This window comes from Nocardioides sp. Iso805N (assembly GCF_000364605.1).
Classification (GTDB): domain Bacteria; phylum Actinomycetota; class Actinomycetes; order Propionibacteriales; family Nocardioidaceae; genus Nocardioides.
Map to the genome: position 1 here is coordinate 510,249 of NZ_KB822576.1, position 57,671 is coordinate 567,919.

The window sequence follows — 57,671 nt, forward strand, 5'->3', positions numbered from 1 at the left end:
TCGCCGGCGAAGTGCTTGGCGGTGGCGAGCACGTGGTCGGGGTGCGAGAGGTCCTTCACCGACTTGCCCTGGAAGCCGTCGATCGCGGTCTCCATCCGCTCCACCAGCTTGGGGCTCTCTCCGAACGACTCGTAGGTGCGGCCCCAGCGGTCGTCACGTGCGACGCAGATACACGGCGCGAAGGCCCAGTTCGGCCCCGACGCGCGGGTCTCGATGGCGGTGACGTGCTCGACCTTCTCCACCAGCTTCGGGTCGCGGGTGGCGCCGAGCCCGATGTCGTGCGGGAAGACCGTGGAGCCATAGATGTTGCCATCCCCGTGGACCGCGTCGATCCCGTAGAGCAGCGGGATGCCGAGGCGCGTCTTCAGCGCCTGGGCCTGGAAGCCGTCGACCATGTCGGCGAAGGCCGTCGGGGTGTTCGGGGTGGGGACCGACCCTCCTCCGGACAGGACGCTGCCGAGATTCCACTGGGCGACCAGCGTCGGATCGGCGGTGACGTCGGCCCGCTCGGCCTGGGTCATCTGACCGATCTTCTCCGCGAGCGTCATGCGGGAGAGCAGGTCGCGGACGCGGACGCTCACCGGCAGGCGCGGGTTCTTGTACGCCGGCTTGTGGCTCTGCTGATGCTGGGACTGGTGCTGCCCGTGGTGCTGGGGCGCCGGTCGTGCGACGGCCGGCGAGCCGGCCGCGAGAACGCCGAGCGCGAGTACGCCGGCGGCACCGGCCGCGACGACGCGACCGGAGGTGGGGATGTGATGCGGCACAGGGGTCTCCTTGCCCGAGAGGTTCCCCGACGTGCACACGCCGCCGGCCCGAGGTGGCGCCGGCGACATGTCGCCGGGCTGCGCATGCGCGCACTTGTCAACGTAGAGATGTGATGCAGATCACGTCAACGCCGACCGGCGCGTAACTTCGGCTTCCCCTGGGAGCGCTCCCCCATCTGGGTGATCAGAGCTGGTCGAGCAGCCAGGTCGGGCTCAGCGTCTGGCCCCATGCGCCCGCGCGGGCCTGCAGCATCCGGTCCGCGGTGACGACCGTGACCCGCGCACCGCGCTCGGCGGCGGCCTTCGTCTCGGCGACGATGGTGGCATCGCCGTCCTTGGGCGCGTGCACCGTGCGCACATGCCCGTCACGCCCCGCCCGGACACCGGCCTTGGCCGCACCCTCGAGCACGAGGACGATCTCGTCGTACGGCGTGTCGGCGACCAGCAGACCCTCGTGCAGACGCCGTGCGGCGCCCGCGCGGTCCTTCCACCAGCCGTCGGGGCGAGCACCGACCACGTTGGCGCCATCGACGACCAGGACTGTGGTCATGGTCGCGCCGTCACTTCAGGAACTTGCTGAAGTCCTTCGGCAGGTTGAGCTGCGCGGCCGCTGCCGCGTAGTCAATGTCGCCAGCGTCGACGTCGTCGGCACCGGGCTGGGCGAAGGGGTTCGGCTTCGGCTTGGCCGCCTCGAGCTCGGCCGCGGTCTTGGCCGCCTGCGCCGCCTTGGCCGGGTTGCCCGACTTGCGGGCGCCCTTGCCCTTCTTCTGCTGCGGCGCTTGGCGGGCTCCCGCCCGCTTGCCGAAGCCGGCACCCGGCATCCCGGGCATGCCCGGCATCCCGCCGCCGTTGGCCAGGGACTGCATCATCTTGCGAGCCTCGGTGAACCGATCGACGAGCTGGTTCACGTCCGAGACCTGGCGGCCCGAGCCCTTGGCGATGCGCAGCCGGCGGGAGCCGTCGATGAGCTTGGGATTGGCCCGCTCGGCCGGCGTCATCGACTGGATGATCGCCTGGATCCGGTCGACCTCGCGCTCGTCGAAGTTGGCGATCTGGTCTCGGAACTGACCCATGCCGGGCAGCATCCCCATCAGCTTCGACATCGAGCCGAGCTTGCGGATCTGCTGCATCTGCTTGAGGAAGTCGTCGAGGGTGAAGTCACCGCCGGCCAGCTTCTCGGCGGCCTTCGCCGACTCCTCGGCGTCGAACGTCTTCTCGGCCTGCTCGATCAGGGTGAGCACGTCGCCCATGTCGAGGATGCGCGAGGCCATCCGGTCGGGGTGGAAGAGGTCGAAGTCGGTCATCTTCTCGCCGTTCGAGGCGAAGATGACCGGCTTGCCGGTCAGGCTGACGATCGAGAGGGCGGCGCCACCGCGCGCGTCGCCGTCGAGCTTGGTCAGGACGACGCCGTCGTACCCGACACCGTCGAGGAATGCCTGCGCGGTGCTGACCGCGTCCTGGCCGATCATCGCGTCCACGACGAAGAGGACCTCGTCGGGCTGGACCGCGTCGCGGATGTCCGCGGCCTGCTGCATCAGCTCCTGGTCGATGCCGAGCCGGCCGGCGGTGTCGACGATGACGACGTCGTGCAGCTTGCGCTTGGCCTCCTCGATCGAGGCCTGGGCGACCTGGACCGGGTTGCCGACGCCGTTGCCGGGCTCAGGCGCGAAGACGGGAACCCCGACGCGCTCGCCGTTGACCTGGAGCTGGTTGACGGCGTTGGGTCGCTGGAGGTCGCAGGCGACGAGCAGCGGGCTCTTGTCCTGCTCCTTGAGCCACAGCGCCAGCTTGGCGGCCAGGGTGGTCTTGCCCGCACCCTGCAGACCGGCGAGCATGATGACCGTCGGGCCGGACTTGGCGTAGCGCAGCCGCCGGGTCTCGCCACCGAGGATGGCGACGAGCTCCTCGTTGACGATCTTGACGATCTGCTGGGCCGGGTTGAGCGCCTGGCTCACCTCGGCGCCGCGCGCCCGATCCTTGACCTTCGCGACGAACTCGCGCACCACGGGCAGCGCAACGTCGGCCTCCAGCAGCGCGATCCGGATCTCGCGTGCGGTGGCGTCGATGTCGGCTTCGGAGAGCCGACCCTTGCCCCGGAGGTTCTTGAAGGTGTCGGCGAGCCGGTCGGAGAGGGTGGCGAACATCAGGTCCTTCTCGAGCAGGTGGATCGTCGCGGGCAAGCCTAACCGGCCAACCCCGCTAGTCCCCCGCCAGCGCCGATCTGACTGCTGTGGCGGCGGTCGCGGCGCGCTCCTCGCCGAGCGCTCCGGCCGAAGCTTCCTGGAGGTAGAAGACGTCGACCGCCTGTGGACCGAGGGTGTCCACGTGCGCGCTGCGTACGGTGATGTCGAGTCGGGCGAGCGCGGCGGCGACCAGGTAGACGACGCCTGGGCGGTCGGCCGTGCGAACCTCCAGCACGGTCGCCCGAGTGCCCGCGTCGGGACGGATCACGACCGAGGGCGCGAGCGTGCCCGCAGCTGCCGGCTTGAGCCGCGTCGACGGGTCGATCCGGCCGTCGCTGATCGCCTCGAACCGCTCGCGCAGCACCCGTGGATCCAGATCCGCGTCCGCGACCTCCCACACCGTGATGGCGTACGGCTCCTGCATCCACACCCGCGCCGAGCGGACCGCGACCCGCTGCAGCCCGAAGGTCGCCGCCATGTCCGCCAGCAGGCCGACCCGGTCCTGGGCCACCACCGTGACCCGCGAGCCGTCCGGCAACGACTCGACGTCGAAGGAGAGACCTCGCTTGCGGGCCTCGCGAGGGATCTCGAGATGCTCGTCGGGAACGCCTGCAGCGCGAGCGCTCGCTCCGCCCTCCAGCTGTCGCTGGGCACGTGCCGCGAGGCCGAGGATCAGCCGCGAGCGCCACGACGACCACGCCTTCGGGCTGGTGGCACGGGAGTCAGCCTCGGTGAGCGCGGTCAGCAGGCTCAACGCCTCCGGGTCGTCGATCCGCTCCAGGACAACGTCGACGGTCGCCGGGTCCTCGGGGTCGCGCGTGGTCGCCGTCATCGCCAGCAGCAGGTGCCAGCGCACCAACGTGGCGATCAGGTCGACGGCGCGCGCGTCGAAGCCCATCCGCCCCGCGATCACGCGCGCGATCGGCGCACCGGCCACGGAGTGCTCGGTGAGCTCGCCCTTGCCGATGTCGTGCAGCAGCGCGGTCACCAGGAGGACGTCGGGGCGACGTACCGAGCGGATCAGGCCGGCTGCCTCGATGCAGGTCTCCACCGAGTGCCGGTCGACGGTGAAACGATGGATCACCGACGCGTGCGGCAGCAGTCGGATCCGCTCCCACTCCGGCAGGATCCGGTCCAGCGCGCCGGTCTCCTCCAGCGTCTCCCAGACGTCGCGAAGACCGCGGCCGGCGGCGAGCAGCCGGACCAGCAGGTTGCGGGCCTCCTCCGGCCACGGCACCGGCAGCGGAGCGCACTCGCGTGCCAGCCGGGCGGCGGTCGCCGGAGCGAGTACGACGTCGTGCTCGGCGGCCTCGGCTGCCGCACGAAGGAGGAGCAGCGGATCGCGGTCGGGACGGGCATTGCGATCGAGGACGACCTCGTCGTAGGCCAGCGCGACGCCCGGCGCCAGCGGGATGAGCTGCGGACGACGCGGCGAGGCCGCGCCGCGCTGCCGGAAGTAGGCATCCACCCGTCGCCAGGTCAGGCGCGAGAGGTGGGTGATGCGTCGACCGAGCTCGCGCACGAACGCCTGTGCGGCCCGCGCGTCGCCCAGCTCGAGGCGGGCCGCGAGCTCGTCCCACATCTCCGGCGCGATCCTGTCGACGGCGCGTCCCGCCAGCTCGTGCACCACGTCGCGCACGTCCAGCAGGGAGAGTCGGCAGCGCTCGAGCTCGACCTGGGGTACGTCGACCAGCCACGTGGCGACGACCGCGTTGAGCACGGTGGCGTCTCGCAGGCCGCCGGACATCTCCTTGAGATCCGGCACGCTGGCGTGGGCGAGCTCGCCGAGCAGCTCGTGCCGGGCGAACGTGAGCTGTCGCAGGGCGGGCAGCTGCTGAACGGCGTTCTTGCGCCAGTGCGCCAGCATCGTGGCCCGCAGCCGCAGCGTCAGGTTGGTGTCGCCCGCGAGGTGGCGCACGTCGAGCAGGCCGAGCGCCACCCGAGGGTCGCCGTCGGCGGCGCCGAGCATCTCGGGCAGCGAGCGCACCGAGTGGTCGATCTTGGCGCCGTGATCCCACAGCGGGTACCACAGCTTGGTCGCCGTCTCGCCCAGGTCGATGCCCTCGTCGTGCACGAGAACGACGTCCCAGTCCGAGTACGGCGCCAGCTCCCCGCGGCCATAGCCCCCGACGGCGACGAGTGCCGCTCCGCTCTCGGGGCCCGCGGCATCGGCGTAGGCACGGGCACAGACCTCGTCGGCCTCCGCCGTACGCCTGCTGCGGTCGGTGGCGCTCACGCTGCGCTCTGTCCTGCTCGACGGATCCGGCGGTGACTCAGATGGCCGCGTCGTCGCGGTCACCGGTGCGCACCCGCACGACGGTGTCCAGCGGCGAGACCCAGATCTTGCCGTCGCCGATCCGCTCGGTGCGGGCGGCCTTCTCGATGGTGCCCACCACGACCTCGACGTCCTCGTCGGGCACGGCGATCTCGAGCCGGATCTTGGGCACGAGCGCCACGTCGTACTCGGCGCCACGGTAGACCTCGGTGTGGCCCTTCTGCCGGCCGTAGCCGCTGACCTCCGAGACGGTCATGCCGGTGACGCCGACCGCCTCGAGGGCGACACGGACGTCCTCCCACTTGTGCGGCTTGATGACTGCGGTGACGAGCTTCATGTGTCTCCTCCGACGAGTGGGGTGCCTCCCGATCATGCCGCACCGGGTGGAGCACGGAGCGGGTTGACCAGAAGCGGCCGGCCGGGGACGGCCGGCGACGTACGACGAGGTGCGGCGGCCCGGTCCCCCGCCGGGAGACCGGGCCGTCGCGTCCGAGATGTATCCGAGATGTGTCCGAGATGGTGCGGAGATGGTGCCGGTGGCTCAGCGGGTCACAGGGCTGCGGCGTCCCGGTCGCCGGTGCGGACCCGCACGACCACGTCGACCGGGCTGACCCAGACCTTGCCGTCACCGATCCGGCCCGTCTGCGCGGCCCTCACGACCAGGGCGACCACGTCATCGGCGTCGCTGTCCTCGACCACGATCTCGATCCGGATCTTGGGCACCAGCGCGATGTCGTACTCGGCGCCGCGGTAGACCTCGGTGTGGCCCTTCTGCCGGCCGTAGCCGCTGACCTCGGAGACCGTCATGCCGGTGACACCGAAGGTCTCCAGCGCCTCGCGGACGTCCTCCCACTTGTGCGGCTTGATGACTGCTGTCACGAGCTTCACGCCAGGACCCCCGTTCCGGTCGCCAGGTCGTAGGCGGACTCGCCGTGCTGGTCGCCGTCGATGCCCTCGACCTCGGCCTCCTCGGTGATCCGCCAGCCGATCGTGTACTTGATCGCCAGCGCGATACCCGTGGTCAGCACACCCGTCCACACGATGGTGAAGAGCGCCGCGAGCGTCTGGTGACCCAGCGAGCTCAGACCGCCGCCGTAGAACAGGCCGTCGATGCCACCCGGCGCCGACGAGGTGGAGATGAACCCGATCAGCAGGGTGCCGACCAGACCGCCCACGAGGTGGACACCGACGACGTCGAGCGAGTCGTCGAGGTTGAGCTTGTACTTGAGGCCGACGGCGACGGCGCACAGACCGCCCGCAACGGCCCCGACGATGATCGCGCCGGTCAGACTGACCGCGCCACAGGACGGGGTGATCGCGACCAGGCCGGCCACGATGCCCGAGGCGGCACCCAGCGAGGTCGCCTTGCCGTGCAACATCCGCTCGACCAGGAGCCAGGCGAGCATCGCCGTCGCGGTGGCGACGGTCGTGTTCATGAAGGTGACGCCGGTCTCGGTCATGAACTGGTGGGTGTCCTTGGGGCCACCGTCACCGGCGACGAAGACGATCGAGCCCACGTTGAAGCCGTACCAGCCGAACCACAGCAGACCGGCGCCGATCATGGTGAGGGTCAGGTTGTGCGGGCGGCCCACGTCGCGGGGCCAGCCAACCCGCCTGCCGACGATCAGGGCGAGAACGCCGCCGGCCACACCGGCGTTGATGTGCACGACCGTGCCGCCGGCGTAGTCCTGGGCCAGCCAGTGGCTGGACAGCCACCCGCCGCCCCAGACGTTGTGGGCGATCGGGAAGTAGCACAGGGTCAGCCAGACCGGGACGAAGACGACCCAGGCCGAGAGCTTGACCCGGTCGGCGATGGAACCGCTGGCCAGCGCGATGGTGATCGCGGCGAAGGTCAGCTGGAACAGGACGAAGACATAGTTGCCCCACGTGACGCCGTGCAGGCCCCACATGTGGAACGGGTTGGCGATGAGCTTGCCGTTGCCGTTGCCGACGCCGTCACCGCCCCAGCCCTCGGACCATCCCCACAGCACGAAGACAAGCGTCGCGATGCCGAACGCGACGAACGACAGCATCATCATGTTGAGAACCGACTTCGATCGCGTCATGCCGCCGTAGAACAGCGCCAGCGCGGGAACGGTCATCACCAGGACGAAGGCCGTCGCCACCAACATGAAGGCGTAGTAGCCGTCCACTGGACCTCCAGGATCACATCTCGGGAGGCGGGCGGCCCTGCGACACCGATGTCGCGCAGGTCCCCGCCGTGATTGGATGCAACCTTCGAGGGCCGAGGTTTCGGTCCACGCAGTGGAATGTTGCGGTGCTGTAACGCGTCAGTTGATCGTGTTACGAGTTGCGTTCTTGACTCCCTCGACCTCGAGGCGCAGGAGTGCAACCTCTTCGGCGAGCGTGCGGACCTGTTCCTCGGTACGCCCGAGCTCATAGCTGAGCTGAAGCGTGAGCCCAAGGAGCACGACAATCGATAGGAAGAACAGCAGGTTCGACGGAACCTGCAGGCCAAGAGCACCCGCTGCACCGGTGAGCAGAGCGGGAAACAACGCGCCGACGATCGCGGCAAGCGACAGCAGGCCCCAGATCACCGCGTACTTCTCCCGCAGGCGGTGCCTCCGGAGCAACTCGAACAGCATCGCCATAATTGCGAGCGCCGAGATGAGACTCACCAGCTGGGGCCCGTTCATCGCAGCACCGCCGGCTCTTCGGACGCAAGATAGGACTCGGCGCCGTCATCGAAATGAGCCGGCCAGCGGCGAACGAGTGCCAGCCCCAGGGCGACGACGGCCCGGAACAGATAGATCGCGGCGCGCACCGGGGACTGCGACGCTTGACCTGCCGCGCGAACGCGCATGTCGACCGGCACTTGCTCGACGCGACAGCCCGTGCGAACGGCGATGACAAGGGACTCGACCGTATCGCCGAGGTACTCCGCGGGGTAGTGCGCGGCGAAGACGTGGATCGCGCGCCGATTGGCCGCCCGGAAGCCCGAGGTGACGTCGGTGAGTCTTGTGCCGGCGATCCTGCTGAGCACCCGGGCGAGCAGCGTCATCGCCCAGCGACGCGGGCCTCGGGCCTCGTACGTGTCGCCTTCGTGAGCGAACCGAGCACCGATGACGACATCTGCGCTCGCCAGCCCGTCCAGAAGGAGGGGAAGGAAACGCGGATCGTGCTGACCGTCGGCGTCAATCTGTACCGCTACGTCGTAGCCATGTCGATCCGCATACCGATACCCAGCCCGCATCGCCCCGCCGACCCCAAGGTTGAACGGAAGCCTCAGCACACTTGCGCCTGCTTGCTCGGCGACGGCGGCTGTCGCGTCGCCCGAGCCATCGTCGACAACGAGCACCGTCACCGTCGGATTGGTGCTTCTGATCTCTTTGATGGTCGTCCCCACGCTCGCCTGTTCGTTCCAAGCCGGCACGATCACGAGCACCCGCTGCGCGGCTCCCTGTCCAGACACCACCGCATCCTAACAAGCAGAAGGCGCGACTCAGACCATCGCGCTCGCGGTCAGGTGCGCGGCTGCCGAGGGTTCCACATCCGTCAGGTCCGTCGTGTTAACGTCGCCCACCGAAATCGCAAGGTCCGATAGAGCCGTCCGCAGTGATCGGTCCGAGCGCAAACGCGGCACCGGACGGTGGGGACGAACAATGGCAGATCAGACAGTCGAGCTCGTCAAACTACGCGAATCGCTCCGACTGTGTCAGGCCGAACTGGCATCGCTGCGCTCTGCCGAAGAGAGCTGGGCCGAGCGGCTTGCCCCGCTAGAGCACGAGCGGAGCCAGTTCATCGCACTCTCCGAGGGCCTCGCGGAGCGTCTCGCCGAGGACGACGTCGCGCCGACAGGCCTCCGGTCACGCCTACGCAACGCCTTGGCAAGGACACTGCCCTCGGAGCACGAGGCTGAACAAGTCGCGCAATTGCACGCGACGCCTCTTTTCGATGCCGCCTGGTACCTGCGCCAGTATCCGACCGTCGTCACCAGTGGCATGAGCCCCACACTGCACTATCTGCGGCGCGGTGCGAAGAACGGCCGCAATCCGGGTCCGAACTTCGACACCGCCGCCTACCGGGCCGCCCATCCCGACCTTCCCCGCCGCGCCAATCCGTTGCTGCACTTCGTCGCGACGCTCGGCTATGACAACAACAGGACGAGCTCCCGGTCGTGACCCACCAGCCACAGAGCGAAATGGTCGAGTTGGATCATCTGCTCGACCTACCCGAGCAAGACAGACTTCGCCTCGAAGAGATCGTCGTGGAACACCTCGTCGACCGCGCCTTCTACGTCCAGACCAGCGGGGCGTATCTCGAGGACGGCGAAGACCCTGTTGCGCACTTCTGTCGAATCGGGTGGAGGCTCCTGCTGAAGCCGAACCCGACGTTCGATGTCTGGTGGTACTGGACCAACCATCTCGATCCGAGCTCGGCCGAGATCAATCCTTTGGTGCACTACGCGTTGTCCGGTCAGCAGGCGGGCGTCTCAACCCACCCGACGCCGAGGCAGCGCCCTGACGCTGAGTCGCTGCCTTCAGACCGCGCACCGCGCCGTGCCTGCCTGTTCGCAGCGTTCGACGCCGAGGGAACCGTCGATGAGGCAACCCGCCTCCTCATTGCTGAGCTCGATCGCCATTGCGACGTCTTCGTCCTCTACGACAACTACATGTCGCCAGACGAGCTCGCCAAGCTCGCAGACATCACTGTCGGCGCTTGGGCCGTTCGCCACGGAGCCTACGACTTCGGCTCCTACTCGATGCTCGCGCGAGACCTCGTGGGCTGGGACCGCTTGGCGGCCTACGACGAGGTGCTGTTCGTCAACGACAGTTGCTTCCTTGTCCGTCCGCTCGACGCAGTCTTCGGGCAGATGGATCGACGCAACTGCGACTGGTGGGGGTTGCAGGCCACCAAGGGACTGGCGAGCACCAAGGACCAGGTCTCGAACTCATTCACCGAGCCCATTCCGATCGAGCGCGTCAGAGCAGAGATGCTCGAGGGCTTCGAGCACGACCCCGTTTATGACTTCCACATCGGTTCCTATTTCCTAGCATTCCGCCGACCCGTCCTCGAGGACCCGGGGTTCAGGAGGCTGATCGACTCGGTGGGGCCGGCAGGCAACAAGCTCCTGGTCATCCTCAAGTACGAGGTGGGGATCACCCACCTGCTGCTCGGGCACGGGTTCACCTTCGACACGTTCATGCCGTCCTTGGACCCGTTCCATCCCTTGTTCACCCTGCGCCACTTCGCGCTCCTGGAGCAGGGCTTCCCGCTCCTGAAGCGCTACCTCATCTACCAGAACCACTACGACGTGCCGGGTCTTGATCAATGGCATGAGTTGGTCAGGGCTGCTTGCGCGGAGGCACCTGTCGATGTCTTCGAGAGTTCGCTACAACGCACCGCGCCCGACGACCGTCTGCAGCGAAGCATGTCGATCCATGCGGATGCCGATGGCAGAGTCAAGGTCCCGCGTGTCCTGCGCGGCAACGCCTACCGGCGCCGCGACGCGGCGGTGGACAAGAACAGCGACACGTGGGTCTTCGCCGTCGATGTGTCCGATCATCGGTTGCCGCCCAACAGCCGCGCGATCTTCGAAGCCGTCAAAGACGACCCGTCGATCACGAAGGTCGTGCTGACTCGGTCGAAGCGGATTCACCTCGACGGTGTCAACGTCGTGACCGAGCCACTCCTAAGTCCTCGGGGCCGCCAACTCTTGCTGCGCGCCGGAACGCTGTTCCTCAACCGCCGACCCCGCGCGACGTTCCGCGCTCCGTTGGACCCTGAGCGCCAGACCATCGTGGCCGTACGCGATGGCCTGCTCCTGGAGCGAACCGGCAGAACAGCCGGCAAGCCGCTAGCCCCCGAGACAACCAACAGCGAACCCAATGAATTGATTCACCCTGCCCCGCTGCCGGCGTACAGCGGCCTGCTCGTCGCCTCGGATGTTGACGCTCTCGCCGCTGTGGCCTCGCACTGGCCGGCGACCTACTCACAGAGCTGGCGAACAGGGATCCCCGCTCACGACTTTCTCTTCTGCGCACCGGAGGCGCTGCCCGCCGACATGCGTGAAGAACTGCAGCGTCTCCGGGCGCAGGTCGCGGGTCGTACGCTGGTGTTGTTCGCTCCGAGCCTTCGCCGCACCGGGGCCGATTACGAGCCATATCGGTTCTCGAACGCCGAAATTGCGTGGCTGCGTTCGTGGACCGAGCGTGACGACATCGCACTCGGCATCCGCGAGCACCCCCTCGACCTCGAGCGCCCTTACATGACTCAGCTCGGCGAGTTCGCGCTCGACCTGTCCGTCCGCCACTATCCGTCCGACCATGTCGTCCTGCGGGCAGCCGACGCACTCATGACCGACTTCTCGGGCTCAGCTCTTGACTTCGCCGTGACGGGCAAACCCGTGCTCAGCTTCGCTCACGATCTCGAGGTCGCGCAGGACCGACTGCTCTACGACCTGGAGCACTTCTTCCCGGGGCCGGTCGCCTGCACGTTCGATTCTCTCGCCGTCGACCTGGAATACCTACCGACCCAGCAACGCTCTCCCCGCTATGACCGGATCAGGGAGATGTTGACCGACTATCACGACGCTCAGAACACAAATCGCGTGCTGGCGCGCTTGACGTCGACCGCAGGAGAACGAGGCTGATGGACCTGGAGGAGTATCGGACCCGATGGCATGCGTTCGCCCAGGCGTGGCAGACCGAGCGGTCAGAGGACCCCGACTCAGCAGATACGTTGCTCACAGATGCTCTGCGCGGCGGCCTCACGTCACTGTCACTGCCAGAGACCTCCGCGGAGCCGACACCTCTCACGCTGCTTGACTGTGCGACAGCACTCGTGCGGGCCGCTGACGTGTTCGAGACGGAGGGATACCTCAACGCCAACCCAGGTGTGCGCCGAGCCGGCGTCGACCCGGTGCGGCACTATTGCGAGCACGGGTGGCGTGAGCTGCGAAATCCGAGTCTGGAATTCGATGGGTGGTGGTACACAGCTGAGTACCTCGATCCCACCCAGCCACCGGAGAATCCGCTCATCCATTTTCTGCTGGTCGGTCGACCTGACGGTCTACTAGGGATCCCGCAGCGAATCTCACGGACTCCTATCTCGTATGCGCCGGGCCATGTGGTCCGTCGGGTCTGCCTGTTCGCCGCCTATGACATCGACGGAATCGTCGATGACTACGTCCTTGCGTACCTGCGGGAGCTGAGCAACTACGCCGACATCTATTACCTCGCAGATGGGCAGATGGCCCGCGACGAACTAGCAAAGCTCGACGGCATCACCAAGGGAGCGTGGAGCATTGCCCACGGCCGCTACGACTTCGGCTCGTACTCCTTGCTTGCACGGGATCTGGTCGGATGGGACGTCATCGAGACCTACGATGAGCTGCTGCTCGCCAACGACAGCTGCTATCTCCTGCGAGAGCTTGCCGACGTCTTTGCCGAGATGGACCGGAAGGCGTGCGATTGGTGGGGGCTCCAGGCGACTGCTCGCCAGTTCGAGGAGACCCCCGAGACGGGGCCGCTCGCGCCGATGCCGTTGACCGAGGTCAAGGACCGGATGCTGCCGCACGCGGTCTTCGAGTACAACCAATTCATCCACGTCGGGTCGTACTTTCTCTCCGCCCGCAAATCGGTCATCACGGATCCGGGCTTTCGCAAGCGCATCAATGAGGTCGCAAAGCAGGACAGCAAGATCGGCATCATCTACCGATACGAGACCGGGACGACGCAATATCTCGTTGGGCAGGGTTTCGACTTCAGCACCTATGTGCCCGATCTGTTTCCGTATCACCCGATCTACGGTCCGCATGCGTTCGACCTTATCGCTCGGGGATTCCCGCTGCTGAAGCGACAGTTTCTGTCCGATAATCCCTATGACACGCCGGATCTGATCGACTGGAAGGAACGGATCACGGCTCTGATCCCCCAGGCGCCAGTCGAGATGATCGAGCGTAATCTTCGACGCGTCGCGCCCGCCGATCGACTCGCCCGAAGCTTCGCAATCCGCACCAACCCAGACGGCTCCATCGACGATCACCAGCCGCTCAGTCGCAAAGCCTTCCGTGCTCTGGATCGGGTCACTCCGAAATTCAATCATTGGTGGGCGTTCCCGGTGTGTCGCTACGACCACACCTTCGCAGGTAACGAGCGCGCCGTCTTCGAAGAAGTGCGCGATGATCCCTCCATCAAGAAGATCATCCTGACCCGTTCACGCCGGGTCGACGTCTCAGGCGAGAATGTCGCGGTCGTTCCTCTCGAAAGCCCAGAAGGGCAGCATTACCTAGCGCGCTCGCGCCAGATCTTCGTGAAGCACGGGCCTACCATCAACGTCCCATGGCCACTTTCGACCACAACGCACAACTTCGTGAATCTTTGGCATGGCATTCCGCTCAAACGCTTCGGGACAGCCGCCCTCGAGCTCAACGCTGCTCAGCACGACGTGGTGATCCGTAACAACGGCGGCTCGCGAGCCATCGTCACGTCAAGCCGGATGGACGCGCTGGCGATGAACGCCTCGTTCTTCCCAGCGTCGTATCCGGACCTGTGGCAGACCGGCCTTCCGCGCAACGACTTCATCGTGCGCGATGACGCAGCGCTGCCGCCAGACCTTCTGGCCGCGGCCGACCGTCTCCGAGACGAGGTCGCCGGACGGCGGCTCGTCCTCTTTCTGCCGACCTTCAAGGACGGACAGGCCGACTCCTACTACAAGTTCACCGACGCCGATATCGCCACCCTGGCCGATTGGGCGGAGCGACACAACGCGGTCCTCGGCGTCCGCGAGCACATGGCAGATCGCGCTCGTACCTATTCACGGATGCTGGCTCCCCTCAACCCGATCAACGTCTCCTCGCGCCGTTATCCGGACCTGGAAGTCCTCTACCGCGTGGCCGATGCCTTGGTCAGCGACTACTCCAGCTGTCTGGTCGACTTCATGATGACCGGGCGTCCCGTGATCAGCTTCGCCTACGACCACGACAGGTACGCCCAAGCCGAGCGCGGACTGGTGTACGACCTGGAACGCGTTCTGCCGGGACCCGTGTGTCGCAACTTCGACCAGTTCGCCCATGCCCTCGGCGACGTCTTCCGGGAGCGTACGCCCGACGAGCTCGAGGAGTATGACTGGAAGCGTGGAATCTTCTTCGACTACATCGACGACCAGGCCGCGGCCCGGGTTGTCGAACGGGTGAAGCGTCTCTACATCGACGTCGACTGACCTCAGGACGACGTCGTGGCGCCGGTCGAGGACACCGTGCCGACGTGGCAGGCCATGTCACCCACCGAAAGCGCTACTCGACCCGTGGCAGCTCGGAGGGTTCGACGGGCCGTGCGATCGGCTGCGGGAACGCAGGCCAGCGACACGTCCAAACGCCGCAAGGCTTCATTCACCCGTTTTGCGGTCGGCGAGCCCCGACCGGTCACCAACCTCAGCAGGATCCGTCGGTCCTTGAGGTTCTCTGCCGGTAGGTCGAGGTAGGGAAGGTAGTCGTCCCGGGCGACGACGGGGAAAGAACGTCCACCGGTGATGGCGAGGACCTGCATCTGAATCTCGGGCAACAGCCATCGTCCCTTGGGCACGGGCAGTCGCTCGGCGTCACGGACGTCACTCAGAGCGTTTTGATCGACCTTCCACGTCGGATGAGATGTCAGTCTGGCACCAGCCTCTGGGGTCCAGATCCATCGCCCGGAGGTGAAGAGAACGGACCCGATCAAACCAGCGACTGCCGCCATCACCACCGTTTGGGGCCAGGCAGCCGACCGCCCCCAGCTCACCAGTCGCGGGATGGGCACCGTGATGAGCATGCCCACCATCACCCCGGTCGGCGCCTCGATCGCCAGTCGCCAGACGATTGCCCCGGCATTCGTCGCCGCGTTGGCGATGGCGAGAACTCCTGGGATGTAGGCAGCGAGCACCGCCACCGACGCCATGGCGGCAACCACACCAGCGCGCCCCACCACCAGGCGTGGACCGAACACAACCGCAAGCACGCCGAGGACCGCGAGCAGATCGACCGAACCGAATGCGATGTTGAAGACGTGCGACAGCGGCGCGACGGCGGAGCTCGCTGCCCCTACCTGCGCCGGCCCGAAGACCTGGGCGGCCCCGTTGATCAGAGGCGCGACGAGCAGCGCCAGTGCCCCGATCAGGAGCGCCCGCGAACGCAGGACAGCAGCGGCTAACAGGCCGGCGCCGACGATGACCGGCCCCAGCAGCGCTGATGTCGTGGTGAACCCGACGAAGCACACGCCGGCCACCAGAAGCATGAGCTGATCGCGGCGGGCCCGATCGTTGGGAGCGGCGAGCCGACTCAGATACATCCAGATGAGCGGGAGAAGGACCGTGTAAGCCGTGACCTTCCCCTGCCAGATACGCCCGATCGAGTAGGTGCCTGTGATGGACGCGCCACTGGCAAGCACGAACGCGATCGCGACGACGTAGACGGCCCAGTGCGATCGGCCGGCCCAGGTCCGAACCAGGCGCCAGGTGGCCCAGCCGAAGACAGCGGAGAGCAGCGGGACCCACACCACGTAGGCGATGGTGGGTGCGTCGAGACCGAGTGCGTGCGCGATCGACCCCTGCAGCGCCTCGATCGAGGGAGTGGGGAGTCCGCCGTTGTAGGGGACGGGGAGTTTCCCGGGGCTGAACATCGTGTCGTGGACGACCGGAGTGCCATGCTCAGCGATCCAGGCCGCGCGATTGACGTAGAAGACGTCGTCCGCGTCCGGCTTGAGCATGAATGAGGCCAGCGTGCCGAGGCCGAGGCTGACCAGGACAGCGATGGCGTGTTCCCAGGTATGTGGCTCAGCCCGAGCCTCGGAGGCATCACCGGCTTTGGTCCTCGCGCGCGGTACATCTCTGGAGATCAAGCGGGCAGATGTCCATCGCAACCATGGCCAGACCTGTGCGCCGAGCACGACGAGCCCGACCGCCGCCAGAACCACAACGCCGAGTCCGTCTCGCAACAGGACCGCCACGATGACCGCGAGGATCGCAACCACGACGATCGCTGGTCGTACCCGGACTGCGGGCCCTGAAGAGGCGGGCCCTTGGCGCTGTCCGGCATCGCCACGCGAAGCCGAGAGTCCGAAGGCGATGACCAGCACCACCGTCGCAAGAAGCCATGGCCAAGCGGCCCAGCGCACGGAACGCTGCGCGGCGAGCACAACCTGGTAGAGGAGGGTCCACCCGGCGAAGGCGACCAAGAACCCGTCGACGGCACCATCGAGAAACAATGGCCAGCGCGCCCTCACCTGCTCGCTCTCGGCTACCTGCACGACGTCACCCGTCACGTTCCTGGTCCTGAGCGCTCGCCAGACAAGTCCCGCGCGATCGCTCACGGACGCAGGCCACCACTGGTTGCCGGGCCGCCGACTCCAGAGCGGACCTCGTGTGCCATCTCGACGAGCGCTTGGGCACGAGCCCTGAAGGAATGCTCACGCCCGATTCTCCGTGCCGTTGCGAGCCGCACGCTGTCGTGGCCGAAAGCGTCGGCGCGATGTTCCCACATCTGTACCAGCTCCTCGTACTCGCGATAGACGAGAACCGAGTCACCGAACAGCTCACCGAGACCCGCCACGTCGTCTGTGACTACCCGCGCGCCGGACGCGACCGCATCGAAGAGCCGGTTGGAGAGGAAGCCCTCGCGCCGCATGTCCTCGAAGTGGTCGTTGAGCACGATCCCCGCCGATGCGTAGGCGATACCCACCTGGTCGTTGGGAAGGTAGTTGTCAACGACGTACGACGGCGGTATCAAGCCGTCCCAGTTGGCGCCGTACACGCTCAACGGCAGCCCAGCTTTGATGGCGTCGCGAACGATGGCGCGATACTCGCCCCGGGAGCTGCCGACGAAGAGCACCTCCGCCCCGGAGTCCGGCTCTGCGCGCCCCGGATGGAACAGTTCGGGATCGGTGGCCTGCAGCAAGGGCTCGATCCGCAACCCCCACTCGGCAGAGCGCCGCTGCGCCCAGGGCACGCTCGCAGCCACCACCCGATCGTAGCGACGGGCCTCCTCGGCCGTCACCGTCTCCGGGTGACTGATCACCCACGCGATCGAGGGATGCTCCGGTGTCGGGTCGAACGGGTGCGGACCCCGCAGGACCAGGTCGATGTCGTCGTGCCGCGACGTACGGCGCCCCCATGCGCCATGGTGATCGACGACCGCCTCCTGGCCGAGGTCGCGCAGGGCGCGGGCGAGGGCATGGGCGAAGTGGGTGTCACCCCAGCGTTCGTCGGGGTTGCTCGGCGCGGGGTTCTTGATGGCCCAGCGCAGCGGGCGTGGCGCCTCGCTGACCTCGAGTCGTGCGGCGCGCACCACCACCGGCTCGATCACACCGATCCGGCGCGGGGCGCCGTTCGGGGGCGGTTGCACCTCGTGACCGACGATCTCGTAGCCGCAGGCCGCCCAGATGCGGTGCTCCTCCCCCTCCGAGGCGACGACGTGCTCGCGCTCGTCGAACAGCGCTCGCGTTTCGAGGTCCACCGGGTGGGGCCGATGCCGAACTCGAGACTCGGTCACGACCCGGAACCGACCCTGTCGCGCCGCCGCCAACCGTCGGCACAGATCGATCTCCGCGAGCTCACCCAGCTCCTCGACCACGCCGAGCTGCGCCCAGTCCTTCCGGCGCAAGGCCAGTGCCCCACCGCTCAAACCAGGCATCCGAAGCGCTCCGACCGCTCCGGCGTCCTCGGCCGGGAAGTCGGCCAGCAGGGGGTAGGGCAACCCGCCCGGAGCCGGATAGACCGCCCCCGCGGACTCGATAGCGCCTGATGGCGCGATCAGCAGCGACGAGGCGGCGAGGACAGCCGGCGTGTTGAGCGCCGCAACGAGCGGAGCGAGCCAGCCATGCTCGGGCGCAGCGTCGTCGTGCAGGAGTACGACGAGCTCCGCTGCCGGATCCGCACTCCCCCGTGTCACCCGGAGGCCGGGCAGACCAATCAGCGCGTCCAGCACGATCCCGTCGGTCATCGAGCCAGTGGCGTCGATGACCAGGATCTCGGCGGCGTCCCCGGCTGCGGCTGCCGTCTCAGCGGCGGTCCGGGCGGCCACCAGCGCGTTCTCCGGCGCCGAGTAGCAGGTGATCAGCACCGAGGCGACCGCGTCGGGTGTGGGCGCGCCATCGGGCTGCTGCGGCCACGCGGCGTACCGCCGCTTGATCCAGGTGGCGAGATCGCCCTCGCCCAGCCCAGCGGCTCGGGGCGCCAACAGCGGATGGGTGGCGAGCTTGAGTCCGCGTCGCAGCACGAACGTCAGCGGGTCGCCGTCGCCGAGCATGGCCAGGCGTTTCGGGCTGAGCCGGCGACGGACGTAGGCCGGGTCGAACAGCGGGTGCGGCGCGAGCCCCGAAGGCACGCCGTGCTCGAGGTAGTGCCGCACCGCCTCTCCACGATCGAGCCGTACGCCGGCGCGTTCGCCGTACCACTGTTCGTCGAAGAGGTCCGAGTCGAGCAGGAGCTGCTCCTGCTCGCTGGCCCGCCTGCGCAGACGCACTCGCCGGCCCTCGGTCAGCTCAGCAGCGCGTCGACGAACGCCTCGGGGCTGAACGGCGCCAGGTCGTCGGGCCCCTCGCCGAGGCCCACCAGCTTGACCGGCACTCCCAGCTCGCGCTGCACCTGGACCACGATGCCGCCCTTGGCGGAGCCGTCCAGCTTGGTCAGCACGATGCCGGTGACGTCGACAGCCTCGCTGAAGACGCGGGCTTGGATGAGGCCGTTCTGCCCCGTCGTCGCGTCGAGGACGAGCAGCACCTCGGTGACCGGCGCCTGCTTCTCGATGACGCGCTTGACCTTGCCGAGCTCGTCCATCAGGCCCTGCTTGTTCTGCAGGCGGCCGGCGGTGTCGACGATCACGGTGTCGGCCTGCTTCTCGGCGCCGGACTTCACCGCGTCGAAGGCGACGCTCGCCGGGTCTCCGCCCTCCGGGCCGCGGACCACCTCGACGCCGACCCGCTCACCCCACGTCGTCAGCTGCTCGGTAGCGGCGGCACGGAACGTGTCGGCCGCCCCGAGCACCACCGTGCGGTCCTCGGAGACGAGGATGCGCGCGATCTTCCCGACGGTGGTGGTCTTGCCCGCGCCGTTGACGCCCACGACCAGTACGACGCCTGGGTTGCCGTCGGTGCCGCTGACCTGGAGTCGGCGGTCCATGGTCGGGTCGACCAGCTTCACCAGCTCCTCGCGGAGCACGGTGCGGGCGTCAGCGCTGCCCTCGACCCGCAGCCGGGTACGCAGGCTCTCGACCAGCTCCTGCGTCGGCGCGACGCCGATGTCCGAGGTGATGAGGACGTCCTCGATGCCCTCCCAGGTGTCCTCGTCGAGCTTGTCGCGCGAGATCAGCGCCAACAGGCCGCGACCGAGGGCGTTGTTGGTGCCCGCCAGACGCTGCCGCAGACGAACCAGGCGCGACGAGGTCGGCTCGGGCTTCTCCAGGGTCGGCGCGGTCTCCTGGCCGAGGACCGGCTCGGCCCGTGGGGCGGTCTCGACCGGGGTCTCGGCACCCGTCTTCGGCGGCGCCTGGCTCGGCGCCGACGGCGCCGATGTCGGCGGAACCTGCCGGGTGCGACGGCTGAGCAGACCGAACGTCACGCCGACAGCGATGAGCGCGAGGACAGCGATGGCGACGATGATGAGGAACAGCGTCATGACGCCATCCAACCAGAGCACATGTCGAGCCGCGCAACGCGCGCCGGGTTCGGCAACGGACGTACGAACAGGGATACTTCATCCCCAACGGCTCGGCGCTCGGAAGCGTCTTGCGGCGCAACCTTGTGTCTTGACCAGTTGAGGAGAATTGCATGACCGACGTCGTGGCAGCGCCGATCCCCCAACAGGATATTTCCTCGCGTCGCAGGCGCATTGCTCGGCGACTTCGGCAAGGAGGGTGGCCACTGTCGCTGGCGGTGGGCATCGTCGGAGCGCTCATCGCCTTCTGGCTGCGCACGATCCCGATCGTCTCGGACCCCTTCAACTACGTTCTCGCCGGACAGACATTCCCGCAGATCACGTGGAACATGATCGGCCTGACGAGGTACGGGATCATCCTTCCTCTCATTCCGATCACGCGGCTTTTCCATGACTCTGAGCTGACGTTCTACCTCACCCCGACGATTGCGACGGCGACGCTGCTCGCATGCACGCACTGGCTTACCACTCGCTTCTTCGGTCGCGCCGCGGGCGTCGCCGCGGCGATCATGCTGCTGGCTTGCAGCCCGGTTCTGACCTTTTCGATGCGGCTCTATCCCGACATCTTCTCTGCGAGCAGTACGGCGCTTGCTGTCACCCTCGCCGTCGCCAGCCGCGACCTGGCACAGCGGGCTGAGCGACGACGGTTCGCGCTGCCGACCCTTCTCGCAGCTACAGGCCTGGCAGTGGGCGCCAGCTGGTGGATGCGTGAGACGTCGATCTTTGCGTGGCCCATCGTCGCCTATCTGTTGCTCCGCCGCGGTGGGCCAGCGCGCCGCATGGTCCTGCTTTACACGGCGAGCACGGCTCTGGCGATGTTCGTCCTGGAACTCGTCGTCAGTCAGCTGGCCTTCGGCAACTGGTTCGCGCGGATCCACGCCCTCCTGGGCGTGGACATGGCTGCAACCACAAACGTCAACGACCTGCCCTATCTGAACCAGAGCCGCGTCACCTATCTGTTGATGATTCCGAGGGTCCTGTTGCAACAGCCCGATGGCGTCGTGATGCTGGCAGAGGCATGTGTGGCCGTTCTTGGACTCATCTTCTTTCGCCGTACGGTGGGCCTCTTCACCGTTTGGTTTATGAGCATCACGGCGTTCTTGATCCTCGCCGGCGGCGCCCTCGACCCCGCCTCGCCATCGATTCGGCTGGACTTGGTGCGCTACTGGATGCCGTTTCTCGTGCCGATGATCATCGCCGCCGTCGGAACTGTGTCCACGACGCTACGCCTAGCGGCGCGTGGCCTGACGGGGTGGTGGAGCGAGACGCCCCGACGCCGCGTGGGAGCAGCAGCCGTGGTCATCGCCGGTTTCACCCTCGTTGCGGCGCTACCGACAGCGAACTACGTGCGGCACGACCCGGAGTTCGTCGTCACCAACGGCGGAGTGATGAACGACTTCCGTGATTGGGCTGAGAAGAACGACACGAAGATCAACGTCCTCTACACCGACCTCGCCACACAAAGGCAGCTTCCCACTTACACCCGTAGTTTCGCTGGCCGCCAACTCGCCAACATCGCCATCGAGCGGTTCCCCGCGGACGCGCCACCGCCTCCGGGCAGCTATGTCATCCTTTTCAGTGATGGTCAGCGGGTCTGCGGTTTCTGCGCGCAATATATCGCTCAGTTCCGAGCAGCACACCCGCACGCCGTCGCGCACTGGATTCCGATCTGGAAGTCGCCGGGCGGCACCTTCAAGGTCTACCAAGTCCCCAAGCGCGGCGCTGCCGCATCCTAGTGGCGCGGATCTGACGACGTTGGACGGTTGGCCTTCCCCAGAATCCCCGAGCAGGCAGCTCGATCAGCGCGTCACTCCGAGCTTCTTCGGTGCGGCTCCAAAGTCTCGGGCCTCGACCACCGGGTGATCGAGCTGCCGCGGCCGGCCTGAACGAGGAGCTTCGGCCAGGCCCGCCAGGCGCTTGGCCTGGTACCAAGAGCGCCATGCCAGCACCGTGGTCAGGGTGGCATCGACCAGCCACCATCCGCGTGTTCGCCAAGCCATCAGCAGTCAGCAGCGCGATCCGCGCCCGTTTCGCGGACGCAGCGGCCTCTGCGGGACGCTCATTTCGACGCGATACCGCGTCTACCGGGGCGAAGGGTGCCCAGCTTGCCCCTAAAGTGACATCGCCGATCCGACACCCGAAGCTGATGCCGACTCGAAGGACAGAAATGACCTGTTGCGTGTGCCAGACGACGATGGAGCCCCGCCTCACCAACTGGTGCTTCCGCTGCCCCTCGTGCGGAACGTGGGCATCAAATCTGCCGATGGGCATCAATACCGACGCCCATGCCGGTCTGGACGAGGACCTTCGGGAGACCGGCTTAGCCGATCTACGGCACCACAACCTCGCGCTTGTTGTCGATCGCCTCATCGACCAGGGTCTGCCGAGGGCGAGCCGAGTCCTCGATGTCGGCTCAGCCCATGGCTGGTTCCTGCAGGCCGCAAGCGAGCGCGGCTTGGACGCCGAAGGCATCGAGCCCGACGAGGCCGTCGCTGCACGTTCTGCTGACGGCACCAAGGTTCGGGTCGGCTTCTTCCCAGATGTCCTCGCGCCCGACGAGGCCTACGACGCCATCGCTTACAACGACGTGCTTGAACACATCCCGGACGTGAGCGCCGCGATCGCGGCCTCATCGGACCACCTCAACGGTGGAGGCTTGCTGTCGATCAACATCCCCAACAGCCGGGGCTTGTTCTACCGGCTAGCGGTCATCTGCCACCGGCTCGGGCTGCGAGCCGCGTTCGAGCGACTATGGCAGGTCGGCATGCCGTCGCCGCATCTATGGTTCTTCGACCGCAGGGGCTTGGTGCAGTTGTGCCGGCAGAACGGACTTGAGTTGGTCGCTGCTCAGAGCTTGGACAGCGTCCGACGCCGCGGCCTGTGGCAGCGGGCGCACTCAGATCGGCGCCCGTCCCCGACCAGCATTCTCGGGGTCGGCGTCGTCTGGATCCTGGCGCCATTATTCAATGCACCAGCCGCCAGCGACATCATCCACCTGGTCTTTCGCAAGCCGCAGAGCGAGCCTGAAACGGCGAGCTGAACGCCTAGGGCCGCAGTGACCAGTCCCGCTGCTCCTCGGCCTGCAGCGTGGGCATCGCGTCTGCGGCCTTCTCCATCGCATCGCCCAGCCAGGGAGCGTACGGCGTCTTCTGACCACGGGACGGGTAGGCGGCGTAGACGGCCACAAGCCCCGCGAGCAGCAGGATGACGAACATGGCGATGACGATGAAAATCACGGGTGGGCCTCCCCGAGTAGGCGGTCACGACGACTCCACCCTGCCATTGGCATCAAGCCAGATGAGGGATCTCAGCGCAGGAGTTTGGTCACAGCGTCCCGGATTACGTCCGGCATCGGTGTGACCGGCCGCGCTGCATCGGTGTTGTCGACGTACACGTGCACGAACCTGCCCTCGGCGGCGGCCTCGTCCCCGGGGCCTTGGAAGAGCCCGATCCGGTAGACGATCGAGGAGGTGCCGACCTTGTCCACCACCAGCCCGGCCTCGACCGGCTCCGGGAAGCCGATCTCGCGTAGGTAGCGGCACGACGTCTCCGCGACCACGCCGATCTGCGGCAGCAACCGGACGTTCGTGCCGGTCGCCTCGAAGAGGTAGGCGTTCACCGCGGTGTCGAAGTATTCGTAGTAGGTGGCGTTGTTGAGATGTCCGTAAGCATCGTCGTCGCGCCAGCGGGTGGTGATCGTGCGCCAGTGGACGTAGTCGGCTCGGACGGGGATGGAGCGATCAGTCACCTGCGGCCGTCCTGTGTCAGTACGAGTGATGACTGCGAGGTGGCATACGGCCATCGCAGCGCAGCCACGCTACCTCACCGCCCCCCACCATCCGGCCCAGGGATCACCCGATAGATCTGTTCTGGAACGTTGCCCTCGCGGTACGAACCGACCTCCTCCAGACAGCTCTGTTGCAGCGCGCCGCCGGCATTCAGGACGTAGGTGACGTAATGCTGCGCGAACGCTGCGCAACTGTCGAAAGTCATCTCGACGACGTCGATCTGAGGATTGCGTGGCGCCGGACCACCGGTGCCCGCGAGCCATTCGATGTGCGCAAGACGGTTCCAGGCTGGCTTATACGCCCCGCTCGGGTCGATCTGCTGCCACATCGTCTTGGAGGGGTAGGTCTGCACCCCGCTATAGCCCGGGACGCCACCCTCGAATACGGTCGCCTGGGCAGCCCAGCCGACGCCTACTCCTACCCATCGCGCGTTGGGATGGGCAGCATGCAGGCGGAGCATCTGGCGCCCCGCCTGGGTGTCATGGGCGGGATCGAACATGTCGTGATACAGGGGGTTGACACCCAAACCAACTGCGAGCGTGCAAGCCAACGAGAGGAAAGCCCCGGTCAACGTGAAGCCGCGGGCCCACGCCGCGAGCCCCACGGCGAAGGCGACGATGAGGACCATCGCAATATGGGACGGAACCGCAGGCGACCCGACCTGCGACAACCGTGTCCAAACCAGGGCGCCAGCCACCAGCGCCGCGAATCCGGTGCCGAAGGCGATTTTCCAGGGCGCCCCCATGTTCATATCCCGCTGCCGCTCGACGAGCAGGACCACGGCGACCGCACCCAGCATGACGAAGGCGATCTTCACCCCGGTCGGGTTCGAGCGTCCTACCAACAGCAACGCTGCAAGGAAGTCCCAGCCGGGGATGAACATCAGTGCGAATAGAAAGATATGGACCGCGACAAGAGCCACTACCGGCCAGTCCATGCATCGCCGCTGCCGCCAAAGCCGCCCAGCGAACCAGACCAGCGGAACGAGGAGGAACACGCTGATGAGATAGGCCGAGGACCCGCCGGACTGATTGCCACCGAGTCCAGTCGAGATTCCCTTCTGAAGCGAGTGCTCGAAAGGCGCACCGAACAGGCTGACCAGGTAGTCGAGGCCGAGCGTGCCGGGACGTTCAACCCGATGGCCGGGATAGACCGTGTCGAATACGGCGCGCACCGTGTTGCGGCGGGTCAACACCCAGACCACCATGATGAGTCCCGAAACCGCTCCCGCTGCCGCCAAGGGAAGCAGTCGCCGCACCACGTCACGGCCAGGCATGCCGTCGCGACGCCATGCCTGAAGCGCAAGACCTGCGACGAATGGCGCAGCGACATACAAGGCATCGAGCATGAACGGCACGTAGATGCTCATCGCCATGGCCGTCGCTAGGTAGCAGGTCACGAGGGCGGCGATGACACGCGGACGTAGATCGTTTGCGCGCAGACACCACACGCTCGCCGTCATGGTCACGAACGCGAAGATGATAGCGAGCGTTAGGACTGGCATGTAGGTCCATTGGACGTACGGCTGGAAGAGCGCAATGAACGCCAGCGCGACCGCGAGCAACGGCCTGCGAGGCAGGATGCTGACGACGAAGGCATACACCGAAGCGAGCAGTGCCCCGGCCGGCAACCACCATCGCCATGCCTCACCACGATCGAGATCGAGGAACAGCGAGCCCCACAGGTGCGGGCGGAACGCCGTCGACCAATCCCAGGTAGGCGTGTCATTCATGACTGTGGCGTCAGCCCCACCGGGGAAGACGGTGTTGTCCGGTTTGAAGCCCTGTGCCTTCTCCGAGATCAGCCAACTTCCCTGGACGAGCCATTCGTCCGTACGGATCGATCGCGGTTCGCCGGCGATCACGTGGGAACCTTGCTGACCGTAGAGGGCTTCGCGCCAGATACCGTTCGAAGTGCCGGACACACCTGATGCAACCGCCAGTAGGAACAGCAGGAGCAGAACGAGCGGGAATGCCCACATGACCGCTCTGTTCGGTAGCCCGTCGCTTCGCGGCTCTACCCGAAGTGTCCATTTGCCGAAGGCGCGGGCTCCGCGTGGGGCGATTGACTCACGTGTAGGCGATGGCACTGCCGGATCCTATGGCACCCGCATCCGGTCGCTGAATCCCCACGCATGGCGCCGACGCCGGCGTGCGGACGTCGTCTGTGGTGCGCTCCGCAGCGGCCAGCCGCCCCTCAGCTGACCTCTCGAAGTCGCTGCGAGATCACCGTGGAGACACCGTCGCCACGCATCGTCACACCATAGAGGGCATCGCCGACCTCCATGGTCCGCTTCTGGTGGGTGATCACCAGGAGCTGGGATGCCTCGCGCAGCTCCTCGTAGATCTCCAGGAGCCGGCCCAGGTTGGTGTCGTCGAGGGCGGCCTCGACCTCGTCGAGGATGTAGAACGGGCTCGGCCGGGCCTTGAACAGCGCCACCAGGAAGGCCACCGCGACCAGGGAGCGCTCGCCGCCGGAGAGCAACGAGAGTCGCTTGACCTTCTTGCCCGGCGGACGTGCCTCCACCTCGATGCCGGTGGTGAGCATGTCGTCGGGGTTGGTCAGGATCAGCCGTCCCTCACCACCGGGGAACAGTCGCGAGAAGACGTGGTCGAAGGCGACGCGCACGTCGTGCCACGCCTCGGTGAAGACCTGCTCGACGCGGGTGTCGACCTCCTTGACGATGTCGAGCAGGTCCTTGCGGGTGTTGCGCAGGTCCTCGAGCTGCTCGGTGAGGAACTTGTGTCGCTCCTCCATCGCGCTGAACTCCTCCAGCGCGAGCGGGTTGACCCGCCCCAGCTGGCTCAACGCGCGCTCGGCCGACCGAAGTCGCTTGGCCTGCTCGTCACGGTCGTAGGGCAGCGGCTCCCGCTCGGTGCCGTCGTCGGCAGGAGTCTGCGGCACCAGCACGTCGGGGCCGTACTCGGCGATCAGCGCGCCCGGCTCGGTGCCGAGCTCCTCGATCGCCTTCTCCTCGAGCTGCTCGATCCGCATCCGCTGCTGGGTCCGCGCCATCTCGTCGCGGTGCACCGAGCTGACCAGCTCCTCGAGCTCCTTGGCCCGGTCCCGCAACGATGCACGTACGGCGACCAGCTGCTCCTCGCGACCGCGCCGGGCCAGCTCGATCTCGGTCCGGGCGGCCGTGGCCCGCTCGATCGACACCTCCAGCCGGACGAGCACGTGCGCCACCGCGACGGTGACGGCCTCGGCGGCGCGCGCCTCGCGCTGCAGCCGCTGGCGCCGCTCGGCAGCCTTGGCCCGAGCCTCGCGCTCCTGCTGGGCAGCGCGGCGCAGCGAGTCGGCCCGACCGTGCAGGGCCCGCGACCGCTCCTCGGCGGTGCGCAGCGAGAGCCGTGCCTCCATCTCGGCCTGCCGTGCACCGCGGGCAGCCTCGGCGAGCCGCTCCCGCTCGCCGGTGTCGGGCTCCTCCTCCGGGGCCTCCTCGGCTCGGGCGAGGCGCTCCTCCAGCTCGGTGAGCCCGGCGACGGCCTGCTCCCGTGCCTCCTGGGCCTTCTGGATCGCGGTGGCCAGGCGCTCGGCCTCGCCGCGGGCGGCTCGGGCCTGAGAGCCGTACTGGCCCAGCTCCTCGGCTACGGCCGCGAGAGTCGCGTCGGACTCGTGCAGCTTCGCCAGCGCCACGTCGACCCGCTTCTGCGTCTCCAGCCGCTCGGCCTCGAGTCGCGAGGTCTCGAAGGTGCCCCGCTCGGAGGCAGCGATCGCTTGGGCGAGCTGGTCGGCGGCCTCGTCGACGGCGGCCTGGATCTCGATCAGGCTCGGAGCACTCGCCGAGCCACCGGCAGCGAGATGGGCACCGAGCACATCGCCCTCGCGGGTGACGGCGGTCAGCGTCGGGTCGGCGTCGACCAGCGTCCTGGCTCCGGCCAGGTCCTCGACCACGACCACCCCGGCGAGGAGCCGCTCGACAGCGGGGCGCAGGGAATCCGCGCACTCGACCACCTCGATGGCGTAGACGCCGGTCTCCAGCGCGGGCGGCGCGGCGCCTTCCGCGGGGGCGCCGCCGAGCAGGAAGCCGGCTCTGCCGAGATCCTCGACCCGGAGGTGGTCGATGGCCGCGACGGCGCTGTCGGCGTCGGCGACTGCCACCGCGTCTGCCACGCCGCCGAGAGCGGCGGCCACGGCCGTCTCGTAGCCCTGTCGCACCGCAAGCAGAGCCGCCACCGAACCGAGTACGCCGGTGAGCGCGCCCTCGGCGGACGCACCGAGCAGCGCCCCCGCCCCGTCCTTGCGGTTGAGCCCCAGCTCGAGCGCCTCCTTGCGCGCCGCGAGCGCCGAGCGATCGCGGTCGGCTTGGGCCGTCGCCGCTTGAAGCTTCGCGAGCCGGGCCTCGAGGTCGTCCAGCTCCGCGGAAGCCGCCTCGTGCTCGGCGTCGAGGCCTTCCTCACCGGCATCGAGGCCGGCGACCTTGGTCTCGAGTGCCGTGAAGTCACGCTGAGCACGCTCTGCACGTGCCACCACCTCCGCGCGGGCCTGGGTGAGTCGGCCGACCTCGTCGTCGGCAGCGGCAGCGCGCGACTTGAGCGCATTGACCTGCCCGGAGAGCCGTGCCACGCCCTCGCGACGATCGGCGGCGGCGCGCTGGAGCGAGGTGATCCGGCGCTCCTCCTCGGCCGCAGCGTCCTCGGCAGCCTTGCGCGCGTTGACCGCCGTCTCGAGCGCCGTGCGCTGGGCCTCGACCTCGGCCTCGATCGCCTGCTCCTGCTCCTGCGCGCGGGCCGCCTCCGCCTCCAGGTGCTCGGGGTCACGACCGGTCCGTGCCTCGACCTCGTTGCTGGAGGTCGCGTTGCGCAGCCGTTCACCAGCCAGCGACTGGGTGCCCCGGAAGCGCTCCTTGAGCCCGGAGAGCGCGAACCAGGTCTCCTGAGCCTGGGTCAGCGCCGGGAGGTCCTCCCGCAGCGCTGCCTCGAGCGTGGACTCCTGCTCACGGCCTGCCTCGATCGCTGTCTCGACCTCTGTCCGCCGGGCGAGCAGCACTGACTCGTCGGCCAGCTCTTGCTCCAGGGTGGTGCGCGCCGTGACCAGGTCGTCGGCCAACAGCCGGGCCTTCGCGTCACGCACGTCGGCCTGCACCGTTGCGGCACGGCGGGCCACCTCGGCCTGACGACCCAGCGGCTTGAGCTGGCGGCGGATCTCCACCAGCAGGTCGTTGAGCCGGTTGAGGTTGCCCTCGGTGGAGTCCAGCTTCCGCAGCGCCTTCTCCTTGCGCTTGCGGTGCTTGAGGACGCCGGCCGCCTCCTCCACGAAGCCACGCCGGTCCTCCGGCGTGGCGTGCAGGATCGTGTCGAGCTGGCCCTGACCGACGATGACGTGCATCTCCCGGCCGATGCCGGAGTCCGAGAGCAGCTCCTGGACGTCGAGCAGCCGGCAGGACTGGCCGTTGATCGCATAGTCCGAGCCGCCGGAGCGGAACATCGTGCGCGAGATCGTCACCTCGGCATACTCGATCGGGAGCGCGCCGTCGGAGTTGTCGATGGTCAGCACGACCTCGGCACGGCCGAGCGGAGGCCGCCCCGACGTACCGGCGAAGATGACGTCCTCCATCTTGCCGCCGCGCAGCGACTTCGCGCCCTGCTCCCCCATCACCCACGCGAGCGCATCGACGACGTTGGACTTGCCCGAGCCGTTGGGCCCCACGATGCAGGTGATGCCGGGCTCGAGCTGGAGCGTCGTGGCGGACGCGAAGGACTTGAACCCCTTGAGGGTCAGGCTCTTCAGGTACAACGCAGGCTCCCTAGGTCCGTGAGTGGGACGCGCAGATCCTGTCAGACTCCACTGACATCGTGGCCCGCGCGGGGGAAGCTCGGCGGTCCCACCCTAACAAGCGCGTACGCCGCTACGGCCCTCATCGGTCTGCGCGCGCCGACATCGCCTTGAGCCCCTCGACCATGATCTCGACCGCGAACCCGACGCGGTCGTCGCCGTCACCGGTCGTCATCACGGCTGCGAGCGACCTGAGCAGCGGGAACTCGTCGACGGGCAGCGCGGCGAAGTGATCGTGCACGGCAGCCACGACCGCGTCCTCGCCGTACGGCTCACCACTCTCCGAGGCCGTCGCGGCGCGCGTTCGCCAGACGTCCTCCTCGATCGCGACGGCGCCGATGTAGAGGGCGAACATGTCGCACGACCACGCGGCGAGCTGGTCCGGTACGCCGCCGGCGCGGCACAGCGCGAGCACGCCTTCGGCGTTGCGGAGGGCGCCCGGGGAGGTCGGGATCATCCCCAAGCTGGCGCGGGCGACGCCGGGGTGCGCTCGATAGACCGTCAACATGTCGAGGAGCGCCTGCTTGAGCTGCTCGTCCCATCGCGACGGGTCGGGCTCCGGCATCGGGAACTCGCGGGCCACCCGGTCGACGAGCAGCTGGTCCAGCTCGTCCTTGTTGGCCACGTGCGCGTAGAGCGAGGCCGGCCCGGTGCCGAGCTCCTTGGCGATCGAGCGCATGCTCACCGCCTCGTAGCCCCGCTCCGTCATCTGCGCCAGCGCGACGTCGACGATCCGATCCTGGCTCAGCCGCTCCTTGGCCGGGCCCGGGTCGCCAGAGGTGTGCACCCGGACCTTCACCGGCCCGAGCTGGAAGGTCTTCTCCCCCGCCATGCCCTAACCTCCTTGACACGAACACCGTTCGATCGTAGAACAGTGTTCGTAACCGGCGAACACTGTTCGCAATTCAATCACAGGAGCCCAAACCCATGTCGTCCTCCGAAACGACGTCCGCGCATCCGGGCGCCGCTCAAGCCGGCGGCAAGCTGCCGATCGGCTACCAGCACCGCTGGTTCGTGATGGCGGTGGTGATCATCGCCGACGTCATGGACCTGATCGACAGCACCGTCGCCCAGCTCGCCGGCCCGTCCATCCGTCGCGACATCGGCGGCTCGGAGACCACACTGCAGTGGATCCTCGCCGCGTACACGCTGACCTTCGCCGTCGGCCTGATCACCTCGGCGCGCCTGGGCGACATCGTGGGACGCCGCCCGATGTTCATCATCGGCATGGCGGGCTTCACGCTCGCCTCGCTGGCCTGTGGTCTGGCGCCGACGGCAGGGATCCTGATCGGGTGCCGCGTGCTCCAGGGCCTCTTCGGCGCGACCATGATCCCGCAGGGCTTCGCGCTGGTGAAGCAGTCCTTCCCCGAGGACGAGCTGCAGAAGGCGTTCATCCCGTTCGGGCCGATCATGGGCCTCTCAGCGGTACTGGGCCCGATCCTCGGCGGCTTCCTGATCGACGCCGACATCGCCGGCACCGGCTGGCGTGCCATCTTCTTGATCAACGTCCCGATCGGCCTTGTCGGCACCTACATCGCGTGGCGCCGGCTGCCGCACATGCCCACCACGCCGGGCACCAAGCTCGACCCACTCGGCTCGGTGCTGATCATGGTCGCCTGCGCGGCGCTGATCTACCCGCTGGTCCAGGGTCGCGAGCTCGGCTGGCCCGCCTGGCTGTACGGCGTGGTCATCGCGGCGCTGGTCGTCTTCGCCATCTTCGTCTGGAACGAGCGGCGCAGCGCACACCCGATCATCGAGCCCACGCTGTTCAGCCACCGCGGCTTCGTGGCCGGCCTGGTCTTCCTCGGCACGTTCTTCATCTCCATGGTCGGCCTCGGCCTGGTGATGAGCCTGTTCATGCAGCTCGGGCTCGGCTACACCGCACAGCACGCCGCGATCGCGCAGACGCCGTACGCGCTGGGGCTCTCGGTCGGCGCCGCGCTCTCCGGTGCCCTGCTCGGCCCGAAGCTCGGGCGGCACGTGCTGCACATCGGCCTCGGCATCGCGATCGTCGGCCTGGTCTGGTTCGGCAGCGTTGCCGGCGGCCTGGACCACGGCGCCAGCGCCTGGCACCTCTCGGGTCCGTTCCTGATCGTCGGCTTCGGCAGCGGGCTGATCTTCGCGCCGTTGTTCGACATCGTCCTGGCCGACCTCGGCGACAACGAGGTCGGCTCAGGCTCCGGGCTGCTCAACGCCGTCCAGCAGTTCGCCGGCGCACTCGGCGTCGCCGTGCTCGGCACGATCTTCTTCCACTGGCTGCCGGCGCACGGCTACTCGATCGCCACCCGCTGGGTGTCCTGGGTGACGCTCGGCTGCTATGCGGTCAGCTTCCTCGCCGTCTTCATGCTGCCGATGCGGGCGCGGGAGAACGCCGGGCACTGAGTGCTCCCGACAGCGCAAGAGCCGCCTCCGACATGTGGTCGGGGGCGGCTCTGTCGTGACGGGCGGCTGCCCGTCAGGCGGGCTGCATCTCCTGGATCGACGACTCGAGCAGGTCGGCGTGTGCCTTGACCAGCGAGTCGTTCTCCGTCTTGAGGGTGAGCACGAGCTCCTCGAGCTCCTGGACGCGCGCACGCAGCCGAGCGTTGTCGGCAGTGAGGTGGTGCGGCGTCCGGAGGTCGCTGTGCATGTAGCCGATCAGCGCCTTGGCCATGAGGGAACGTTCCTTCGTTGGATCGCGGTGGGCCCGGACGGGCCGTCTACCAGAGTCCCACCGATCATGCGCATGGTCAATCCGAGGTGGCCGCGACGACCTCGTCACGGTAGTCGCGCACGATCGCCTCGATGATCCTGGCACCGGCGCCGAGGTCGTCCTGGCCGGGTGCGGTGGCCCGAGCCGGGCGCCGCAGCGGATCGAGGAACCGGACAAGATCGATCTCGTCGTCGATCGCGGTCGTCACCTCCAGCCAGTCCTGGTCCTCGTTCAGCGCGAGGCCCGGCCCGGGCCTGAGCAGCCCGATCGGCCGGCCGAGGACGTGGTACTCGGCGACCAGGGAGCTCAGATCACTGATCATCGCGTCCGCCGCGAGCAGGGCCGGGGTGGCATCCATCGACTCGTCGAGCACCACGTTGGGCAACTGGGCGCAGGCGACGCGGAAGTCGTCGACATGCTCCTGAAGCCCTGACGCGAGGTACTCCGGGATCAGGCGCGGGTGCGGGCGCACCACCAGACCGAGGGACGGATGCTCGGCGACGTGGCGCAAGATCGGCTCGACCAACTCCTGGAACGTGCTGAGCCGTCGATCACCCACGAAGTGCGGGTTCCACAGGACCACGTCCTGCGTGCGCAGCGCGCGACGCAGCTCGGTGGCCTGCGCCGCCGCCACCTCGTCGGTGAGCAATCGCTCGCGCTTGGCGCTGCCCACGTAGCGGATGTGATCGGTCCCGGCGCGGCAGCACCGGGCGAAGTTCGCCACGGCACCACGACTCGGAGCGAAGATCCGCCAGGCCATGTTGTGCAGCGGCTGGTTGTGCAGCATGCCCAGGTTGACCGGATCGCCGGAGAGCGCCTGGGCATACGGCGCGAGCACCAGCCGGACGCCCGACTCGGCGATCTCCTGCGGGCTCAGGCCGGGCGGGGTGTTCCAGCGGGCGATGTAGGGGTCTGGCACCACCAGGACGTCGAGGTCGGCGAGTCGTCCTCGCAGCCACGCGGCGTCACGCAGCCTCACACCGCGCGAGGCGACGAAGGCCTCGACCTCCTCGCGGGGGTGCTGCTGGAAGTTCGCCGCCTCCTCCGGCACCAGCACCACATCGAGCTCCACGTCCGGGCGCTCGAGCGCAGCGCGCACGATCGAGTCCACGGCGCTCCAGACCTGGATGTGCTGCACCATCACCACGAAGCGCAGCGGCCGGGTCGGCCGGTGCACTGCGCGGATCTGCCGGGCGCGCGCCGAGGCATCCAGCTCGGTGCGGATCAGCTCCGGTGTGCCGCGCAGCCAGGAGGTGCCCGCGCCGTACGCGCTGCCGAAGCGCCGCCCGATGCTGCCGAGCATCAGGATCGTCCGAGCGTCCTGCCCAGGCTCACCCGTCACCTCGAGGCGGGCGATGGCCGGGAGCGCAGCGGCAGTCTCGGCATCCACCACCCGGGCCACCGGCGGCTCGCCATGGGGCAGCGCCAGCTCATCCCAGAGCCGGATGACGTCGCCGACCGCGTCCTCACCCGGCATCCCGCTCCTCGCGGAGAGGACCAGCTCGACCGGATCGCCGGCGCCGAACAGTGCAAGGGCCGCGGCCAGCACACCGGCACCCGAGGCGACATCGTGGAACGGGTACTCCAGATGGATGAGGACGGCGCTCACCGCACCCTCACCTCCGGGCGGATCGCGGCGCGGGCTGGCAGACCGGACAGAAGTAGGACGACCTGTTCATGAACGCCACCCGCCGGATCAAGGTCCCACAGCGCCGGCATGGCTCGTCCTCACGGCCGTAGGCGGCCAGCGAGCGGTCGAAGTAGCCCGACTGGCCGTTGACGTTGACGTAGAGCGCGTCGAAGGAGGTGCCGCCCTGGGCGAGCGCGTCGTTCATCACCTCGCGCACGTTCGCGAGCAGCTCGAGCACGTGGGCGCGGGTCAGTCGGTTGCCCGGTCGCTCGCCGTGCAGTCGGCTGCGCCACAGTGCCTCGTCGGCGTAGATGTTGCCGACCCCGCTGATGACGGTCTGGGTCAACAGGATCCGCTTGATGCCGCTGCTCGAGCGGCGTACGCGGGTGACGAAGGCGGCCTCGTCGAACAGCTCGTCGAGCGGGTCCGGCGCGATGTGGGCGATCTCCGGCGGCAGCTCCGCTCCCCCGGCGGAGAGCGCGAGGCCACCGAACATGCGCTGGTCGACGAAGCGCAGCTCGCTCGTCCGCCGAGCCTGTCGAGGCGCCTCGACAGGCTCGGCGTCCGACACGACAGGCTCGGCGGCCGAGAGGGTGAACCGCACCCGCAGGTGCCGCTCATCGGGTACGCCGACGGGCTGCACCAGCATCTGGCCACTCATCCCCAGGTGCGCCAGCAGGGCGTCGTCCGCCTCCGAACCAGGCGCAGCCAACGGCAGCCAGAGGTACTTGCCGCGACGCCGGGCGGCGGTGACCGTCCGCCCGGTCAGCGCCGAGGCGAAGTCGGCCGGCCCCGGTGCGTGGCGACGTACGGGGCGGGGGTGGAGGACCTCGACGGCGGAGATCGTGGCGCCCACGACGTGCCGCTCGAGGCCGGCGCGAACCACCTCGACCTCGGGCAGCTCGGGCACTAGTCGACCGAGGACGGAGCGGGCGGCGCAGCCTGCTCGGTGAGCTCCAGGTAGGCGGTCTCCGCGGCGGCCTGCTCGGCCTCCTTCTTGGAGCGCCCGACGCCGTTGCCGTAGAGCTTGTCGCCGACCCGGACCTTGGCGGTGAAGACCTTCATGTGGTCGGGGCCCTCGCCGCTGATCACATAGTCGGGTACGCCGAGGCCACGCTCGGCGGTGATCTCCTGCAGCGACGTCTTCCAGTCCAGCCCAGCACCCATCGCCGACGCCTGCTCGATGAGCGGGTCGAAGAGCCGGTGCACGACGGCAGAGGAGACCTCGATGCCGCCGCTGAGATGGATCGCGCCGATCACCGCCTCGACGGTGTCGGAGACGATCGATGCCTTGTCGCGACCACCGGTCGCCTCCTCGCCGCGCCCCAGCTTGATGTGCCGACCCAGACCGATGCCGCGGCCGACGCCGGCGAGGGCGCGCGCGTTCACGACCGCTGCCCGCAGCTTCGCCAGCCGGCCCTCGGAGAGGTCGGGGTGGGTGCAGTAGAGAGCCTCGGTCACCACCACGCCGAGCACGGAGTCCCCCAGGAACTCCAGCCGCTCGTTGGTGGGGATGCCACCGTTCTCATAGGCGAAGGAACGGTGCGTCAGCGCAAGCTCGAGCAGCTCGGGGTCCAGGATCGGATCCCCGAGCGATGCTCGAAGCTCGGCGTAGTTTGTCAGGAGACCAGGAAGGGTCAGAGGACCTGACGACGGTCGGCGCGGGCGCCGTACTGGCCGCACTCGCCGCACGCGCGGTGCGGAAGGTGCTTGGCACCGCAGGCGGGGTTCGCGCAGGTGGCCAGCGTCGGGGCGACGGCCTTCCAGGCCGAACGACGGTGACGGGTGTTGCTGCGCGACATCTTCCGCTTCGGGACAGCCACTGTTATCTCCTCGTGAAAAAAAGTCCGAACGCCCTTGCGGGCAACCCGGGAAGTCTAACGGGATCGGGGTGTTCGGCTCCAATCGGCCCGATCCCGGGGCGGGCACGCGGGTGGTTGCGACCCCCAGGAGTCACGACCGTTGCTCAGTCTTCGTCGCCCTTGAGCGAGGCGAGCCCAGCCCAGCGCGGGTCGATGGCCGCGTCGTGCGTGTGCCCCGGATCCTCCTTGAGCGAGGCACCGCACTCCTGGCACAGGCCGGGGCAGTCCTCGGAGCACAGCGGCTGGAACGGGATCTCCAGGACGATCGCGTTACGGATGGCGGTCTCGAGGTCGATGTGCTCATCGACCACGACGCTGAGGTCGTCGTCCTCCTCGTCGTCCCGTTCGGGAGCGTCGTAGAGGTAGAGCTCCTGGAAGTGGGCCTCCACCTCGTCCTCGATCGGGTCGAGGCAGCGGACGCACTCCCCCTTCAGCCCTGCGAAGGCACTGCCGGTGGCCAGGACGCCGTCCACGACCGCCTCCAGTCGCACCTCCACCTCGACCGGGTCGCCCTCGGGCACGGCGAAGACGTCGATGCCGAGGTCCGGCGGGGCCGGCACGGTCCGGGTGTACTCACGCTGGTTGCCCGCGCGACGGCCGAGGTCGCGGGTGTCGAGGACGAAGGGACCACGAAGGTCGATGCTGCTCACCCGACCATCCTACGAGCGCGGGGGCAGCTTCTCCCCAAGCGCGGCGAGCACGTACGGCGGCACGAACGCCGACACGTCGCCTCCGAAGGAGGCGACCTCCTTGATCAGGCTGGAGGAGACGAACACGTTGCCGGTCGCACCGGCCAGGAAGACCGTCTCGACACCGGTGAGGTGGACGTTCATCTGCGCCATCGGCAGCTCGTATTCGTAGTCCGTCGCCCCGCGGATGCCCTTGACGATCGCGACGGCGTCGATCTCGCGGCAGAAGTCCACGATCAGACCGGTGAACCCCGCCACCCGGACGTTCGGCAGGTCGGCGGTCGCCTCGCGCAACATCGCCATCCGCTCGTCGGGCGAGAACAGCCGGTTCTTGGAGACGTTGGTGCCGGTCGCGACCACCACCTCGTCGAAGAGCCGCGCCGCCCGCCGGAAGATGTCGATGTGCCCGTTGGTCACCGGGTCGAACGAGCCCGGGCAGACGGCACGGCGCATCTCATACCTCCAGAGGTCGAGTCAGGGTCCGGCGTGACCGTACCAAAGCGTCGACTCGCCGTACTTCCTGCTCCGCACGTCCTCGAACGTGGCCGGCCAGGTCGGCTCGGGGCTACGGGCGGATCGCTCCACCACCACGAGCGCACCCGGCACCAGCCAGCCGTTCTCGGCCAGGGCGGCCAGGTCGGCGTCGAGCGCCTCCTCGACCAACGGGTAGGGCGGATCCAGGAAGACGATGTCGTACGGCGCCGCAGGCGACTTGGCCAGCGCCGTCGCCACCGCGGAGGTGATCACGTTGGCCCGACCGAACCCGAGCGTCGCCGCGTTGCTGGCGATGATCCCCGCCGTCTTCTTGTCCTGCTCGACCAACGTCACCACGCCCGCGCCACGCGACCACGCCTCCAGCCCGACGGCACCGCTGCCCGCATAGAGATCGAGGAAGCGCAGCCCCTGCAGCGAGCCGCACCACGACTCGATCGCCGAGAAGAGCGCCTCGCGCACCCGGTCGCTGGTAGGCCTGGTCTGGGCACCACGTGGTGTGGTGAGACGACGTCCGCCCGCGGTACCCCCGATGATCCGCGTCACGCCTCAGCCCTTCTCGATGTAGTCGGCTTGCACCGAGCTCTCGATCCCCGAGACCTCCCGGGCGAGCAGCGGTGCCTGGTGCAGGTGCACATCTTCGTCCAACAAGGCGTTCGCAGCAGCGCGGGCCTCGGTGATGGTGTCCTCGTCGCGCAGCACCCGCAGGTTCTCCAGGCTGGAGCGACCGCCGGACTGGGCAGCACCGAGGACATCGCCCTCACGGCGCTGCTCGAGGTCCACGCGAGAGAGCACGAAGCCATCGGTCGTGCTGGCGACGGCATCGAGACGCTCGCGTGCCGGCGTACCGGGTTCTGCGTGGGAGACCAGCAGGCACAGGCCGGGCAGGCCGCCGCGGCCGACCCGGCCGCGCAGCTGGTGCAGCTGGGAGACACCGAAGCGGTCAGCGTCGACGATCACCATCGCCGTCGCATTGGCGACATCCACGCCGACCTCGATCACGGTGGTGGAGACCAGCACGTCGATGTCGCCGGCGGCGAAGGCCCGCATGGTGCGGTCCTTCTCCTCCGGTGCCAGCCGACCGTGCAGTACGGCGACCCGCAGCCCGTGCAGCGGACCCGTGGACAGGTGCTCGGCCAGCGCGACCACCGAGGCCAGCTGGGTCGGCTGCGCCTTGATCGCGTTGCCGTCCTCGTCGAGGTCGACCGCGTCGGTCTCACCCTGCTCGGAATCGTCGCCGGTGATCCGAGGCGCGACCACGTAGGCCTGGTGGCCCTTGTCGACCTCCTCGCGCAGCCGCTCCCAGACCCGGTCGATCCATTGCGGCCTCTCCGCGAGCGGCACCAACGAGGTCTGGATCGGAGCACGACCTGCCGGGAGCTCGGTCAGGGTGGAGACCTCGAGGTCTCCGAAGACGGTCATCGCCACGGTCCGCGGGATCGGCGTCGCGGTCATCACGAGCACGTGCGGCGGCGTACCGGCCTTGTCGGTGAGCGCCGCGCGCTGTTCGACGCCGAAGCGGTGCTGCTCGTCGACCACCACCAGGCCGAGGTCGTCGAAGATCACCTGGTCCTGCAGCAGCGCGTGGGTTCCGATGATGATGCCTGCCTCGCCGATAGCGATCCGGCTCAACGGCTCCGTGCGCTGGGCCTTGGTCATCGAGCCGGTGAGCAGCTCCACCGTCGTACCGCCGCCGAGCAGCCCGCCCCCGGCCAGCTCCCCCAGCATTGCGCTGATCGAGCGGAAGTGCTGCTGCGCGAGCACCTCGGTCGGCGCGAGCAGCGCGGCCTGGCCTCCGGAGTCGACCACCCGCAGCATCGCGCGCAGCGCGACCAGCGTCTTGCCCGACCCGACCTCGCCCTGGAGGAGGCGGTTCATCGGGTGTGGCTGCGCCAGGTCGTGCTCCAGCTGCTCCCCCACCTCCCGCTGGCCCGCGGTGAGCTCGAAGGGCAGCGTCGCGTCGAACCGCTCGAGCAGGCTCTCTCCGGCAGGATGGCTTCCTCCGGTGCGGGCCTGGGCGCCCTGCGCCATCAGAGCACGTCGGCGCCTGCCGAGGACGAGCTGCAGCGTCAACGCCTCGGCGAACCGGAACCGTCGCTGTGCCTCCTCCACCTGCTCGAAGTTCGAGGGTTGGTGGATCTGGGCGAAGGCGGTCCGCAGATCGATGATCTGGTGATCGTGACGGATCGACTCCGGGAGCACGTCCTCGATCCCGGTGACCACCTCGCGGGCGAACCTGATGGCACGCTGCAGGTCCCAGGACAGGACACCGGCCGTGAGTGGATAGATCGGGAAGACGTCGGTAAGCGCCTCGATCGTCATGGCGGCGTCCTCCGGGACGCCCTCGCCACCGGCATCGGAGGCGTCGGCGAAGAGCACCATCTGCGGGTTGGTCAGCTGCCACTGGTTGCGGAACGAACCGGCCTTGCCGATGAAGACGCCACGCGTCCCCGGCGCGAGCCGGGCGGCGTTCCACTCTGCGATGTGCTTGCGCTTGGCGAAGAAGGTCATCGACAGGCGCGGACCGTCGGTCTGCAGCATCGTCTCGACACGGTACGCCGGACGCCCCGTCCGACGGTCGGTGTAGCTCGCCATCCGGGTGCCCACGATCTCACCGAGCACGGTGAGCATGAGGCCCTCCTGCAGCTCGGAGACCTGGGTGAGCTTGGCCGTGTTGAGGTAGCGCCGCGGGAAGTGGTGGAGGAGATCGCCGACCGTACGCAGGCCGAGCCCACTCACGATCCTCTCTGCTTTCTTGTTGTCGCCCAGGACGGACTGGACGGGCGATTCAAGCGTGATCACTCGACCGCCACCAGCAGTGGGTAGCGGGTCTGGCCGCCGGCGTAGCAGACCACGTCGACGCTGGGATGGCGCTCCTCCACCCAGTCCCGAGCTGCCTGCGCGAGAGTGCCCTCGGCATCTTCGGCACCGGACACGAGGGTGACCATCTCGCCACCGCCGCCGAGGAGTCGGCTGATCACGTCGAGCGCCACTTCGTCGAGTGTCCCGCCGACGCGGACGAACTCGCCGTCGATGACGCCCAGCGTGTCCCCGGGCTCACACGGGCCGGCGAGGGTGAGCGCACGCCGGTCGGCCGTCGTGACAGCGCCGTGGCGCGCATGCCGCGCGGTCGCCGTCATCTCCAGCACATCCCTGTCGAACGGCGTCGCCGCGTCGTGCACCGCCATCGCGGCCAGGCCCTGGACCTGCGCGATGGACGGGATCACAGCCACCCGCAGTCCGTGGTCCTGCTCGACCGTGCGTGCGGCCGCCTCGGCGTACCGCATCGTGCGGAAGTCGTTGGGCAGCACGATCACCTCGGCCGCACCTGTCGCCACCAGTGCCGCGACCAGGTCGGCGGTCGTCGGCCGGTCTTCCAGCACGACGGCTCCGGCAGCCTCGAACAGCTCGCGCAGGCCGGGGCCGCTCGCAGCGGCGACGACCGCGCGGCCGGTACGGGTGGGTGTTGCCTCCTCCGGGTTCTGCCGCATCAATTGCTCCGCACCGTGCCGCATCAATTGCTCCGCACCGTGCCGCATCAATTGCTCCGCAAAGTGCGTCACCCTCACCCGATACGGCCGCCCGGCGGCGATGCCAGCCTCGATCGCCGCGCCGACGTCGTCGACGTGCACGTGGACGTTCCACAGTCCCTCGCCGCCGACCACGACCAGGGAGTCGCCGAGCGGGGCGAGAGCGCTGCGCAGCGTCGGGATCGAGGTGTCGGGCGCATCGAGGAGGAACATCACCTCGTACGCCGGCCCGTCCTCGGTCAGGTCGGCCTGTAGCCCGGCCGGCATGGGTGCGCGCTGCCGCAGCGGCGCCTCGAACGGCCGCCTGCCCGTCAGCGCACGGTCGATCGCGTCGAAGATGACGCTGACGCCGCGGCCACCTGCGTCGACCACGCCCGCCTCGGCCAGCCGGGCGAGCTGGTCCGGGGTGCGCTCGAGTGCCTCGCGCGCGGCATCGGCCGCCGCGGCCACCACGTCACGGGTGCGTGCGGTCAGGTCCAGCGCCCGCTCCACCCCTGCTTCCGCGGCCACCCGGCAGACGGTCAGCATGGTGCCCTCGACCGGCGTACCGACAGCGGCGTACGCAGCCGCGCTCGCCAGGCGCAGCGCATCGGCGAAGACCGACGCCCTGCGCTGGCCCTCGTCGGCACCCGCCAGCCGACGCAGGGCCGCGCCCAGCATCTCCGCCAGGATCACGCCGGAGTTGCCACGTGCTCCCAGCAGGGCGCCGCGCGCGTAGGCGGCCAGCGCATCGTGAGCGTCGTCGGTCTCGACCTGGTAGAGCGCATCGCGCGCCGACGTGGCGGTGAGGAAGAGGTTGGTGCCGGTGTCGGCGTCCGGAACGGGATAGACGTTGAGCTCGTCGATCTCCTCGCGGTGCGCGCCCAGCGCGTCGGCCGTCACGTCGGCGAACCGGCGCAGCAACGCCAGGTCCAGCATCACCACCGCCTACCCCTTCCGAGCTCATCCGCGGACGAGGGCACGGTTCGCCCAGAGCCGCGTCACTCGATACGCTTGGAAGGCATCAGAGTAGTGGGGTCACCCGCGATTTCCGCCGGGGACCGTAGATCGGCTACTCTCGTTCGGTTGCCAGCGCCAGTTCACGGTGTGTTCGCACAGAGATTGCGCGAGGCGACATCAGACCTAGACACACGATTTTTCAGGAGTTCACGGTGGCTGCCGTCTGCGACATCTGCGCCAAGAAGCCGGGCTTCGGCAACAACCGGCCGTGGTCCCGCAAGATCACGAAGCGCCGCTTCGACCCCAACATCCAGCGCGTGCGCGCCGTTGTCAACGGCACCGCCAAGCGCCTCAACGTCTGCACCGGCTGCCTCAAGGCCGGCAAGGTCACCCGCTGACCCGTCGCTGACTTCGACGAAGGCCGCTGCCCCACGGGCAGCGGCCTTCGTGCTTCCTCTCCGAGAATCTCCACGCGGCGGGGCCGCTCCCCTCTACGCTCACCCGCGTGAGCGACGTACCCGCCGGCTGGTATCCCGATCCGGCCGCTGTCCCCGGTTTCTCGATCCTGCGCTACTGGGACGGGCTGCGGTGGACCGAGCATGTGCACCACCAGGCCGTCGTCGCCGTACGACAGACGCCGACGACTCCCGACGGTCAGCCGTTGGCAGGCTGGTGGCACCGGGTCGGGGCCACCGTCATCGACGGCATCTTCGCGATCATCGTCGGCACCGTCCTCACGCTGCCGGTCCAGATCTCCATGCAGCGCGAGCAGCGGGTGCTGAACGAGGAGTTCCAGCGGCGCCTCGACGCGGGCGACCCGCATGCGCTCTCGTGGTTCGTCCACCATTTCCTGGACCAGTACCGGGACCACGCATGGATCTACGTGCTCTTCGGCCTCGTCCTGATCGTCGCGCACAGCGCGTTCCTGCACCTGTGGGGCGGTACGCCGGGGCAGCTCGTCACCGGCCTTCGAACCCGGCTGCGCGAAGCGCCTGGGCCGCTCTCGTGGGCACGTGCGTTCGTCCGAGTGATGGCCTACAGCGGCGCGACGGCCATCCTCCAGGTCATCGCACTCGCGTCAGGCTCACTCGCCGTGGTGGGCGTCACCTTCCTGGTCATCAACGTGTGGGCGGTGCTCAACCCGCTGTGGGCCGCCTGGGACGGCAAGCGCCAGGCGCTGCACGACAAGCTGGTCGGCAGCAACGTGGTCCGCGTCCGCCGCTGACGCCCCGGGCAGCCCTCAGAAATGCGTCCAACCGGTGGCACCCTCGTAGGTGCCACCGTCGACGGTCACCCCGGAGCCCTCGGCCACCGTGCCGATGGCGCGGAAGCCGGCTGGCAGCGCCGTACCTGCGGGGAAGGTGGCCAGCAGCGCGTGGTCGTCTCCCCCGCCCAGCACGAAGGTGATCGGGTCCGCGCCGGTGGCGGCGGCCACCGCGTGCAGCGGCTCGGGCACCTCGAGATCGGCGGTGCGGACGTCGATCGCCACTCCGGAGGCCACCGCCAGGTGGCCGGCCTCGGCCAGCAGCCCGTCGGAGACGTCGATCATCGCGGTCGCGCCGGCGGCGGCGCCCAGGGCGCCGGCCTCGTACGGCGGCTCCGGGCGGCGATAGGCCTCGACGAGCACCCGCGGTGAGCGGAACCCGCGGCCCAGCACCGCCAGTCCACCGGCCGCCCAGCCCTGGCGGCCGGCGAGGGCGAGCACGTCCCCTGGGTGCGCGCCGCTGCGCAACACCGGCGCCTGGGCGACCGCACCCAGGACTGTCACCGCGACCATGACCTGATCGGCCCGGGTCAGGTCGCCGCCGATCACCGAGGCGCCGACCAGCGCGCACTCCTCGGCGAAGCCGGCGGCCAGGTCCAGCGCCCACGCGACCGGCAGATCGGCCGGTGCCGCCAGGCCGATCGTGAGCGAATGCGCTCGGCCACCCATCGCATTGATGTCGGAGAGGTTCTGGGCGGCGGCGCGACGGCCGACGTCGTACCCGCTGGCCCAGTCGCGTCGGAAGTGCCGTCCCTCGACCATGAGGTCGCTGGAGACAACCACGTGGCCCTGCTTGATCCGCAGCAGCGCGGCATCATCGCCGGGCCCGACCAGGACGTGCTCGCCCTGGGGGAAGCGCTCCACCAACTGCGCGATCAGGCCGAACTCACCGACGTCCGCGAGAGTCTGCTCCGAGGTCATGGCCCCATCCAACCGCGTGCCTCGAACGGGTCGGCCATCGCCGTCCGCCTACCGGCTCCCTCAGCAGGCGGTATAGGTTGATCGACGGACCGGCGACGAGGCCGGAACGACGTGAGGAGAGCGTGATGGTCGTCCAGGCCTACATCCTGATCCAGACCGATGTCGGCAAGGCCGCCGACGTGGCCGCGCAGATCGCCCAGGTCAAGGGCGTGACCCAGGCCGAGGACGTCACCGGTCCCTACGACGTGATCGTCCGCGCGGAGGCCAAGAACGTCGACGAGCTCGGCAAGCTGGTCGTCGCCAAGATCCAGACGCTCGAGGGCATCACGCGCACGCTGACCTGCCCCGTCGTGCACATCTGATCCCTGATCCACCTCAACCCTGATCTGGAGTCTTTCCATGAGCGGTCTGGTCGCCGTCATCGCCGGTGGTCTCTCCCACGAGCGCGACGTCTCCCTGGCGTCGGGTCGCAACCTGGTGCGTGAGCTGCGCGCCGAGGGCGTGGACGTGACCGCCTACGACTTCGATCGCAATCTGCTGCACAACCTCGAGCGCGACAAGGCCACCGTCGCGCTGTCCGCGCTGCACGGCCAGTTCGGCGAGGACGGCGAGATCCAGACCCTGCTCGAGCTGATCGACCTGCCCTACGTCGGCAGCACCTCGCGGGCCTGCCGGGTCGCGTTCGACAAGGGCACGGCACGGGAGTTGCTGCGTCGCGCCGACATCCCGGTCCCCGACAGCGTCGGCCTCTCGGCACAGACCTTCCGCGACATCGGTCCGACCGCGCTGATGGAGCACGTGCTGGACCGGCTCGGCGAGCGGGTCGTGGTCAAGCCGACGCGGGGCGGCTCCGCCCTCGGTGTCAGCGGCGTGGACGGCCTCATCGAGCTGCCGTCCGCCCTGGTCGGCACCTACGCCTACCACGACGACGCGCTGATCGAGCGGTTCTACCAGGGGATCGACGTCTCGGTCGTGGTGCTCGAGACAGGCGAGAGCCTGACCTCGCTGGACCCGATCGCGATCGACTTCACCAAGGGCCACGAGTTCGACTTCGCCGCGCGTTACACGGCCGAGTTCGTCGGCCTCGCCGTACCGGACCTGCCGGCGGACCTGCTCGACCAGCTCGGCGAGACAGCCCGCACGGCTCACCGGGTGCTGGGCCTGCGTGACGTCTCCCGCTCGGACTTCATCGTGTCCAAGGACGGCTCGTTCGTGCTGCTGGAGACCGCCATCACCCCGGGCACCACCGAGACCTCGGTCTTCCCCTTCGCCTGTACGGCCGCCGGCACCTCGCTCGGCAAGGTGGCACACGGCTTGGTCATGCAGGCCGCCGATCGTTGAGTCGGGCCTCCGTCCGGGTTGAGTCGGGTCTCCGTCCGGGTTGAGTCGGGTCTGCGTCTCAGGTGGGTGACGTCCCGACTGTCACGGACCGACGTCTCGACCCTCGTCGAAGGCCATCTCGATCTCGATGCCAGCCTCGAGCGGGACGGTGGCTCCGGTAGGCGTGAACCCCAGCTTCCGGTACGCCGCCCGCGCGCGAGCGTTGTCCTCGTGCACCAGCAGCCGCACTCGGTGCACGCCGTGCTCCGACCCCCAGTCGCGCACCGCATCCACGAGGCGCCCCAGCAGGCCCACTCCGCGATGGTCCGGGTGCACCCACACCCCGACGACATGCACCTGGAGGTGCTCGATCGGGTGGCCGGCCCAGTCATCGGTGCCAGGCTCCTCGCGCAGCCCGCTGGCGCTGCCGACCCACGCGACGGCGTCGGAGATGGCGACGAACTGAGCGACCCCGGCACCTGACGACGCCCCGGCCGCACGGTCACGCCAGAACGCGTCCGGCCGCGCCGCCGCCTGCTCATGGGTCTCCAGGAACGCGATGCTGGCCGCCTCGTCGCGCAGCGCCTCCAGGCGCATGCCGCGAAGCGCGGCCCAGTCATCGGGGACGACCCGACGTACAAGAGGAACGGAGTGCTCATTCAACACGGACGGATCCATCATTCAACCTCAGCGCAGGCCGGTGGGGCGCTCGAGGGCGAGCTGGATGAGCTCGTCGATCAGCTCGGGGTAGGTCAGGCCGCTGGCCTCCCACATCTTGGGATACATCGAGATGGGGGTGAAGCCGGGCATGGTGTTGATCTCGTTGATCACCACCTCGCCCTCGGCGCTGACGAAGACGTCGACGCGGGAGATGCCCTCGCCGCCGATCGCCTCGAACGCCCGAACCGCGATGTCGCGCACCTTGGCGGCGACCTCGGCCGGAAGGTCGGCAGGGGCCTGGGTGCGAGCGTGCGACGCGGAGGAGTACTTCTCCTCGAAGTCGTAGAAGTCGGCTGTCCCGTGGTCGACGACGATCTCGCCTGGCACGGACGCGCGCGGCCTGGAGCCGCCTCGGCCGCCGAGCACGGCGCACTCGATCTCGCGGCCCTCGAGGCCCTGCTCGATCAGCACCTTGGGATCGTGGAAGCGGGCCACCTCGACCGCCTCCGCGAGTCGCGAGATGTCGTCCACCCGCGTCACGCCGAGCGAGGACCCGGCGCGGGCCGGCTTGACGAAGACCGGGAACTTCAGCTCCTCGCTGACCCGCGCGACCACCTCGGACTGACGCTGCTCCCAGTCGCGCGGCTGCACCACGACGTAGGGGCCGACCGGCAGTCCGTGTCCGGCGAAGACCAGCTTCATGTAGTGCTTGTCCATGCCGACCGCCGAGGCGAGCACGCCGCAGCCGACGTAGCGGACGTCGGCCAGCTCGAGCAGGCCCTGGATGGTGCCGTCCTCGCCGAAGGGCCCGTGCAGGACCGGAAAGACCACGTCGACCTCGCCGACGTCACTGAGTCCCACGACCTGCCGACCCGAGTCCGTGGTCACCTCCGGCAGGTTGCCGGCGGTCAGCTCGAAGCGCGCCGGGTCCCCGGCCGTGAGCACCCACTGGCCGGCACGGGTGATCCCGACGGGCAGTACGTCGTACTTCTCCCGGTCGATGGCCTTCATCACGCCGGCCGCGGTGGCTGCCGAGATGGCGTGCTCACCGGAGCGGCCGCCGAAGAGCAGGGCGACCCGGACCTTGCGGCTCGCACCCGGCTCGGAGGTGCCGGCGGGGCTGGACTGGGGAGCGTCGACCATGGTGGAAGAGCCTATAGAAGAGCGTCTGCGACCTCGTACAGGCGCGCCCCGTTGGAGGCCTTGAAGAGAACCGCGTCACGTGCCCCGAGGTGCTCGCGCACCCACGCAGTCGCCGCGGCGTTGTCCGCCAGCACGACGCTCGCCGTGCCGCCCTCCCGAGCACCCAGGTCGATCCCCCGCGCTGCCTCGCCGACGACCACGACCTGGTCGATGCCGCGCTCGGCTGCATAGCGACCCACCGCGACGTGCTCCTGCTCGGCGTCGGGACCGAGCTCCTTCATCTCGCCCAGGACGGCGACGGTGCGCTGGACCGCGGTGTCGGCACCGATCACCGCGAGCGCGTCGATGCCCGCGCGCATCGAGTCGGGGTTGGCGTTGTAGGCGTCGTTGAGCACGATCGCACCACCGGGCAGCTCGTGCAGCTCCATCCGCCACTTCGAGAGCGTGGCGACGCCCGCGAGCGCCTGGCCGATCTGCTCGATGGTGAGCCCGGCCGCCATCGCGGCGGTGGCGGCGGCCGCCGCGTTGAGGGCTTGATGGGCACCGACCAGCTGCAGCGTGACTGGGACGGCCGTGTCAGCGGTGGCGAGCGTGAACGACGGTCGCCCGAGCCGGTCCAGCCGTAGGTCGCGCACCCGGACGTCGGCCTCGCGCTCCTGCCCGAAGGTGATCACCCGCGCATGGGTCCGAGCCGCCATCGCGGCGACCCGATCGTCGTCGGCGTTGAGCACCGCGGCCCCGCTGCTCGCCTCGATCAGCTCGCCCTTCGCCTCGGCGATGGCCTCCCGCGACCCGAACTCGCCGATGTGGGCGTGCCCCACGTTGAGCACCACGCCGATGTCGGGCGCGACCAGCTCGGCGAGCTCGGCGATGTGGCCCTTACCGCGAGCACCCATCTCCAGCACGAGGTAGCGGGTGCCGGTGTCGACCCGCAGCGCTGTCAGCGGCATGCCGATCTCGTTGTTGTAGGAGCCGCGGGTGGCCACCGTCGGCGCGGCCTGCCCGAGGACGGCGCTGAGCAGGTCCTTGGCCGACGTCTTGCCCTGCGAGCCGGTGATCCCCAGCACCGTCAGCCCGCCCGCTGCGCGGACCCGTGCGACGACCGCCTTGGCGAGCCGCTGCAGCGCCTGCTGCACGTCCTCGACGATGACCGTCGGCAGCTCGGTCGGGCGCTTGCCGAGGACCGCCACGGCACCGACGGCAGCGGCCTGCGGGACGTGGAGATGACCGTCGGTGTGCTCGCCGACGAATGCCACGAAGAGGCTGCCGGCCTCGGCCTCGCGGCCATCGATCACGACCGGTCCGTCCACCACGACCGGATGCTCGGCGCCGGTCACCGAGCCGCCGGTCAGAGCAGCGATCTCGGCGAGGGTGAGCGCGATCATGAGGCGGTCCAGGGAACGACGATCATGATCCCCGAGCCTAGTGGGCCAGGCCCTAGTCTGTGGACATGGCCGACCAGACCAAGCCCGCGACCCGCGCCGTACATGCCGGACGGCCGGCGCACGAGCCCGACCAGCCGCTCAACGTCCCGATCACGATGGCCTCTACCTACGTGGGCGGCGGCGAGAAGGAGTACGGCCGCTACACCAACGACGCGTGGGTGGCGTTCGAGACCGCCCTGGGCGAGCTCGAGGGCGGCAAGGCGCTCACCTTCAGCAGCGGCCTGGCCGCGATCGCGACCATGCTCGACCTGGTCAACGACTCGGTCGTGGTGGCCGGGCAGTCCTACCTCGGCACCGTCGGGCAGCTCGCCGACCTTGAGGCCCGCGGCCGGCTGACCACCCGCCTGGTCGACATCACCGACACCGCCGCCGTGGTCGCGGCGCTGGACGAGGACGTCGCGCTGCTGTGGATCGAGTCGCCGACCAACCCGGGCATGGCGGTGGCCGACCTGCCCGCCCTGATCACGGCTGCGCACGCCGTCGGCGCTCGCGTCGTGGTCGACAACACCTTCGCCACTCCCCTGCTGCAGCAGCCGTTGGCGCTGGGAGCGGACGTGGTGGTGCACTCCGCGACGAAATACCTCGCCGGTCACTCGGACGCCGTGATGGGTGCCATCGTCGTACGCGACGACGAGGGCGGCCAGGCGCTCTGGGACGTGCTCAAGGGCCGCCGCGACCTGATCGGCGCCATCCCGGGGACGCTGGAGGCCTGGCTCGCCCTGCGTGGCCTACGCACGCTGGCGTTGCGGGTCGAGCGCGCCTCGGCCAACGCCGTCACGCTGGTGCAGCGACTCGAGGACCACCCGGCGGTCGAGAAGGTGCTCTATCCCGGCTTCGGCGGCATGCTCGCGATCGTGCTCGGCTCGGCCGAAGCAGCCGATGCGGTGACGCACGCGACGTCGCTGTGGGTGCACTGCACCTCGCTCGGCGGTGTCGAGTCGACCTTCGAACGACGCCGACGCTGGAAGGGCGAGGACAAGGACGTTCCCGACGGCCTGATCCGGCTCAGCGTCGGCATCGAGGACGTCGACGACCTGTGGGCCGACCTCGCGGGCGCCCTCAACGGGCTCTGAGCCTGCCGATGGATGACGTGGAGGTCCGCCGCGCCACGCCTGCCCACCTGGCATCGCTGCTGGGCATGCTCGGCGAGTTCTACGCCGAGGACGGACACGAGTACGACGAAGGCCGCATCCGGGCTGCCCTCGACCCGCTGCTGACCGACGACGCCCTTGGCCAGGTGTGGGTCCTGCAGCGGCGCGTCGACGACCTCGACAGCGGCCTGCTCGGCTACGCCGTGCTGACCTGGGGCTGGAGCCTGGAGTCCGGCGGCCGCGAGGGTCTGCTCGACGAGTTCTTCGTGGTCACTGGCCGGCGCCGAGGTGGGCTCGGCGGCCTGCTGATCGAACGCGTCATCGCCGAGGCTCGCACGGCGGGCTGCCGGGCACTGTTCCTGGAGACCGAACGCCCCAACCACAAGGCACGGGCGTTCTACGACCGGCACGGTCTGGAAGAGCAGGAATCGATCTGGATGAGTGCGCAGCTCGACTAACGCCCGACGTGGGCGGTTCCTCGCTCGATGCCGTCGCCACGTCGCTCCCGGTCGTGCGTACCGACCCGACGCAGCAGGGCGGCCGCGGCAGCCAGCACCAGTTCGCGGTCGTAGGTGACGACGTAGTCGAAGCGGCGGTCCGTGTCCGGTCCCGAGTCGCCGAGATCTCGGGCCAGGACCGCACCGGCGAAGTGCGGACCCACGACCACCAGACTCCACTCCTCGACCAGCGGATCGGCCCGGTCGAGGGCTGCCCCGCTCACGCCGGGTGCCGGCTCGGCCGGCATCTCCTCCCCGAGCGCCACGACCAGCTCCGCCGACGTCGCGAGCTCACCGTAACGGCGCGCCGTGTCCGCGGTGAACTGGCGAGCGTGTTGGAACGTCGCTGCCAGCACCGCCGGTCCGCCCAGGATCCGCGCCTGCTGCTCCAGGTGCTTGCTCATCGCGATCAACAACGGCTTCGTCGCCCGTTGCACGGCGCGTGAGCGCGCGACTAGCTGGTACGGCGTGTCGGTCCGCTGCCACGTCGCGCTCGGGATCAGTGTGGCCAGCTGTCCGCTGTCGAAGGCCGCGCCGGGACGCGGCGGCGCCGTCAGCGGGCCGGGCCGACCGTAGAGCCAACCCTGGCCGAGGCGCGCGCCCATCTCCCGGGCGAGGGTGGCGTGCTCGATGGTCTCGATGCCTTCGGCGAGAACGGCTGCGCCGGTGCGCTCGGCCTGCGCGTTGACGGCGCTGATGACCTCGGCGATCTCGAGGGTGGTGCGCTGCTGCACCAGGCTGAGGTCCAGCTTCAGCACGTCGGGGGCTAGGAAGGGCATCAGGGCGAGCGAGGCGCGCTCCGCACCGATGTCGTCGACGGCGATGAGCCACCCGAGCGCGCGAGCGGACTCGGCCGCCGCGAGCAGTCTGGCCGGGTCGACGGCGAGCGCCCGCTCGGTGAACTCCACGACCACGGGCAGGCGCCCGGCGAGCTCGTCCGCGAGTGCCCGGAAGCCGTCCGGCGGCGTGGTGCCGAGGGCTGCGGGCTCGACGTTGACGAACAGCGCCTGAGGACCCGTCAGGCCGGCGGCCTTCGCACCGGCCAGGGCCGCCGTGCGGCACGCCCAGTCCAGGTCGGCGAGCCGGCCTGCGGCTCGGCCGGCGGCGAACAGCCGGTCAGGTCGCTCGAGGGCACTGCCCACCGGTCCGCGCGCGAGCGCCTCGTAGCCGACGACTTCTCCGCTGGCGAGCTCGACGATCGGCTGGTAGACCGTACGGATCCCACTGCCGGCGAGCACTCCACCGAGCTCCTCGATCTCGGCGTCGAGGGCGACACTGTCCTGCATCATGGCGATCCTCGGCTTCAGTCGGTCTCGGCCTTGGTGGGACGCCCCAGCATCGCGTCCATCGTGGCGGTGGCCGTCATCCGACCGGCCACGACCTCGTCGACGTACTGCGCCAACGGGGCGTCGACGCCGTGCCGCGCGGCGAGCTCGCGCAGCGAATGGCACGACTTGACGCCCTCGGCGACCTGGTGGGTGCCGCCGGTGATCTCCTCGACCGAGAGCCCCCGACCCAACTTCTCGCCGAAGGTGCGGTTGCGCGAGAGCGGCGAGGAGCAGGTCGCGACCAGGTCGCCGAGGCCGGCCAGGCCCATCAACGTCATCGGGTCGGCGCCCATCTTGATCGCCAGTCGGACGGTCTCGGCCAACCCACGGGTGATCACCGAGGCGGTGGAGTTGTCGCCGAAGCCGAGCCCGACCGCCATCCCGACGGCGAGACCCACGACGTTCTTGTAGGCGCCGCCGAGCTCGCAGCCCAGCACGTCGGTCGAGGTGTAGGGCCGGAACGCGGGCGTGTGGATGATCGACTGCAGCTGCTTGGCGACGTCCTCGTCGGCGCAGGCGACCACGGCAGCCGCCGGCTCACGCCGCGCGATCTCGGGCGAGAGATTGGGCCCGCTGATCACCGCGATCCGGTCCTGGCTCGCGCCGGTCTCCTGGGCGATGACCTCGCTCATCCGGTTGAGCGTGCCGAGCTCGACGCCCTTCATCAGCGAGACCAGCGGGGCGGTGGTGGGCAGGTGCGGAGCCCAGGAGGTCAGGTTCGCGCGCAGCGTCTGCGAGGGCGTGGCGAGCACGACCACGTCGGCGCCGCTCGCTGCCTCCTCGACGTCGTGGGTGGCCCGAATGCGCGGCGCGAGCTCGACCTCGGGGTGGTACTCCGCGTTGCGGCGGGTCTGGTTGATCCCCGCCGCGATCTCCTCACGGCGCGCCCAGATGGTCACGTCGTTGCCGGCATCGGCCAGCACGATCGAGAACGCCGTACCCCAGGATCCGGCCCCGAAGACCGCTACCTTCGTCATTCCGCCGCCTTCTTGTGGGGGTGGGGATTGCCCGTCGCGTTGAGGCCGTGCTTCCGCGGGTCGAACCGCTCGTCGGGAGCCTCCTCGCCGCGGATCTCCTCGACCAGGTCGACGATCGCGGCCATGATCCGGTCGGTGGCCTCCTTGACCACGGCAAGGGTGGGTTCGTGCTCGCGCAGGTCGTCGAGCGGCACCGGGTCGCCGACGTGCATCGTGATCGTCTTGCGTCCGAACAGGTCGGGCCGCTTGGAGTACGCCGGAAGCAGCGCCTGGGCGCCCCACTGTCCCACCGGGATCACCGGCGCGCCGGTCTCCAGCGCGATCCGCGCGGCCCCCGACTTCGGCACCATCGGCCAGCCGGCGGGGTCCTTGGTGATCGAGCCCTCGATGTAGACGACCACGATCTCGCCGGCGTTGACGGCCGCGACGGCCTCCTTGAACGCGTCGGCACCCGCAGCCCTGTCGACCGGGATCTGGCCGGCGGCACGCAGGAACCTGCCCAGCTGGGCGTTCTTGAACAGGGTCGACTTGGCCAGGTAGCGCGACTCACGGCCGTAGTCCCACACCAGGTGGGCGGCGGTCAGCGGGTCGACGTGGGAGACGTGGTTGAGCGCGATGATGGCGCCGCCGCTGGTCGGGATCTTCTGTCCGCCGGTCCAGTCCTGCTTCGTCGTCGCGAGCAGGACCGGCTTGAGGATCCCCACGGCGACAGTCCACGCCCAGCCCCGTTCGCCCTGCAGCTTCCTGTACTTGCCCACGAACGAGGAGGCTACCGGTCGTGGGTCTCACGAGGGCGGGGTGAGGCGCGGCCACGGTCGGCGTGTTGGGAAGATGGTCGCGATGTCCTTCGCCGTACTCCTTCCGGTCAAGCCGCCCGCCCGCGGCAAGTCGCGTCTTGTCGGCCTGCCCGGCGGCGCTGCGCTCTCCGACGCCGGCAGGGTCGCGCTGGCAACGGCGTTCGCCCTCGACACCGCCACCGCGTGCCTCGGTGCCTCGTCGGTGGGCGCCGTGCTGGCCGTCACCGACGACGCCCTCTTCGCCAGCTCCTTGGTGGCGCTGGGATGCGCCGCGATCCCCGACGGGGTGACCGACGACCTCAACGGTTCGCTGCGGCTGGCGGCGGCGGAGGCCGTACGCCGCTGGCCACGCCTGCGGCCGGTCGCTCTGTGTGGAGACCTGCCCGCGCTGCGGTCGGCCGATCTGGACGCCGCCCTGACGGACGCCCTCGCGACCGCTCCCGAGGGTCCGTGCTACGTCGCCGACGCGGCCGGGACCGGCACCACGCTCTATTCCGCCCCGTTGCCGACGTTCGCCCCGTCGTACGGCGTCGACTCGGCGCGGCTGCATGCCGCCTCCGGAGCCGTTCCGCTCGCTGGCGAGCTGGTCTCGCTGCGGCACGACGTCGACACGCTCGAGGACCTGCGCGCCGTCGTACCGCTCGGGCTGGGTCCGCGCACGACGCTCGCCGCCGCCCAGCTGGGGCTGCTGGTCTGAGGGTCATTCCTGTCTCGTCGAGGCCGTCCGCGTACGACGAGGCGGGCCGCCCCGGTGTGGGACGGCCCGCTGCTGTGATCGCGAGCGATCAGGACTGTCCCGGCGGCGCAACCGGAGGGGTCTGCGTCGGGGCCGCGGGCGGCGTCTGCGTCGGCGCGGCCGGAAGGGTCTGCGTCGGAGCCGCGGGCGGCGCCTGGGTCGGCGCTGGCGCAGGCGTCTGGGTCGGCGCCGGGCTGGTGGCGGCACCCGTCGCCGGCGATGGCGTGGTGCGGTCGGCGACGGATGTCGTCCGCTTGGCCGTCGGTCGCTTGACCGGGGTCTTCTTGGCCGGTGCCTTCTTGGCGGGAGACTTCTTGGCCGGCGTTGCCTTGGTTGCGGCGGTCCTGGTCGCGTCAGTCTGGGTCGCGGCGGTCTTGGTGGCCGGTGCCTTCTTGGCTGTCGTCGCCTTGGTCGCCGGCACTGACGCGGTCGAGCTCGCGGCGGCCTTGGCGGTGGTCTTGGTCGGTGCCTTCTTGGCCGTCGCGGCCTTCGTCGGCGCGGCCTTCTTGGCCGAGGGAGCCTTGGTGGCGGTCGCCTTCCGCACCGGAGTCGCCTTGGTGGCCGTCGCCTTCTGGACGGGTGTCACCTTGGTGGCGGTCGCCTTGGTGACAGCTGCCGTCGTGGCGGCCTTCTTCACCGGCGACTTCTTCGCTGCAGCCTTGCGCGCTGCTCCTGAGGCACCGCCGACCCGGTTCTCGACCGCGTCCTGAACCTGGTCGACGACCTTCTTGACGCTGGTGGAGGAGGGCAGCTTCGGCAGCTTGATCGCACCGGAGACGACCCCGCTGAGCTCCTTGGCGGCCTTGAACTGCGGGACGAACGACCGCTTCTCCGCCTTCTTGGACTTCTTCCCCTTGCCCGACCTCTTGGCGTCGGGCTTCTTCGGGAGCACCCTCTCGAAGGTGCCGAAGCCCTTGATCACGACCTTCTCGCCTCGAACGACCTCGCGGGTGATGGTGTCGACCACCGCGTCGAGCGCCTCGGTGGCGTGCTTCTTGTTCCCCTCGAACCGCGCAGCGAGCGCGTCGATGAGCTGAGACCTCTTCACGATCAACCTTTCGCGTGCCACAGGCCGAGCCGGTCGCTCGACGCACTTCCAGCACCCTAGAGATACCTGGGGTACGTACACCATGCCGCGTACCCGAAATCACGCTGCAGAAGCAGAACGCGGGGAGCCCCGCCGTACTGGCGTTGCTCCCCGCGTCCGCGAAGGCCGGATGTCCGCTCAGGCGTGCTGCGTGACCGGCTTCCAGGTCGGCCGAGTGCCCTCGAAGGCCGCGATGTCGGCCTCGTTGCCGAGGGTGAGGCTGATGTCGTCGAGACCGTTGAGCAGACGCCACTTGGTGTAGGGATCGACGTCGAAGGAGTCGGTCACCGAGCCGTCGGCGGTCGAGACGGTCTGCGACTCGAGGTCGACGGTGATCTCGCCGCCCGGGTTGTCGTCGAGGTAGTCCCAGAGCCGCTGGACGACCTTCTCGTCGACCTGGCCGGTGAGCAGGCCGGCCTTGCCCGAGTTGCCGCGGAAGATGTCGGCGAAGCGAGCGGAGAGCACCACCTTGAAGCCGTAGTTCTGCAGCGCCCAGACCGCGTGCTCGCGCGAGGAGCCGGTGCCGAAGTCCGGTCCGGCGACCAGCACAGTGCCGGCCTTGTAGACGTCCTGGTTGAGGATGAACTCCGGGTCGTTGCGCCACGCGGCGAACAGGCCGTCCTCGAAACCGGAGCGGGTGACCCGCTTGAGGTAGACCGCCGGGATGATCTGGTCGGTGTCGACGTTGCTGCGCTTGAGCGGGACGCCGACGCCGGTGTGAGTCGTGAACTTGTCCATCAGAAGTTTTCCGTTCGTCGATCTTGTCGAGACGTCAGGCGTTGGCCGGGGCGAGGTCGGCGGGAGCCGAGAGCGTGCCGCGCACGGCCGTGGCGGCGGCGACCGGCACGGAGACCAGGTGGGTGCGACCGCCCTTGCCCTGCCGCCCCTCGAAGTTGCGGTTGGAGGTGGAGGCGGAGCGCTCGCCCGGCTCCAGGGTGTCCGGGTTCATGCCCAGGCACATCGAACAGCCTGCGCCGCGCCACTCCGCGCCGGCCTCGATGAAGACCTTGTCCAGGCCCTCCTCCTGCGCCTGCAGACGGACCTTGACCGACCCCGGTACGACGAGCAGGCGGGTGCCGTCGGCGACCTTGTGACCCTTGATCGTCTCGGCCGCGAGGCGCAGGTCCTCGATCCGGCCGTTGGTGCACGAGCCGATGAAGACGGTGTCGACCTTGACCTCACGCAGCGGCGTACCGGCCTCGAGGCCCATGTAGGCGAGCGCCTTCTCGGCGGCGACGCGGTCCTGCTCCTCGGCGAAGTCAGCCGGGTTCGGGACGTTGGCGCCCAGCGGTGCACCCTGGCCCGGGTTGGTCCCCCAGGTCACGAACGGGGTGATCTCGGCGGCGTCGAGGACGATCTCCTCGTCGAAGACGGCGTCCTCGTCGGTGACGAGCGTCTTCCAGTGCTCGACGGCGGCATCCCAGTCGGCGCCCTTGGGCGCCTCCGGCTTGCCCTCGATGTAGGCGAAGGTGGTCTCGTCGGGTGCGATCAGACCCGCCTTGGCGCCCCACTCGATCGACATGTTGCAGATCGTCATGCGGCCCTCCATGGAGAGCGCCCGGATCGCCTCGCCGCGGTACTCGACGATGTAGCCCTGGCCGCCGCCCGTGCCGGTCTTGGAGATCAGCGTCAGGATGAGGTCCTTGGCGGTCACGCCGGCCGGCAGGGAGCCGTTCACGGTCACGGCCATGGTCTTCGGCTTGGCCTGCGGCAGCGTCTGGGTGGCGAGCACGTGCTCGACCTCGGAGGTGCCGATGCCGAACGCGATCGCGCCGAACGCGCCGTGGGTCGAGGTGTGCGAGTCACCGCAGACGATCGTCATGCCCGGCTGGGTCAGGCCCAGCTGCGGGCCGACGACGTGCACGATGCCCTGATTGACGTCGCCGAGCGGATGCAGACGTACGCCGAACTCCTCGGCGTTCTTGCGCAGCGTCTCGACCTGGGTGCGGGACACCGGGTCGGCGATCGGCTTGTCCCAGTCGAGGGTCGGGACGTTGTGGTCCTCGGTGGCCAGGGTCAGGTCGGGACGACGTACCTTGCGACCGGTCAGACGAAGGCCGTCGAACGCCTGGGGGCTGGTCACCTCGTGAATGAGGTGGAGGTCGATGTAGAGGAGGTCAGGCTCCCCAGCGGTCGACCGGACGACGTGCTCGTCCCACACCTTCTCCGACAGGGTCTTACCCATGGTTCATCGCTCCTTGATCAGAACCGGCCGCTGTCCGCCTTGACAGCGCCCGTGCTCACCACGGTAGGACGATCACCGCTTGCGATTCCACTCCGTGAGACCTTAGTCTTGCCATATGGACACATCGAGTGGAGTGGGCGTCCTCGACAAGGCCGCCCTCGTGCTGACCGCGCTGGAGTCCGGTCCGGCCACCTTGGCCGGGCTGGTGACGGCGACCGGGCTGGCACGCCCCACGGCCCATCGTCTCGCAGTCGCGCTGGAGCACCATCGCCTCGTCGCCCGCGACATGCAGGGGCGCTTCGTGCTCGGCCCGCGGCTGGCGGAGCTCTCCGCGGCGGCCGGCGAGGACCGGCTGCTGGCGACCGCCGGCCCGGTGCTCGCGCGACTGCGCGACATCACCGGCGAGTCGGCGCAGCTGTGGCGGCGCCAGGGCGAGTTCCGCGTCTGCGTGGCCGCTGCCGAGCGCCCGTCGGGCCTGCGCGACACCATCCCGGTCGGCTCGCAGCTGACCATGCGCGCTGGTTCGGCTGCCCAGGTGCTGCTTGCCTGGGAGGACCCGGACCGCCTGCACCGCGGCCTGCAGAACGCAGCGTTCTCTGCGGCGGCGCTCTCGGGCATCCGCCGCCGCGGCTGGGCGCAGTCGATCGGCGAGCGCGAGGCCGGCGTCGCCTCGGTCTCGGCACCGGTCCGCTCCCCCGGCGGCAAGATCATCGCCGCGGTCTCCGTCTCCGGTCCGTTGGAGCGCCTCACCCGGCAGCCGGGCAAGATGCACGCCCCCGCCGTACTGGCCGCCGCCGAGCGGCTCTCCGAGTCGCTGCGTCGCGCCGCCGAATAACCCCGAATCTGTAGAAATGGCCCGCGAGTCTGCACTTAGGCGCAGACTCGCGGGCCATTTCTCACTACTCGCGGGCCATTTCTCACTACTCGCGGGCCATTTCTCACTACTCGAGGT

At 69.0% G+C, this 57,671-nt stretch carries 51 protein-coding genes (1 of these 51 only partly in view); 14 read left to right on the plus strand and 37 right to left on the minus strand.

Translation table 11 applies throughout. The features are described from left to right. The 9 genes from H036_RS0106745 to H036_RS0106785 form a co-directional block, all read right to left on the minus strand. Positions 1–764 carry the beginning of a glycoside hydrolase family 3 protein gene (locus H036_RS0106745; RefSeq protein WP_017934025.1) on the minus strand. Its footprint begins 1,258 nt before the window's first position, so only the first 764 of its 2,022 coding nucleotides appear in the window; its start codon is at positions 762–764; its stop codon lies beyond the left edge, outside the window. Positions 765–948: 184 nt separating this feature from the next. Next, complete coding sequence (locus tag H036_RS0106750) at positions 949–1,314, minus strand: hypothetical protein (protein ID WP_017934026.1); 366 nt, start codon at positions 1,312–1,314, stop codon at positions 949–951. A 10-nt stretch (positions 1,315–1,324) separates the two neighbouring features. Then, a complete protein-coding gene (gene ffh, locus H036_RS0106755) occupies positions 1,325–2,908 on the minus strand; it encodes a signal recognition particle protein (RefSeq protein WP_036487708.1) in 1,584 nt (527 codons plus the stop codon). A 55-nt stretch (positions 2,909–2,963) separates the two neighbouring features. Next, complete coding sequence (locus H036_RS0106760; RefSeq protein ID WP_017934028.1) at positions 2,964–5,183, minus strand: [protein-PII] uridylyltransferase; 2,220 nt, start codon at positions 5,181–5,183, stop codon at positions 2,964–2,966. A gap of 37 nt (positions 5,184–5,220) precedes the next feature. Beyond that, positions 5,221–5,559: a P-II family nitrogen regulator gene (locus H036_RS0106765; RefSeq protein WP_017934029.1), complete on the minus strand. Its 339-nt coding sequence runs from the start codon at positions 5,557–5,559 to the stop codon at positions 5,221–5,223. A gap of 212 nt (positions 5,560–5,771) precedes the next feature. Next, positions 5,772–6,110, minus strand: coding sequence for a P-II family nitrogen regulator (locus H036_RS0106770; RefSeq protein WP_017934030.1), 339 nt, complete (start codon positions 6,108–6,110; stop codon positions 5,772–5,774). Further along, a complete protein-coding gene (locus tag H036_RS0106775; protein ID WP_017934031.1) occupies positions 6,107–7,375 on the minus strand; it encodes an ammonium transporter in 1,269 nt (422 codons plus the stop codon). Before H036_RS0106775 ends, H036_RS0106770 begins: the two co-directional genes overlap by 4 nt. 138 nt (positions 7,376–7,513) lie before the next feature. Beyond that, on the minus strand, positions 7,514–7,861 hold the full coding sequence (locus tag H036_RS0106780) for a DUF2304 domain-containing protein (protein WP_198289905.1): 348 nt from the start codon (positions 7,859–7,861) through the stop codon (positions 7,514–7,516). Between the two features lie 14 nt (positions 7,862–7,875). Next, a complete protein-coding gene (locus tag H036_RS0106785) occupies positions 7,876–8,655 on the minus strand; it encodes a glycosyltransferase family 2 protein (protein ID WP_198289906.1) in 780 nt (259 codons plus the stop codon). A 190-nt stretch (positions 8,656–8,845) separates the two neighbouring features. On the opposite strand from H036_RS0106785, the gene H036_RS25280 reads away from it, so the two are divergent. From H036_RS25280 to H036_RS0106800, 3 genes are read left to right on the plus strand one after another with little or no spacing between them, the layout of a single operon-like run. After that, on the plus strand, positions 8,846–9,364 hold the full coding sequence (locus H036_RS25280) for a hypothetical protein (protein ID WP_157417096.1): 519 nt from the start codon (positions 8,846–8,848) through the stop codon (positions 9,362–9,364). Then, positions 9,361–11,835 (plus strand): CDP-glycerol glycerophosphotransferase family protein, encoded by a 2,475-nt coding sequence (locus H036_RS0106795; protein ID WP_017934035.1) that lies wholly within the window; start codon positions 9,361–9,363, stop codon positions 11,833–11,835. Before H036_RS25280 ends, H036_RS0106795 begins: the two co-directional genes overlap by 4 nt. Next, the gene (locus tag H036_RS0106800; RefSeq protein WP_081615470.1) at positions 11,835–14,405 is read left to right on the plus strand and encodes a CDP-glycerol glycerophosphotransferase family protein; all 2,571 of its coding nucleotides are present in this window, start codon (positions 11,835–11,837) and stop codon (positions 14,403–14,405) included. The genes H036_RS0106795 and H036_RS0106800 overlap by 1 nt, the downstream gene beginning before the upstream one ends. A gap of 2 nt (positions 14,406–14,407) precedes the next feature. Here the strand turns inward: H036_RS0106800 and H036_RS0106805 are convergent, their stop codons facing one another. The 3 genes from H036_RS0106805 to ftsY are packed head-to-tail and all read right to left on the minus strand — an operon-like array spanning position 14,408 to position 19,829. Continuing rightward, positions 14,408–16,480 (minus strand): DUF6077 domain-containing protein, encoded by a 2,073-nt coding sequence (locus H036_RS0106805; protein ID WP_017934036.1) that lies wholly within the window; start codon positions 16,478–16,480, stop codon positions 14,408–14,410. Between the two features lie 44 nt (positions 16,481–16,524). Then, complete coding sequence (locus H036_RS0106810) at positions 16,525–18,678, minus strand: glycosyltransferase family protein (RefSeq protein WP_017934037.1); 2,154 nt, start codon at positions 18,676–18,678, stop codon at positions 16,525–16,527. 14 nt (positions 18,679–18,692) lie between these two features. Further along, positions 18,693–19,829, minus strand: a complete 1,137-nt coding sequence (ftsY, locus tag H036_RS0106815) for a signal recognition particle-docking protein FtsY (protein ID WP_017934038.1) — start codon at positions 19,827–19,829, stop codon at positions 18,693–18,695. 152 nt (positions 19,830–19,981) lie between these two features. Here ftsY and H036_RS0106820 point away from each other — a divergent pair, with 152 nt between their 5' ends. Together H036_RS0106820 and H036_RS0106825 are read left to right on the plus strand one after the other, a co-directional pair. Beyond that, positions 19,982–21,604, plus strand: coding sequence for a glycosyltransferase family 39 protein (locus H036_RS0106820; RefSeq protein ID WP_157417098.1), 1,623 nt, complete (start codon positions 19,982–19,984; stop codon positions 21,602–21,604). 527 nt (positions 21,605–22,131) lie between these two features. After that, positions 22,132–22,908 (plus strand): class I SAM-dependent methyltransferase, encoded by a 777-nt coding sequence (locus tag H036_RS0106825; RefSeq protein ID WP_017934040.1) that lies wholly within the window; start codon positions 22,132–22,134, stop codon positions 22,906–22,908. 4 nt (positions 22,909–22,912) lie between these two features. On the opposite strand, the gene H036_RS0106830 is transcribed toward H036_RS0106825, so the two are convergent. From H036_RS0106830 to H036_RS22040, 5 genes are all read right to left on the minus strand, one after another. Further along, the gene (locus tag H036_RS0106830) at positions 22,913–23,104 is read right to left on the minus strand and encodes a hypothetical protein (protein WP_017934041.1); all 192 of its coding nucleotides are present in this window, start codon (positions 23,102–23,104) and stop codon (positions 22,913–22,915) included. A gap of 71 nt (positions 23,105–23,175) precedes the next feature. Further along, positions 23,176–23,616, minus strand: a complete 441-nt coding sequence (locus tag H036_RS0106835; protein WP_017934042.1) for an acyl-CoA thioesterase — start codon at positions 23,614–23,616, stop codon at positions 23,176–23,178. Between the two features lie 74 nt (positions 23,617–23,690). Continuing rightward, complete coding sequence (locus tag H036_RS0106840; RefSeq protein ID WP_157417100.1) at positions 23,691–25,637, minus strand: DUF7657 domain-containing protein; 1,947 nt, start codon at positions 25,635–25,637, stop codon at positions 23,691–23,693. A 215-nt stretch (positions 25,638–25,852) separates the two neighbouring features. After that, the gene (smc, locus tag H036_RS0106845) at positions 25,853–29,395 is read right to left on the minus strand and encodes a chromosome segregation protein SMC (protein WP_017934044.1); all 3,543 of its coding nucleotides are present in this window, start codon (positions 29,393–29,395) and stop codon (positions 25,853–25,855) included. Positions 29,396–29,516: 121 nt separating this feature from the next. Then, positions 29,517–30,266, minus strand: a complete 750-nt coding sequence (locus H036_RS22040; RefSeq protein ID WP_017934045.1) for a TetR/AcrR family transcriptional regulator — start codon at positions 30,264–30,266, stop codon at positions 29,517–29,519. Between the two features lie 95 nt (positions 30,267–30,361). Here H036_RS22040 and H036_RS0106855 point away from each other — a divergent pair, with 95 nt between their 5' ends. Further along, entirely contained in the window at positions 30,362–31,816 is a 1,455-nt protein-coding gene (locus H036_RS0106855) for an MFS transporter (RefSeq protein WP_017934046.1), read from the plus strand. Between the two features lie 73 nt (positions 31,817–31,889). Here the strand turns inward: H036_RS0106855 and H036_RS0106860 are convergent, their stop codons facing one another. From H036_RS0106860 to H036_RS0106905, 10 genes are all read right to left on the minus strand, one after another. Continuing rightward, positions 31,890–32,087 carry a hypothetical protein gene (locus H036_RS0106860; protein ID WP_017934047.1) on the minus strand — a complete coding sequence of 66 codons (198 nt, stop codon included), beginning with the start codon at positions 32,085–32,087 and terminating at the stop codon, positions 31,890–31,892. A gap of 76 nt (positions 32,088–32,163) precedes the next feature. Next, positions 32,164–33,735: a CDP-glycerol glycerophosphotransferase family protein gene (locus H036_RS0106865; protein WP_017934048.1), complete on the minus strand. Its 1,572-nt coding sequence runs from the start codon at positions 33,733–33,735 to the stop codon at positions 32,164–32,166. A 7-nt stretch (positions 33,736–33,742) separates the two neighbouring features. After that, the gene (mutM, locus tag H036_RS0106870; RefSeq protein ID WP_017934049.1) at positions 33,743–34,666 is read right to left on the minus strand and encodes a bifunctional DNA-formamidopyrimidine glycosylase/DNA-(apurinic or apyrimidinic site) lyase; all 924 of its coding nucleotides are present in this window, start codon (positions 34,664–34,666) and stop codon (positions 33,743–33,745) included. Then, complete coding sequence (rnc, locus tag H036_RS0106875; RefSeq protein WP_017934050.1) at positions 34,666–35,439, minus strand: ribonuclease III; 774 nt, start codon at positions 35,437–35,439, stop codon at positions 34,666–34,668. The genes mutM and rnc overlap by 1 nt, the downstream gene beginning before the upstream one ends. Then, complete coding sequence (gene rpmF, locus H036_RS0106880) at positions 35,394–35,579, minus strand: 50S ribosomal protein L32 (RefSeq protein WP_017934051.1); 186 nt, start codon at positions 35,577–35,579, stop codon at positions 35,394–35,396. Before rpmF ends, rnc begins: the two co-directional genes overlap by 46 nt. 143 nt (positions 35,580–35,722) lie before the next feature. Continuing rightward, entirely contained in the window at positions 35,723–36,268 is a 546-nt protein-coding gene (locus H036_RS0106885) for a YceD family protein (RefSeq protein WP_017934052.1), read from the minus strand. Between the two features lie 9 nt (positions 36,269–36,277). After that, positions 36,278–36,760 carry a pantetheine-phosphate adenylyltransferase gene (gene coaD, locus H036_RS0106890; RefSeq protein ID WP_017934053.1) on the minus strand — a complete coding sequence of 161 codons (483 nt, stop codon included), beginning with the start codon at positions 36,758–36,760 and terminating at the stop codon, positions 36,278–36,280. A 21-nt stretch (positions 36,761–36,781) separates the two neighbouring features. Next, complete coding sequence (gene rsmD, locus H036_RS0106895; RefSeq protein ID WP_026145853.1) at positions 36,782–37,345, minus strand: 16S rRNA (guanine(966)-N(2))-methyltransferase RsmD; 564 nt, start codon at positions 37,343–37,345, stop codon at positions 36,782–36,784. A 3-nt stretch (positions 37,346–37,348) separates the two neighbouring features. Beyond that, positions 37,349–39,601, minus strand: coding sequence for a DEAD/DEAH box helicase (locus tag H036_RS0106900; protein ID WP_017934055.1), 2,253 nt, complete (start codon positions 39,599–39,601; stop codon positions 37,349–37,351). After that, the gene (locus tag H036_RS0106905; RefSeq protein ID WP_036487719.1) at positions 39,598–41,247 is read right to left on the minus strand and encodes a DAK2 domain-containing protein; all 1,650 of its coding nucleotides are present in this window, start codon (positions 41,245–41,247) and stop codon (positions 39,598–39,600) included. Before H036_RS0106905 ends, H036_RS0106900 begins: the two co-directional genes overlap by 4 nt. Before the next feature lie 233 nt (positions 41,248–41,480). Here H036_RS0106905 and rpmB point away from each other — a divergent pair, with 233 nt between their 5' ends. Both rpmB and H036_RS25285 read left to right on the plus strand, forming a co-directional pair. Further along, the gene (rpmB, locus tag H036_RS0106910; RefSeq protein ID WP_017934057.1) at positions 41,481–41,666 is read left to right on the plus strand and encodes a 50S ribosomal protein L28; all 186 of its coding nucleotides are present in this window, start codon (positions 41,481–41,483) and stop codon (positions 41,664–41,666) included. Positions 41,667–41,773: 107 nt separating this feature from the next. Continuing rightward, positions 41,774–42,493, plus strand: coding sequence for an RDD family protein (locus tag H036_RS25285; protein ID WP_017934058.1), 720 nt, complete (start codon positions 41,774–41,776; stop codon positions 42,491–42,493). 15 nt (positions 42,494–42,508) lie between these two features. Here the strand turns inward: H036_RS25285 and H036_RS0106920 are convergent, their stop codons facing one another. Continuing rightward, positions 42,509–43,453, minus strand: a complete 945-nt coding sequence (locus H036_RS0106920) for a thiamine-phosphate kinase (protein ID WP_017934059.1) — start codon at positions 43,451–43,453, stop codon at positions 42,509–42,511. Between the two features lie 125 nt (positions 43,454–43,578). Here H036_RS0106920 and H036_RS0106925 point away from each other — a divergent pair, with 125 nt between their 5' ends. After that, on the plus strand, positions 43,579–43,815 hold the full coding sequence (locus tag H036_RS0106925) for an Lrp/AsnC family transcriptional regulator (protein ID WP_017934060.1): 237 nt from the start codon (positions 43,579–43,581) through the stop codon (positions 43,813–43,815). A gap of 37 nt (positions 43,816–43,852) precedes the next feature. Beyond that, positions 43,853–44,794 carry a D-alanine--D-alanine ligase family protein gene (locus H036_RS0106930; protein WP_017934061.1) on the plus strand — a complete coding sequence of 314 codons (942 nt, stop codon included), beginning with the start codon at positions 43,853–43,855 and terminating at the stop codon, positions 44,792–44,794. Between the two features lie 81 nt (positions 44,795–44,875). Here the strand turns inward: H036_RS0106930 and H036_RS0106935 are convergent, their stop codons facing one another. Genes H036_RS0106935 through H036_RS0106945 form a run of 3 tightly spaced genes read right to left on the minus strand, consistent with a single transcriptional unit; the run spans position 44,876 to position 47,961 of the window. Next, positions 44,876–45,439, minus strand: a complete 564-nt coding sequence (locus H036_RS0106935) for a GNAT family N-acetyltransferase (protein WP_026145854.1) — start codon at positions 45,437–45,439, stop codon at positions 44,876–44,878. Between the two features lie 21 nt (positions 45,440–45,460). Beyond that, positions 45,461–46,576, minus strand: coding sequence for a D-alanine--D-alanine ligase family protein (locus tag H036_RS0106940; RefSeq protein WP_017934063.1), 1,116 nt, complete (start codon positions 46,574–46,576; stop codon positions 45,461–45,463). An 11-nt stretch (positions 46,577–46,587) separates the two neighbouring features. Then, positions 46,588–47,961: a UDP-N-acetylmuramoyl-tripeptide--D-alanyl-D-alanine ligase gene (locus H036_RS0106945; RefSeq protein ID WP_017934064.1), complete on the minus strand. Its 1,374-nt coding sequence runs from the start codon at positions 47,959–47,961 to the stop codon at positions 46,588–46,590. A gap of 65 nt (positions 47,962–48,026) precedes the next feature. On the opposite strand from H036_RS0106945, the gene H036_RS0106950 reads away from it, so the two are divergent. Both H036_RS0106950 and H036_RS0106955 read left to right on the plus strand, forming a co-directional pair. Further along, complete coding sequence (locus H036_RS0106950; protein WP_036487723.1) at positions 48,027–49,094, plus strand: trans-sulfuration enzyme family protein; 1,068 nt, start codon at positions 48,027–48,029, stop codon at positions 49,092–49,094. Between the two features lie 8 nt (positions 49,095–49,102). Next, positions 49,103–49,570 carry a GNAT family N-acetyltransferase gene (locus H036_RS0106955; RefSeq protein ID WP_086003704.1) on the plus strand — a complete coding sequence of 156 codons (468 nt, stop codon included), beginning with the start codon at positions 49,103–49,105 and terminating at the stop codon, positions 49,568–49,570. On the opposite strand, the gene H036_RS22045 is transcribed toward H036_RS0106955, so the two are convergent. Genes H036_RS22045 through H036_RS0106970 form a run of 3 tightly spaced genes read right to left on the minus strand, consistent with a single transcriptional unit; the run spans position 49,567 to position 52,672 of the window. Further along, positions 49,567–50,898, minus strand: a complete 1,332-nt coding sequence (locus H036_RS22045) for a sensor domain-containing phosphodiesterase (RefSeq protein WP_051068617.1) — start codon at positions 50,896–50,898, stop codon at positions 49,567–49,569. The two genes, H036_RS0106955 and H036_RS22045, sit on opposite strands and share 4 nt — an antisense overlap. Positions 50,899–50,912: 14 nt before the next feature. Beyond that, positions 50,913–51,914, minus strand: coding sequence for an NAD(P)H-dependent glycerol-3-phosphate dehydrogenase (locus tag H036_RS0106965; RefSeq protein ID WP_017934068.1), 1,002 nt, complete (start codon positions 51,912–51,914; stop codon positions 50,913–50,915). Then, a complete protein-coding gene (locus H036_RS0106970) occupies positions 51,911–52,672 on the minus strand; it encodes a lysophospholipid acyltransferase family protein (protein ID WP_017934069.1) in 762 nt (253 codons plus the stop codon). Before H036_RS0106970 ends, H036_RS0106965 begins: the two co-directional genes overlap by 4 nt. An 82-nt stretch (positions 52,673–52,754) precedes the next feature. Here H036_RS0106970 and H036_RS0106975 point away from each other — a divergent pair, with 82 nt between their 5' ends. Next, entirely contained in the window at positions 52,755–53,408 is a 654-nt protein-coding gene (locus H036_RS0106975; protein ID WP_026145856.1) for a 2-phospho-L-lactate guanylyltransferase, read from the plus strand. An 88-nt stretch (positions 53,409–53,496) separates the two neighbouring features. On the opposite strand, the gene H036_RS22050 is transcribed toward H036_RS0106975, so the two are convergent. The 3 genes from H036_RS22050 to leuC form a co-directional block, all read right to left on the minus strand. After that, a complete protein-coding gene (locus H036_RS22050) occupies positions 53,497–54,495 on the minus strand; it encodes an HU family DNA-binding protein (RefSeq protein ID WP_232421816.1) in 999 nt (332 codons plus the stop codon). A gap of 177 nt (positions 54,496–54,672) precedes the next feature. Further along, the gene (gene leuD, locus H036_RS0106985; protein WP_017934072.1) at positions 54,673–55,272 is read right to left on the minus strand and encodes a 3-isopropylmalate dehydratase small subunit; all 600 of its coding nucleotides are present in this window, start codon (positions 55,270–55,272) and stop codon (positions 54,673–54,675) included. Positions 55,273–55,306: 34 nt separating this feature from the next. Further along, complete coding sequence (gene leuC, locus H036_RS0106990; protein ID WP_017934073.1) at positions 55,307–56,719, minus strand: 3-isopropylmalate dehydratase large subunit; 1,413 nt, start codon at positions 56,717–56,719, stop codon at positions 55,307–55,309. A 115-nt stretch (positions 56,720–56,834) separates the two neighbouring features. Between leuC and H036_RS0106995 the strand changes: the two genes are divergently transcribed. Continuing rightward, complete coding sequence (locus H036_RS0106995; RefSeq protein WP_026145857.1) at positions 56,835–57,554, plus strand: IclR family transcriptional regulator; 720 nt, start codon at positions 56,835–56,837, stop codon at positions 57,552–57,554. The last annotated feature ends 117 nt before the right edge of the window (positions 57,555–57,671 follow it).

Coding starts and splice junctions, on each gene's coding strand:
- H036_RS0106945 (WP_017934064.1), bottom strand. CDS start 47,961: ATGATCGCGCTCACCCTCGCCGAGATCGCTGCTCTGACCGGCGGCTCG.
- leuD (WP_017934072.1), bottom strand. CDS start 55,272: ATGGACAAGTTCACGACTCACACCGGCGTCGGCGTCCCGCTCAAGCGC.
- H036_RS0106800 (WP_081615470.1), top strand. CDS start 11,835: ATGGACCTGGAGGAGTATCGGACCCGATGGCATGCGTTCGCCCAGGCG.
- ftsY (WP_017934038.1), bottom strand. CDS start 19,829: ATGACGCTGTTCCTCATCATCGTCGCCATCGCTGTCCTCGCGCTCATC.
- ffh (WP_036487708.1), bottom strand. CDS start 2,908: ATGTTCGCCACCCTCTCCGACCGGCTCGCCGACACCTTCAAGAACCTC.
- H036_RS22045 (WP_051068617.1), bottom strand. CDS start 50,898: ATGATGCAGGACAGTGTCGCCCTCGACGCCGAGATCGAGGAGCTCGGT.
- H036_RS0106840 (WP_157417100.1), bottom strand. CDS start 25,637: ATGTGGGCATTCCCGCTCGTTCTGCTCCTGCTGTTCCTACTGGCGGTT.
- H036_RS0106930 (WP_017934061.1), top strand. CDS start 43,853: ATGAGCGGTCTGGTCGCCGTCATCGCCGGTGGTCTCTCCCACGAGCGC.
- H036_RS22040 (WP_017934045.1), bottom strand. CDS start 30,266: ATGGCGGGGGAGAAGACCTTCCAGCTCGGGCCGGTGAAGGTCCGGGTG.
- H036_RS0106855 (WP_017934046.1), top strand. CDS start 30,362: ATGTCGTCCTCCGAAACGACGTCCGCGCATCCGGGCGCCGCTCAAGCC.
- H036_RS0106995 (WP_026145857.1), top strand. CDS start 56,835: ATGGACACATCGAGTGGAGTGGGCGTCCTCGACAAGGCCGCCCTCGTG.
- H036_RS0106940 (WP_017934063.1), bottom strand. CDS start 46,576: ATGGTCGACGCTCCCCAGTCCAGCCCCGCCGGCACCTCCGAGCCGGGT.
- H036_RS0106820 (WP_157417098.1), top strand. CDS start 19,982: ATGACCGACGTCGTGGCAGCGCCGATCCCCCAACAGGATATTTCCTCG.
- H036_RS0106905 (WP_036487719.1), bottom strand. CDS start 41,247: ATGCTGGACCTGGCGTTGCTGCGCCGGTTCGCCGACGTGACGGCCGAC.
- H036_RS0106925 (WP_017934060.1), top strand. CDS start 43,579: ATGGTCGTCCAGGCCTACATCCTGATCCAGACCGATGTCGGCAAGGCC.
- coaD (WP_017934053.1), bottom strand. CDS start 36,760: ATGCGCCGTGCCGTCTGCCCGGGCTCGTTCGACCCGGTGACCAACGGG.
- H036_RS0106860 (WP_017934047.1), bottom strand. CDS start 32,087: ATGGCCAAGGCGCTGATCGGCTACATGCACAGCGACCTCCGGACGCCG.
- leuC (WP_017934073.1), bottom strand. CDS start 56,719: ATGGGTAAGACCCTGTCGGAGAAGGTGTGGGACGAGCACGTCGTCCGG.
- H036_RS0106955 (WP_086003704.1), top strand. CDS start 49,103: ATGGATGACGTGGAGGTCCGCCGCGCCACGCCTGCCCACCTGGCATCG.
- H036_RS0106750 (WP_017934026.1), bottom strand. CDS start 1,314: ATGACCACAGTCCTGGTCGTCGATGGCGCCAACGTGGTCGGTGCTCGC.
- H036_RS0106765 (WP_017934029.1), bottom strand. CDS start 5,559: ATGAAGCTCGTCACCGCAGTCATCAAGCCGCACAAGTGGGAGGACGTC.
- H036_RS0106920 (WP_017934059.1), bottom strand. CDS start 43,453: ATGACCTCGGAGCAGACTCTCGCGGACGTCGGTGAGTTCGGCCTGATC.
- H036_RS0106825 (WP_017934040.1), top strand. CDS start 22,132: ATGGGCATCAATACCGACGCCCATGCCGGTCTGGACGAGGACCTTCGG.
- H036_RS25280 (WP_157417096.1), top strand. CDS start 8,846: ATGGCAGATCAGACAGTCGAGCTCGTCAAACTACGCGAATCGCTCCGA.
- H036_RS0106950 (WP_036487723.1), top strand. CDS start 48,027: ATGGCCGACCAGACCAAGCCCGCGACCCGCGCCGTACATGCCGGACGG.
- H036_RS0106975 (WP_026145856.1), top strand. CDS start 52,755: ATGTCCTTCGCCGTACTCCTTCCGGTCAAGCCGCCCGCCCGCGGCAAG.
- H036_RS0106965 (WP_017934068.1), bottom strand. CDS start 51,914: ATGACGAAGGTAGCGGTCTTCGGGGCCGGATCCTGGGGTACGGCGTTC.